40 protein-coding genes, 2 tRNA genes and 2 pseudogenes are annotated in these 49,236 nt (G+C 40.9%); 19 read left to right on the top strand and 25 right to left on the bottom strand.

Translation table 11 applies throughout. The features are described from left to right. Window positions 1–52 precede the first annotated feature (52 nt). The 4 genes from FTU02_RS04785 to FTU02_RS04800 form a co-directional block, all read right to left on the bottom strand. Window positions 53–685, bottom strand: a complete 633-nt coding sequence (locus FTU02_RS04785; RefSeq protein ID WP_180156103.1) for a hypothetical protein — start codon at window positions 683–685, stop codon at window positions 53–55. A 462-nt stretch (window positions 686–1,147) separates the two neighbouring features. Next, window positions 1,148–2,080 carry an FAD-binding protein gene (locus FTU02_RS04790; protein WP_180156104.1) on the bottom strand — a complete coding sequence of 311 codons (933 nt, stop codon included), beginning with the start codon at window positions 2,078–2,080 and terminating at the stop codon, window positions 1,148–1,150. Between the two features lie 18 nt (window positions 2,081–2,098). Further along, window positions 2,099–2,851 carry an electron transfer flavoprotein subunit beta/FixA family protein gene (locus FTU02_RS04795; protein WP_078192067.1) on the bottom strand — a complete coding sequence of 251 codons (753 nt, stop codon included), beginning with the start codon at window positions 2,849–2,851 and terminating at the stop codon, window positions 2,099–2,101. A gap of 528 nt (window positions 2,852–3,379) precedes the next feature. Next, window positions 3,380–3,985, bottom strand: coding sequence for a LysE family translocator (locus FTU02_RS04800; protein ID WP_180023307.1), 606 nt, complete (start codon window positions 3,983–3,985; stop codon window positions 3,380–3,382). Window positions 3,986–4,098: 113 nt separating this feature from the next. On the opposite strand from FTU02_RS04800, the gene FTU02_RS04805 reads away from it, so the two are divergent. Next, on the top strand, window positions 4,099–4,593 hold the full coding sequence (locus FTU02_RS04805) for an Lrp/AsnC family transcriptional regulator (protein ID WP_078190405.1): 495 nt from the start codon (window positions 4,099–4,101) through the stop codon (window positions 4,591–4,593). Window positions 4,594–5,094: 501 nt separating this feature from the next. On the opposite strand, the gene FTU02_RS04810 is transcribed toward FTU02_RS04805, so the two are convergent. The 7 genes from FTU02_RS04810 to FTU02_RS04840 all read right to left on the bottom strand — a co-directional run bounded on the left by FTU02_RS04810 (window position 5,095) and on the right by FTU02_RS04840 (window position 11,753). Further along, window positions 5,095–5,466: a hypothetical protein gene (locus FTU02_RS04810; RefSeq protein WP_111883920.1), complete on the bottom strand. Its 372-nt coding sequence runs from the start codon at window positions 5,464–5,466 to the stop codon at window positions 5,095–5,097. Between the two features lie 279 nt (window positions 5,467–5,745). Beyond that, entirely contained in the window at window positions 5,746–6,669 is a 924-nt protein-coding gene (locus FTU02_RS04815; RefSeq protein ID WP_180003344.1) for a tyrosine recombinase XerC, read from the bottom strand. A gap of 71 nt (window positions 6,670–6,740) precedes the next feature. Then, window positions 6,741–7,583: an enhanced serine sensitivity protein SseB C-terminal domain-containing protein gene (locus FTU02_RS04820; RefSeq protein ID WP_180156105.1), complete on the bottom strand. Its 843-nt coding sequence runs from the start codon at window positions 7,581–7,583 to the stop codon at window positions 6,741–6,743. Window positions 7,584–7,667: 84 nt separating this feature from the next. After that, on the bottom strand, window positions 7,668–8,513 hold the full coding sequence (dapF, locus tag FTU02_RS04825) for a diaminopimelate epimerase (protein WP_111883917.1): 846 nt from the start codon (window positions 8,511–8,513) through the stop codon (window positions 7,668–7,670). Between the two features lie 13 nt (window positions 8,514–8,526). After that, complete coding sequence (gene lysA, locus FTU02_RS04830) at window positions 8,527–9,771, bottom strand: diaminopimelate decarboxylase (protein ID WP_180156106.1); 1,245 nt, start codon at window positions 9,769–9,771, stop codon at window positions 8,527–8,529. 24 nt (window positions 9,772–9,795) lie between these two features. Further along, window positions 9,796–10,005 (bottom strand): lipoprotein, encoded by a 210-nt coding sequence (locus FTU02_RS04835; RefSeq protein WP_372491094.1) that lies wholly within the window; start codon window positions 10,003–10,005, stop codon window positions 9,796–9,798. Between the two features lie 344 nt (window positions 10,006–10,349). Next, window positions 10,350–11,753: an amino acid permease gene (locus tag FTU02_RS04840; RefSeq protein ID WP_180039619.1), complete on the bottom strand. Its 1,404-nt coding sequence runs from the start codon at window positions 11,751–11,753 to the stop codon at window positions 10,350–10,352. Window positions 11,754–12,085: 332 nt separating this feature from the next. Here FTU02_RS04840 and FTU02_RS04845 point away from each other — a divergent pair, with 332 nt between their 5' ends. Then, entirely contained in the window at window positions 12,086–13,447 is a 1,362-nt protein-coding gene (locus FTU02_RS04845) for a sodium:alanine symporter family protein (protein WP_180156108.1), read from the top strand. Window positions 13,448–13,687: 240 nt separating this feature from the next. On the opposite strand, the pseudogene FTU02_RS04850 reads toward FTU02_RS04845, so the two are convergent. Beyond that, window positions 13,688–14,044 (bottom strand): annotated as a pseudogene (locus FTU02_RS04850) (hypothetical protein); the annotation flags it as partial. A 185-nt stretch (window positions 14,045–14,229) separates the two neighbouring features. Here FTU02_RS04850 and radA point away from each other — a divergent pair. From radA to FTU02_RS04880, 6 genes and pseudogenes are all read left to right on the top strand, one after another. Next, on the top strand, window positions 14,230–15,618 hold the full coding sequence (gene radA / locus FTU02_RS04855; RefSeq protein ID WP_180026689.1) for a DNA repair protein RadA: 1,389 nt from the start codon (window positions 14,230–14,232) through the stop codon (window positions 15,616–15,618). 123 nt (window positions 15,619–15,741) lie between these two features. Continuing rightward, window positions 15,742–16,743, top strand: coding sequence for a Tim44 domain-containing protein (locus FTU02_RS04860; RefSeq protein WP_078192078.1), 1,002 nt, complete (start codon window positions 15,742–15,744; stop codon window positions 16,741–16,743). Window positions 16,744–16,953: 210 nt separating this feature from the next. After that, complete coding sequence (locus tag FTU02_RS04865) at window positions 16,954–17,301, top strand: hypothetical protein (RefSeq protein WP_078192079.1); 348 nt, start codon at window positions 16,954–16,956, stop codon at window positions 17,299–17,301. Window position 17,302: 1 nt separating this feature from the next. Further along, window positions 17,303–19,044, top strand: a pseudogene (locus FTU02_RS04870) (PepSY-associated TM helix domain-containing protein). Beyond that, complete coding sequence (locus tag FTU02_RS04875) at window positions 19,041–19,379, top strand: DUF3325 domain-containing protein (RefSeq protein ID WP_180156110.1); 339 nt, start codon at window positions 19,041–19,043, stop codon at window positions 19,377–19,379. The pseudogene FTU02_RS04870 and the gene FTU02_RS04875 overlap by 4 nt, the downstream one beginning before the upstream one ends. Before the next feature lie 113 nt (window positions 19,380–19,492). Continuing rightward, window positions 19,493–20,014, top strand: a complete 522-nt coding sequence (locus FTU02_RS04880; RefSeq protein WP_180156112.1) for a tetratricopeptide repeat protein — start codon at window positions 19,493–19,495, stop codon at window positions 20,012–20,014. Between the two features lie 55 nt (window positions 20,015–20,069). Here FTU02_RS04880 and FTU02_RS04885 read toward each other — a convergent pair whose 3' ends face one another. Next, window positions 20,070–20,594, bottom strand: coding sequence for a cysteine peptidase family C39 domain-containing protein (locus FTU02_RS04885; protein WP_180156114.1), 525 nt, complete (start codon window positions 20,592–20,594; stop codon window positions 20,070–20,072). Window positions 20,595–20,659: 65 nt separating this feature from the next. Beyond that, window positions 20,660–21,607, bottom strand: coding sequence for a DUF4424 family protein (locus FTU02_RS04890; protein ID WP_180156116.1), 948 nt, complete (start codon window positions 21,605–21,607; stop codon window positions 20,660–20,662). Between the two features lie 270 nt (window positions 21,608–21,877). Here FTU02_RS04890 and ahcY point away from each other — a divergent pair, with 270 nt between their 5' ends. The 7 genes from ahcY to FTU02_RS04925 all read left to right on the top strand — a co-directional run bounded on the left by ahcY (window position 21,878) and on the right by FTU02_RS04925 (window position 32,466). Beyond that, window positions 21,878–23,260 carry an adenosylhomocysteinase gene (ahcY, locus tag FTU02_RS04895; RefSeq protein ID WP_078192086.1) on the top strand — a complete coding sequence of 461 codons (1,383 nt, stop codon included), beginning with the start codon at window positions 21,878–21,880 and terminating at the stop codon, window positions 23,258–23,260. Between the two features lie 185 nt (window positions 23,261–23,445). After that, window positions 23,446–24,282, top strand: a complete 837-nt coding sequence (gene metF, locus FTU02_RS04900) for a methylenetetrahydrofolate reductase [NAD(P)H] (protein ID WP_168378282.1) — start codon at window positions 23,446–23,448, stop codon at window positions 24,280–24,282. A 32-nt stretch (window positions 24,283–24,314) separates the two neighbouring features. Then, window positions 24,315–25,028 (top strand): 16S rRNA (uracil(1498)-N(3))-methyltransferase, encoded by a 714-nt coding sequence (locus tag FTU02_RS04905; protein WP_180156118.1) that lies wholly within the window; start codon window positions 24,315–24,317, stop codon window positions 25,026–25,028. A gap of 183 nt (window positions 25,029–25,211) precedes the next feature. Continuing rightward, window positions 25,212–28,088, top strand: a complete 2,877-nt coding sequence (locus FTU02_RS04910) for an EAL domain-containing protein (RefSeq protein ID WP_180156120.1) — start codon at window positions 25,212–25,214, stop codon at window positions 28,086–28,088. A gap of 140 nt (window positions 28,089–28,228) precedes the next feature. Next, window positions 28,229–30,508 carry an NADP-dependent malic enzyme gene (locus tag FTU02_RS04915; RefSeq protein WP_078192090.1) on the top strand — a complete coding sequence of 760 codons (2,280 nt, stop codon included), beginning with the start codon at window positions 28,229–28,231 and terminating at the stop codon, window positions 30,506–30,508. An 81-nt stretch (window positions 30,509–30,589) separates the two neighbouring features. Then, window positions 30,590–31,831 carry a multifunctional CCA addition/repair protein gene (locus FTU02_RS04920; RefSeq protein WP_180156122.1) on the top strand — a complete coding sequence of 414 codons (1,242 nt, stop codon included), beginning with the start codon at window positions 30,590–30,592 and terminating at the stop codon, window positions 31,829–31,831. A gap of 161 nt (window positions 31,832–31,992) precedes the next feature. Continuing rightward, window positions 31,993–32,466, top strand: a complete 474-nt coding sequence (locus FTU02_RS04925; protein WP_111883903.1) for a hypothetical protein — start codon at window positions 31,993–31,995, stop codon at window positions 32,464–32,466. Between the two features lie 135 nt (window positions 32,467–32,601). On the opposite strand, the gene epmA is transcribed toward FTU02_RS04925, so the two are convergent. The 6 genes from epmA to greB all read right to left on the bottom strand — a co-directional run bounded on the left by epmA (window position 32,602) and on the right by greB (window position 36,667). After that, on the bottom strand, window positions 32,602–33,570 hold the full coding sequence (gene epmA / locus FTU02_RS04930) for an EF-P lysine aminoacylase EpmA (RefSeq protein ID WP_373684210.1): 969 nt from the start codon (window positions 33,568–33,570) through the stop codon (window positions 32,602–32,604). A 5-nt stretch (window positions 33,571–33,575) separates the two neighbouring features. Then, complete coding sequence (locus tag FTU02_RS04935; protein WP_180156124.1) at window positions 33,576–34,643, bottom strand: 4-phosphoerythronate dehydrogenase; 1,068 nt, start codon at window positions 34,641–34,643, stop codon at window positions 33,576–33,578. 115 nt (window positions 34,644–34,758) lie between these two features. Next, the gene (locus FTU02_RS04940; protein ID WP_180156126.1) at window positions 34,759–35,511 is read right to left on the bottom strand and encodes a class II aldolase/adducin family protein; all 753 of its coding nucleotides are present in this window, start codon (window positions 35,509–35,511) and stop codon (window positions 34,759–34,761) included. Between the two features lie 165 nt (window positions 35,512–35,676). Continuing rightward, window positions 35,677–35,766, bottom strand: a tRNA-Ser gene (locus tag FTU02_RS04945). Between the two features lie 230 nt (window positions 35,767–35,996). Continuing rightward, window positions 35,997–36,086 (bottom strand) — tRNA-Ser (locus tag FTU02_RS04950). Between the two features lie 83 nt (window positions 36,087–36,169). Next, window positions 36,170–36,667 (bottom strand): transcription elongation factor GreB, encoded by a 498-nt coding sequence (gene greB, locus FTU02_RS04955; protein ID WP_180076767.1) that lies wholly within the window; start codon window positions 36,665–36,667, stop codon window positions 36,170–36,172. A 365-nt stretch (window positions 36,668–37,032) separates the two neighbouring features. Here greB and FTU02_RS04960 point away from each other — a divergent pair, with 365 nt between their 5' ends. Further along, a complete protein-coding gene (locus tag FTU02_RS04960; RefSeq protein ID WP_180083836.1) occupies window positions 37,033–38,145 on the top strand; it encodes a transglycosylase SLT domain-containing protein in 1,113 nt (370 codons plus the stop codon). A 77-nt stretch (window positions 38,146–38,222) separates the two neighbouring features. Here the strand turns inward: FTU02_RS04960 and FTU02_RS04965 are convergent, their stop codons facing one another. Next, window positions 38,223–38,606: an SCP2 sterol-binding domain-containing protein gene (locus FTU02_RS04965; RefSeq protein ID WP_078190434.1), complete on the bottom strand. Its 384-nt coding sequence runs from the start codon at window positions 38,604–38,606 to the stop codon at window positions 38,223–38,225. Window positions 38,607–38,828: 222 nt separating this feature from the next. Beyond that, a complete protein-coding gene (gene ttcA, locus FTU02_RS04970; RefSeq protein ID WP_180156128.1) occupies window positions 38,829–39,758 on the bottom strand; it encodes a tRNA 2-thiocytidine(32) synthetase TtcA in 930 nt (309 codons plus the stop codon). 497 nt (window positions 39,759–40,255) lie between these two features. On the opposite strand from ttcA, the gene FTU02_RS04975 reads away from it, so the two are divergent. Then, a complete protein-coding gene (locus FTU02_RS04975; RefSeq protein WP_180023271.1) occupies window positions 40,256–41,119 on the top strand; it encodes a lytic transglycosylase domain-containing protein in 864 nt (287 codons plus the stop codon). Between the two features lie 133 nt (window positions 41,120–41,252). Beyond that, window positions 41,253–42,158 (top strand): protease HtpX, encoded by a 906-nt coding sequence (htpX, locus tag FTU02_RS04980; RefSeq protein ID WP_078192146.1) that lies wholly within the window; start codon window positions 41,253–41,255, stop codon window positions 42,156–42,158. 149 nt (window positions 42,159–42,307) lie between these two features. Here htpX and FTU02_RS04985 read toward each other — a convergent pair whose 3' ends face one another. The 3 genes from FTU02_RS04985 to FTU02_RS04995 all read right to left on the bottom strand — a co-directional run bounded on the left by FTU02_RS04985 (window position 42,308) and on the right by FTU02_RS04995 (window position 47,643). Next, entirely contained in the window at window positions 42,308–42,898 is a 591-nt protein-coding gene (locus tag FTU02_RS04985; protein WP_180156130.1) for a DUF4112 domain-containing protein, read from the bottom strand. A gap of 80 nt (window positions 42,899–42,978) precedes the next feature. Next, entirely contained in the window at window positions 42,979–44,322 is a 1,344-nt protein-coding gene (gene mgtE / locus FTU02_RS04990) for a magnesium transporter (RefSeq protein ID WP_180156132.1), read from the bottom strand. 219 nt (window positions 44,323–44,541) lie between these two features. Then, a complete protein-coding gene (locus tag FTU02_RS04995; RefSeq protein WP_180156134.1) occupies window positions 44,542–47,643 on the bottom strand; it encodes a multidrug efflux RND transporter permease subunit in 3,102 nt (1,033 codons plus the stop codon). A 276-nt stretch (window positions 47,644–47,919) separates the two neighbouring features. On the opposite strand from FTU02_RS04995, the gene FTU02_RS05000 reads away from it, so the two are divergent. Further along, window positions 47,920–49,107 (top strand): glycerophosphodiester phosphodiesterase family protein, encoded by a 1,188-nt coding sequence (locus FTU02_RS05000; protein WP_180156137.1) that lies wholly within the window; start codon window positions 47,920–47,922, stop codon window positions 49,105–49,107. Window positions 49,108–49,236 lie beyond the last annotated feature (129 nt).

Consider the following 49,236-nt stretch of genomic DNA (forward strand, 5'->3'; position numbering starts at 1 on the left):
CAAAAAATTTCTTTTCGAAGCTTCAAATTTAGACGCATAAATGTGATAAAAATCACTCTTTATGATATTGCATGACCTCTAATTCTTGAGGCACATGATCCTGCTGCATCCATGGGTATGCTGTTAAAAACAAACCTAAAATAAGCGGAAATTCATAAACTTCTTCGATGAAATCTTTATAAGCCAAATCGTACAAAAATAAAAAACTGAGACTTCGGCTATGCTCAACTGCATCAGAAATAAATAAGCCCAATATCACCAAGCCGAATGGCCAAATTGGTAAAGCCAAGGTTTTTAGCTTACGTACAATTTCTTGGCGTAAATACGGCGAAAACAGCATAAAGACCACAGGTGCAATCATGAATACCGAAATTAAACGAAAATACGGTTTAGGCACATCAGGAAAATAGTCACGCCCCCAACTAATACTACGACCAAATAGCAACAACCACCATGCAACAGCCCACAACCAAAATTGTTTCTTTCCATCTTGCATTTCAAGTGGTCGAATATAGAAAAAAGTAAAAATCGCAAAAAACAGCAATAACAATGCTTGGACCGATTCAACTGCTGTAACAGTCATTCCATCAAATAAAGGAAAAGAGATACTTTGTAAAACAGGAAAAAGTAAACAGCAGATCATCAGCACCAATACACTGACTGGTAACTGAAAATCAAATTTCAAAGGGAGACTCCGCCTAAAGGGCAAGTTCAATAAAACAGCAATATTAACACAAAATATACAATCCTTTAAGCTTGCTTTAGGTTTAAGATTCAAACTTGAAGGATAAGTTTTTATTATTTTATTTTAAATCTTTGTATTTTTTATAATTTATTAATTTCCATCCTATTACCAAGCGATTGCTCCTGCTTACTTACCATTTAAGTTTTAACATACAAATAGCTTACGCTACAGTAGTGCCTAATACTGACAACAAGAAATAATATCGTAAGAATTTTGAAGTACGAAATTAAGAATCCACCACTCTCATAAATATGAAAAATAAAAGTGCAATGCATATTTATGTACATTCACGTATGGTTAATCGATTAAGCATGATCAAGAAGATCTACCAGACTATTCATTCCGCAATAAAAAACGCTCCTAAGCCATAAGCTTAGGAGCGTCTTGAACTGTGTTCAGAAATTAGATTTTAGATACTAATTCTGGAACAACAGTATTCAAATCACCCACTAACCAGTAGTCAGCTACTGAGTTAATTGGCGCTTCTTCATCTTTGTTGATCGCAACGATCACTTTAGATTCTTTCATACCTGCCAAGTGCTGAATCGCACCAGAGATACCTACAGCGATGTACAAGTCAGGAGCAACGATTTTACCTGTTTGACCCACTTGCATATCGTTTGGTACGAAACCAGCATCAACTGCTGCACGAGATGCGCCTTGCGCAGCACCAAGCTTGTCCGCTAATGGATCAAGAACAGTGTGATAGTTTTCACCTGAACCAACACCACGACCGCCTGAAACAACAATACGCGCAGCTGTTAATTCTGGACGTTCAGATTTCACGATTTCTTCAGAAACGAACTTAGAAATACCAGCATCACCAGTAGATGCAACAGCTTCAACTGCAGCAGAGCCGCCTTCGCTTGCAACAGCATCAAATGCAGTACCACGAACAGTCGCAACTACAACAGACTCTCCAGACTCTACAGTTGCAATCGCGTTGCCTGCATAGATTGGACGTTTGAAAGTTTTAGGACCTTCAACAGCAATGATGTCAGTGATCATGCTTACGTCAAGTAGCGCAGCAGCACGTGGAAGTACGTTTTTGCCCGTTGTCGTAGAAGCAGCAAGGATGTGAGTGTAACCCGCACCGATAGAAGCAACTAATTTAGCAACGTTTTCAGCCAATTGATTAGCATAAGCAGCGTCGTCAGCAAGTAATACTTTGCTTACACCCGCAAATTTAGCTGCTTGGTCTGCAACTGCTTGAGCGCCTGAACCAGCTACTAATACAGTGATATCACCACCGATTTTTTGCGCTGCAGCAACAACGTTAAGAGTTGCACCATTTAGTGCTTTGTTGTCGTGCTCAGCGATAACTAAAATACTCATGATTTTTATCCTTCTGTATTAGATCACTTTCGCTTCGTTTTTCAATTTATCTACAAGCTCGTCTACAGACTTCACTTGTACGCCCGCTTTACGTTCTGCAGGAGCTTCAACTTTAACAGTTTTAAGCTTAGTTGCAGGTGAAACGCCATAATCAGCAGGTGACTTAGTATCAAGCGGCTTTTTACGCGCTTTCATAATGTTTGGAAGAGCAGCATAACGTGGCTCATTCAAACGTAAGTCAGTTGTAATAATTGCTGGAAGTGCAAGTTCAACAGTTTGTAAACCACCATCGATTTCACGAGTCACTTGTACTTTATCGCCTTCAACTTTCACTTCAGAAGCGAAAGTACCTTGGCCAGCACCTAAAAGCGCGCCAAGCATCTGACCAACTTGGTTAGAGTCGTCATCAATTGCTTGTTTACCAAGAAGGATCAATTGAGGTTGTTCAGCGTCTACAACACCTTTTAGGATTTTTGCAACTTCAAGTGCACCTAACTGGCTGTCGTCAGCTTCAACAAGGATACCGCGGTCTGCACCAAGCGCCATAGAAGAACGGATTTGTTCTTGAGCTTCTTTAGGACCAATAGAAACAACAACGATTTCTGAAACAGTTCCTTTTTCTTTTAAACGAACCGCTTCTTCCACTGCGATTTCACAGAATGGGTTAATTGACATTTTAACGTTCGTTAAGTCAACACCACTGTTGTCCGGCTTAACGCGAACTTTAACGTTGGCATCAACCACACGTTTTACAGCAACAAGAGCCTTCATGTAATCCTCGGCTGTTTTAGCAAATGTAAATGTTGAGAAAAGTTATATTAACTCTTCACTTTAAATTTTTTAGGTGCCCTATCTTGCAATGTGTACGGCATTTCGGTCAAGTCACAATTATCGAAAGACCTGTAAAAAAGCGTAATTTCCTTGAACTTATCGTTCACATTTTTTAAAGAATGCTTCAGTTATCCAAAAAAACGCATTATTCAGTTATTTTTTAAGCATTGATTTTTATTATTTTTTTACTTGATTTAGCTCATCAAAAGATCTGATTTAATATCAATTTTCGATCAATCTTTCTGAAATAGAGCTTTCCCTCTACACATTCGGCAACATATCTAAACTTGTCATTTAAGATAGAAGCATAATGAATTTAGTGCTGATTTCACTTTTCTGAAGCTAATTGGCGTGTTTTTCCCACTGTTCTTATTCTTAATATCTGTCAATATTCAGCACAGATAAAAAAACCTCCGCTTTCGCGAAGGTTTTAGTTAAGGCATTTATTTCTATTTACATTTGCTGTTTTTAATTGGCAATTAACCACGTCGCAGCAAGAGCCAATAAACCGCCTGATGTACCATCGATCCACTTTTGTTTGCGTTCATCAATTTGAGTTTTTTGTGTAATACGTGCAAAGACCACACTTAAACTACAATACACCACAAAAATCAGCCCAATAAAAATGAAGGACAAAATCAAACCTTGACTCACGGTATTCGCTGATTTATCGATAAATTGCGGCAAAATTGCAAAATATATCAACATTCCTTTCGGGTTCAGTAAAGCCGTAAAAAAGCCTTTTTTTATCGGGTTGGACGCTGACTTTTTCTCAATACTTAATTTTTTACTGCTAAATACTGAACGCAGCAAATGCGTTGCCAAATATAAAAGATAAGCAATCCCCAACCAGCGGATTGTTTCAAACAGTAGTGGAAATGACACGATAATCGCAGCAATACCCAATGCCACCAAAATCGAGTGAACCAAATAACCTGAGCACACCCCCACTGTTGCCATCATGCCTGCTTTTGCATCCTTACCCATCACTTGTGACAGGATAAAAAGCATATCGGGTCCTGGTGTGAAAATAAGGGGAATTACCGTTAAGGCAAACAAAGCAAATACAGACATTTCAATTTTCCCTTTCTATGTCCTGAAAGTGAAATTAGTATGTTTGAATCGCTTTAAAATAGGATATCAAATATTCTATAATAGATATTATTTTTAGAATTATATTCTATTTTATGAAGACATCTTCTAAGTCAATTCTAGTTAAACTAGATCGTATTGATAAAAATATCATTCGCGCACTTCAAAATAATGGCCGCATGCAAAATAATGACTTAGCCAAGGAAATTGGACTCTCGCCTTCTTCTTGTTTACGTCGGGTCAAATTACTCGAAGAAGCAGGTGTGATTCAGAATTACACCACAGTGGTCGATCCACAAAAGATTGGCTTTCAATTGATTTTATTCTCTCGTATTTGGTTGACTGGGCAAGATGCTGAAACAATCGATACTTTTATCGAAGCAATGAAAGAACTTCCTCAAGTCATGGAGTGCTACATTATTTTGGGTGAGTGCGATGCAATGCTCAAAGTAGTGGTGCCTGACCTAGAAAGTTACCGTAAATTTCAGTCTACTCACTTAACCAAGAAAAATGGCATCACTAGTGTAAAGACTGATTTACCTAGCCAAATCATCAAACAAAGCTTCCAGTTACCGTTAGAAGATTTGTAACCAAACAATTGATCTGCCAACGAGCAACTCAAGCATTAGAAACGACGAGGCTGATACTACAAGAATGACCACGTAGTAACGCAGTTATTCACAGCCTCGAATGCAAAAACCTAGCTATGCGGTATTTCATTATATTTTAAGCAAAGAAAAATAATGATTTGCGGCAAATGAACGTACACAATCTAAGGAGCCTTTGAGCTTAATTTCTTAAACAAGAATACGACTGATTGGATTTACAGGCTCTCGCTATCAAAACTGAGCGAATTGATTACTGAACAGCAAAATGGGTTTACATTTAGAGATTTTGTTTAGCATCATAAGTTTTGCAAAGACGTCCACTAGCTTATCTCAAATGTTTATTTGAAAGCTTAAAACCAAACGAGGTAGACACTTTAACGCTCTGCTCATAAGCATCACAACATGTCATGGTGCGGGTGATATAAGGGCTAAACATCCAAAACCAATGAAGATAGCCCATGAGTTGTTTATTTGACCAATGGTTTAGGCTGGCTGATTTTCCAAAAAGTCACGATGGATGTGGCTTAGGTCAATAAGTTCATACTTTGCCAAATCAAAAATACGCCAAATGGTGAGGGCATCTTCTTTACTGTCAAATTTAGCAGTTGCTTTATTGGTAAGCTGCCATTGTTTATCCGAAATCCAAATAAAGTATTGTCCCGTCGCCGCATTAAACGCCTGAACTTTTCCATCGGCATTAATCCCTTGTAGCTGCGCACCTTCAGGCAATACAGCTTCTACTTCAGGCAAACTGATTTCAACAAAGTGTTTGATCTGGCGTAAGCCGTATCCTGCAAAAATTTCTTTTTGCTGACCATTTAACTGGTCATATTTTTCTTGAATATCTGAAATCATGGTATGGCCTATATATTTTTAACGGTACAGCAATTTAGTAAATGGCGAATTTCACTTCAGCACTTACGTCAATTCAATAATGGACAATTTTTATACCCGATAATTTGAATTTTTATAATGCGACAATAGTTCAAAATGTCGGTCAATTTTACCAATATTTTTTCACATCCTTATTTAATTTTCATGAAGTAGACCACCTTAGGATGCAAAATGTGAAATCCAGCCTGTGAATTTAAGCAAAATTTAGACCACTGAGTACCAAAGTCGTTTTTGCAATTGTTACGAATCTTTATGCTGTGCCCGTGGATGGGCCTGATCATAAACTTGTGCCAATCGATCAAAATCCACATGGGTATAAATTTGTGTAGTGGTTAAATTACTATGACCCAACATTTCTTGTACAGCACGCAAGTCACCGCTATTGGACAACATATGGCTAGCGAAGCAATGTCGTAATAAATGCGGATGTAAATCGACATTTACACCTGCACGTCGAGCTTGAAATTTAACTCGATTTTCTATTTGTCTTACCCCCAGTGGATTACCTTTTTGAGTGATAAAAACTTGGGCTTCTGGGACAAAATCACCATGCCATGCAGGATATAATTGCAACCAATGCATCACAGCCTCTTTGGCTTTAGAACCAAAAGGTACAATGCGCGTTTTATTCCCTTTACCCGTAATACGTAACAGTTGGCGATTAAAATCAATATCTCGAATGGTTAAGCCCTGCACTTCAGCCAAACGTAAACCACTTGAATAGAGCAACTCCAAAATCGCTTTATCACGTATCCAAAGCTGCCGTTGAGTTTCACTTTCTGGCTCAGGCTGTTCCATGATTTGTTTAATGGTTTCAATATCGACCAATCCAGGTAAAGGACGTGATTGGCGTTTGAGCTGAAAATCATCTGCAGGATTAAAATTGAGATAATTTCCTTGTTCTGCCCATTTCATAAATTGGCGTATCGAAGATAACATGCGCTGCAAACTACTTGGACTGAGCTGAAACTGTTCCACTTTATGAGCAACAAATTCACGCAGATCTGACTTTTCAACATCATGCAGTGGCAAGTTGCGTATTGTACAAAATTGGAGAAAATCACTGACATCACGCTCATACGCTTGCAATGTATGTTTAGACTGATTTTGAATTTCACGTTCCTTCAACCACATAGTCAGTAGTTGACTCTGATCCATCGTCATCTGTCTTCTCCCATTTCAACATGTGCTTTAGCGTTGCAGTACGTTCACTAAAGCGATTTTACATATCTATTTTATGAAAAGAGTCTAGCAAAGAACCCTTTAGGCTTACCATCAACACGTTGGTAAAAAGCTTGCGTTTCATTAAGCAAATACCCTTCTACACCATCCACACTGTGTGGATTGACATGGATTAAATCCACTGGGCATTGCTCTTTTAAACTATCCTGTGTGATACGACCAATTTTACTGTGTAAATCTTGAATTTGTTGTTCAGATAATCCTGCTTCTAAATCTAGTCCGATCAGCAAAGTTGGTGAATCATCTCGAACTTTATTCAGCATTTGCGCCAAATAAGCAGCTTTTACCACACGCTCTGTGCCAAAAAAAATGCTTAATTGATCAATCATAAACTGCGGATATTCCGCCGGCTGACCAATTAAAACTTCCGTATCTTCCGTAACTTCATAGTTTTCTGAGGGCTGAATATACTGCCCGTCCAGCAAATGTTGAATTTCTTCTGGTACAAAGTCTTTCGTTGCATCTGGTGATTGTGGATTCAATATAAGCTTTGCTCCCAAGGTCATGTCAAATAACACCTTAGTTGGTAGCCGGATATACGACTCTTCTTCAGATATTGCCAACCGCATTTTTTTTAAGGACGTAAAAAACGGGATGATGCTATCATAAGTTTCATCTTCCCATGATTTCAATTGAACACTGTCGCCTTCCTCCAAGGTCAAATCTTCGGCAATGCGTGAATCCGCCCCTGTTGCTCCCACACAATACACATTGGCCGCTAATAACTGAGCTAAAAATTCAGGGCGATACGCAGGTTCATGTAAGGCTTTATGAAAAAGTTGCTCTAAGATTTCTTCTTTTATTTCTTCGTTTATTTGTTCGTTTATTTGTTCCATGTTGATTCCAATCCCATTGAATTATAATTTTTTATTCACTTTTTATTTTATGAAAAAAGCCCTGAATGAATCAGGGCTTGGAGTTTAACCTTGGAAGTAACTTAAATCTAAGCGTCCTTCGTAAACTGTTGCGGTTGGTCCGGTCATCCAGACCACACCACCTTCTTGCCACTCAATTTGCAGCTTACCACCTGCCAACTCTATTTCGACCGAATTGGCTAATAACCCACGACGCATACCTGATACTGCCGCCGCACAAGCACCTGTACCACAGGCCATCGTTTCACCGACACCACGTTCAAATACACGTAAGCGTGCATGTTTCTCATCCACAATTTGCATAAAACCAGCATTTACACGCTGTGGGAAACGCTCATGCGATTCGACTTGTGGACCAATTTTAGCAACGTCTGCGGTAATGACATCAGGAACGATCGTCACTGCATGCGGATTACCCATACTCACCACATCAATGGTGAGTTGTTCATTATTCGCCAATGCAATGTCGTATAAGTTTTCAGGCTCTTCCGCAATAAATGGAATTTCATGCGGCAAAAAGCGAGGATAACCCATGTTAACGCGCACCCAACCATTTGCACCTAATTCAGGCTCTACGATACCTGACTTGGTTTGTACTTTGATTTTGGTTTTGCTGGTCAACTTACGTTCATGCACAAAGCGCGCAAAACAACGTACGCCATTACCGCATTGTTCAACTTCAGAACCATCCGCATTAAAAATACGATATTTAAAATCGACGTTGGGTAAATCAGGTGGTTCTACAATCAAAAGCTGATCAAAACCAATACCAAAATGACGGTCGGCCAAACGCTGAATCGTCACTGTATCTAAATAAGCCCGTTGGCTAATTAGATCGACCACCATAAAATCATTGCCAAGGCCATGCATTTTGGTAAATTCTAATAACATCTCGAATTTCTCCTTAAGGCAATAAACGTTCACGTTCCCATAATGATTCGATGGTTTCACGCTCACGAATCAAATGAGACTGATCACCATCAACCATCACTTCAGCAGCACGTCCGCGGCTGTTGTAGTTTGAACTCATGACAAAACCATAAGCACCCGCACCCAATACTGCAAGCACGTCATTTTCTTGAATCGCCAACTGACGTTGCTTACCGAGGAAATCGCCGGTTTCGCAAATCGCACCAACCACATCCCAGTCTTTCTTTTCTATGTCTGTACGAGGTGTTACTTCCTGAATGTCCATCCAAGCTTCATATAAAGCAGGACGGATTAAGTCGTTCATAGCAGCATCAATAATGGCAAAATTACGATGATTGGTCGGTTTGAGTAAATCAACTTTAGTTAACAACACACCTGCATTTGCAGAAATACTACGACCCGGTTCCATATATACCTTAAGGCCTAATTTTTCTAAAGCCGGACGCATTGCCTGAGCATATTCTTCAACAGTTGGTGGAACTTCGTCTTTGTAAGTCACGCCTAAACCACCACCGATATCGATGTGTTTTAGGTGAATACCCATCTCTTTCAATTGATTGATCATCACAATGACACGATCAAGTGCATCAACAAAAGGCTGAGTTTCAGTCAACTGTGAGCCGATATGACAATCAATCCCGATAATCTCAAGATTTGGCAACGACGCCGCATACGCGTAAGTGTCAAAAACGCTGTCTGAAGGAATACCGAATTTATTTTCTTTTAAACCCGTAGAGATATAAGGATGCGTTTTAGCATCCACATCTGGATTTACGCGCAATGAAATCGGTGCTTTCTTACCCATTGCCACAGCAACTTTTTGGATTCGATCCAACTCTGCATGTGATTCAACGTTAAAACATGCAATACCCACGTCCAATGCTTTTTGGATATCGGCTTCAGTTTTACCCAAACCTGAGAATACAATTTTAGAAGCTTCACCACCGGCTTTTAACACACGTGCGAGTTCACCACCCGTCACGATATCAAAACCAGCGCCCTGCTTGGCAAGTACGTTTAACACCGCAAGATTAGAGTTTGACTTTACCGCAAAACAAATTTGATGGTCGATAAAGCTAAATGCACGATCCATATCTGAATAATGCTTTTCAAAAGTAGCTTTTGAATAAACATAAAGCGGTGTGCCATATTGCTGTGCAAGCTGTTGTAAAGAACATTGCTCTGCATGCAATACCCCATTCGTACGGGTGAAACTCATGAAAGTATCCTTTCTATAAAAGCATTAAGGTGTAGGGTTAGAATTTGAAGATTCCGACTCAGTTGCAACAGGAGCTGCTTGTTTTTCCTGCTTTTGCTGTGCAGGCGTATCTGGATAAATCAGATATTTTGCGCGCTTATCTGCATTTGCATCTGAAGGTAAATGCAATGCACCAGACTGACCACAAGCGGTCAGCAGCACAGCACTTGCTAATACAATAATTTTATAATTCATAAAACGATACATAAACGTACCTAATGAAAAGATTTTTCCGAGTATAACGTGATCAACCCGCGGATAAAAGAAAAGCCCTGTAATTCCAAGTGAGCTTTTTGCCATTCTGCACTAAATTTAAGCAAATTTTGATGGTGATATTTTCAAACCACTTTTATGTATTTTTCTGGACCGATCAGGCTATTGATTTCACTGAAATAGCTTATCAATTTGAATACTGTTTTATACTTCTATTAGCACTAATGAATACTGTGTATTAGTGTAAATTAAATCCATATTCAAATAAAAAAGCTGCCCCCTCAGGAGCAGCTTTTTATGTTTTTACATCAGTTCAAAAATGTAAATTAATGGTGCTTTTTCTTATAAAAACCAAAATAACCAATAATCAAAATGATGAACCAAATTGGGCTCACCATGAGCGCTTTCATGGTATCGGCTTCTAGCGACAAGACATAAATCATGCCGATGAAGAAGATAATCACGAGCCAACAAGTATATAAACCGCCCGGTAATTTAAAGGTTGATTTCGCATGCAGCTCAGGACGAGTTTTATAGTAAACGATATAGCTCCAGATAATCATGAGCCATACGCAGATAAATAAAATCGTCGAAAGTGTGGTTGCTAATGTGAAGGCTTCAACCGTGTTCGGTACAAAATACTGTAATGCCGCACCCAACAGTAAACATACTGCAGAGAAATACAGTGCATTTGCAGGAACTGCACGTGAGTTTAGACGACCAAACGCTTTTGGACCTTGCTCTTCACGAGATAAACCAAACAACATACGTGAAGTCGAGAACACACCACTATTCATAGATGACATGACCGATGACAACACCACCAAGTTCATGATAATCGCAGCAGCTGCAATACCTGCTTGACTAAACAAGTTCACGAAAGGTGAAATGCTTGGGTCAATGGTATTCCAAGGTGTTACTGACATCACAATCACAAGTGCCAGCACATAGAAAATAATGATACGAATCGGAATCGAGTTCACAGCTTTAGGCAAGTTGTGCTCTGGATCTTTGGTTTCTGCAGCCGTAGTACCAACAAGTTCCACGCCGACAAAGGCAAAAATAGCGATCTGGAAACCTGCCAAGAAGCCGGTTACACCTGTTGGGAATAGACCACCATGCGACCATAAATGTGTGAATGATGCGATTTCACCTGTCGATGAAGTAAATCCGGTAAAGATCATCCAAAGACCGACACCAATGAGCACCACGATTGCAATAATCTTAATCAGTGCAAACCAAAACTCTAATTCACCAAAAAGTTTAACCGTAACAAGGTTTAAACCCATGATAAAGACAATGGCGGCAACACTGATCATCACCCCTTCTTCGGGCGAGAACGGGTTACCTCCATTAAAGAATTGCAGGTAATAAATAATGGCCGATAAATCTGCAATCCCTATAGTGATCCAGCACAGCCAATAGGTCCAACCCACAAAATAACCTGCCCACGGGCCGATTAAGTCGGTTGCAAAATCGATAAAAGATTTATATTCAAGATTTGATAGTAATAACTCGCCTAATGCACGCATGACGAGGAAAACCATAAAACCAATAATCATATAGATAATAAGGATGGACGGACCAGCTAAACTGATGGTCTTTCCTGACCCCATAAATAAACCTGTACCAATCGCACCACCAATCGCAATCAATTGCAGGTGTCGGTTGGACAAGCTTCGTTTCAAATCGCCGCTATCAGCGTGCGATCCATGAATTTCATTTGACATTATTTAATTCAACTTCGCGTTCCAATGGCGACAAATTAACGTAAAAATTTCAGAAAATACAAAATTATTTTTCATCATCTATATTTTCGGATTAAGTGACAAAGTTAATTTATTTTTCTTATATATAAAAATCTTAGCGCCAGTTCACAAGAATAAGCGACCAATAAAACAACAATTTACTTGTAATAACTTAAATTTTATGCAAAAAATATTTTACCAACGATAAAAAATTATGCCAAAAATCATGGAAGTTTCTAACAATGGCATATCAATTGCTACAGATATCAAAAATGTAGCATTCACTCACTCAGGGCCGATAAGAAGAAGATACTATGCAAGAAATTCAAAATATCATGGAAACACTCAGTGGATGGGTCTGGGGCCCATACATGTTGGTCCTCATTGTCGGAACAGGTGTATTCCTTACCTTCCGACTGCTTTTCTGGCAATTCCGCATGTTGCCTTTCGCATTTAAACAAGTCTTTGGCAAGCATCCTAAAGCCGATCAACATGATGGCGATATTTCTCATTTCGCTTCACTCATGACCGCACTTTCAGCCACCATTGGTACAGGTAATATTGCCGGTGTAGCCACCGCTTGTGTACTCGGTGGACCAGGCGCAGTATTTTGGATGTGGATGACCGCACTCTTTGGTATGGCAACCAAATATAGTGAAGGTGTACTCGCTGTAAAGTTTCGTCAAAAAAATGAAAATGGCGAAATGAACGGTGGTCCGATGTATTACATCGAACGTGGACTTGGGCCTAAGTGGAAATGGTTGGCAGTGGTATTTGCCCTATTTGGTACTTTGGCATCCTTTGGTATTGGTAGCTCAGTACAGTCCAATACTGTCGCGCTTGCTGTGGAAAACAGCTTAGGAATCAGTACTCTCACCACTGCAATCGTCATCACCATATTCTCTGCCCTCGTTATTTTAGGCGGCATCAAATCCATTTCTAAAGCCTCTTCATTTATTGTTCCAATTATGGCGGTAGGTTATGTATTGGGTGGCTTAATGATTATTTTCACCAACCTTGAATTGGTGATCCCTGCACTAAAAATGATCTTTACCTATGCATTTACAGGTGAAGCGGCTGCAGGTGGTGCGATTGGTGCTGCGATTCGTTATGGTGTGGCACGTGGTGTATTCTCTAATGAAGCAGGTATGGGCTCTGCACCCATTGCCGCTGCTGCTGCAAAAACTGACCACCCAGCACGTCAAGGTCTTGTCTCTATGACAGGTACGTTCTTAGACACCATCATTGTTTGCTCAATTACAGGTATCGTACTTGTCATGGGTTTCATCATGGCGGGACAAAGCTTTGGTGATCAAACGGGTGCCGTACTGACGATTAGTGTTTTTGACAAACTACTTCCGGGCTTCGGTGGTTGGGTCGTGACTTTCGGTATTATTTTCTTCGCTTATTCAACCATTCTGGGTTGGAGCTATTATGGTGAAAAATGCTGTACATACCTCTTAGGTGAAAAGTCAGTACTGATTTATCGCTTAATTTACATCGCATCAGTCTTTGTCGGCTGTGTCGTAACACTCGATCTCGTTTGGTTATTTGCCGATACCTTTAACGGTTTGATGGCTGCACCAAACTGTATTGCACTGTTATTGCTCTCAGGCATCATTGTAAAAGAATCGAAAGATTTTATTGAACGTCGTAAATCAGGTGAATTGTACTAATCCCCTGCTAAACAAAAAGCCACGTGAATTCACGTGGCTTTTTTATTCGGACTGAAAATCGATATTTACTTATTGAATCGTACCAATTTGACCATCATCAAATTTGTCGTTTTTCGTGTTGCTTTCATTGGCCGCTTCATCTTTTGGATCTGATTCAGCATCTTCAATAAAGCCTTCACCAAATTGGTCACCAAACTCATTTTCAGCATATTCAGAATCTACAGCACTGGCTTCTATCAGATCAGCTTCGATTTCTAGGGCAATTTCCAAGGATAAAGAAAAGAACAATACCCCCTGAATTTTCATGTTCCCTTGTTCATCTTCAAGATATTCACTAAGGGTTTTATATGCAGGGCTGCTTTCATCAAAAGGTACATCGAGGTATAAGTCACCCGTGTAACTATCGATCAAAGACTCACCTTCTAGCCCCATACAAGGGAAATAGTCGATATTTTGCAGGTCAAACCAGTGCATAACATCATTACGCACCGTATTTTTTTCAGGATGTTGATGATCATATTCTTCAAAATGCACAAATAACACATCACGATTTTTTTCACGTGCGATGGCATCGATATGTCGTAATAGTTCAGTCATGTGGTGACCCATTTCAAAAAATATAATGCGCTATTATAAAGTGCTTACTATGTAAAAGTGCAGCTATTGAAAATAAAACGACATCAATTGACCTTCATCAGTCATTTCATGCGATAAAAACTTGGTTTTTCGATGTATTCACCGCTATGCTGTGACTCAATTTGAGTTTGTGCACAGTAAATATTATGGCGAAAGCAAAAAGTGTCTATCGATGTGAACAATGTGGTGCTGATCATCCCAAATGGGCCGGTCAATGTACCGAATGTGGTGAATGGAATTCATTAGTCGAAGTCAGTATTGCACCCGCTGTTACACACCGTGCGCAGCCTAAAATGGGCGGTGGCTATGCAGGTCAAGCAGCTGCTGTGACTACCTTAAATCAAGTTTCCGTTTCGCATGAAACTCGAATGGCAACAGGTATTGGTGAATTTGACCGTGTGCTCGGTGGTGGACTGGTCACAGGTTCAGTTGTGCTGATTGGTGGTGACCCCGGCATTGGTAAATCCACTATTTTGCTACAAACTGCAACCTATATGGCGGCGAGTAAAAGTTCTGCCTTATATGTCACTGGTGAAGAATCCTTGTCTCAAGTGGCTCTACGTGCCCAGCGCCTAGACTTGCCGACCGATCAACTCAAAGTCATGGCCGAAACCTGTGTCGAGCGTATTTGTGAAGTTTTAGCACATGAACGCCCTGCCGTTGCCATTTTAGATTCGATTCAAACCCTATACACCGAGACACTCCAGTCTGCGCCGGGCGGTGTTTCCCAAATTCGTGAATCGGCTGCACTCCTGACTCGCTTTGCCAAAAATAGTGGCACAGCATTGTTTATTGTCGGTCACGTAACAAAAGAAGGCTCTTTGGCAGGCCCTCGTGTGCTAGAGCACATGGTCGATTGTGTTTTGTATTTTGAAGGTCAGTCTGACTCGCGCTTCCGTATGATTCGGGCGGTGAAAAACCGTTTTGGTGCGGTCAACGAGCTTGGTGTATTTGGCATGACTGATAAAGGTCTGCGCGAGGTATCAAACCCATCCGCTATTTTCCTGAGTCGTTATGATGAAGCCATTCCGGGTTCCATTGTCATGATTAGCCGTGAAGGTACACGTCCACTTTTAGTTGAAGTTCAGGCTTTGGTAGATGATGCGCACGGACAACCTCGACGCGTGGCCTTAGGTTTAGAACAAAACCGTTTAAACATGCTTTTAGCCGTTATGCACCGTCATGGTGGCGTACAAACTGCAGGACAAGATGTCTATGTCAATGTCGTCGGTGGTTTAAAAATCACTGAAACCGGTTCTGACCTTGCGGTACTTTTAGCCTGCGCCTCTAGCTTAAGAGCTAAAGCCCTACCACAGCATTTGGCAGTATTTGGTGAAGTCGGCCTTTCAGGCGAAATCCGCCCTGTACCCAATGGACAGGAACGACTCAAAGAAGCCATTAAGCATGGGTTTAAAACCATTATTTTGCCGCGTGGTAATGCACCGCAAAAACCCATTTCAGGTGTAGAAATTATTTCTGTCGCACGTTTACATGAAGCGTTGAGTCAGGCAATTACGCTGACCGATGAGTCTTAGTTACGTGGAATCGTTTATTTTGAATGAATTTTCAATTTTTTACCGATGTTCTATTGAAATTCAGTACAAATGGCGGCATAACTAGATGGCTATTTTAACTTTATATAGATATAGGAAAATTTGATGGAAGTTCGACAGCGTGGTTTGATGACTGCTCTTTTAACAGCAGCCCTTTTGGTAGCGCCGATTGCAGAAGCGAAACGTGCCGGTGGTGGTAAAAGCCATGGTATGAGCCGTCAAGCTGCTCCAACTCAGTCTTATCAGCAACCTCGTCAATCTGCTCCTGTTCAACAGCCTGCAACTGCTGGCGCTCCAGCAAAATCTGGCTCGAATGTGGGCGGAATGGTTGCTGCAGGTGTGGCTGGTGCTGCAATTGGTGCAGTCGCTGCAAATGCGATGGCCGATGACAATAACGGTCAAGCAGCTTCTGAAGCGCAAGCTCAACAACAGGAAGAGAAAGGTGGTATTCCAGGCTGGATCTGGATTTTACTTGCCGCAGCTGTTGCCTTCTTCATTTTCCGTAAGATGGGCGCAAAAAAAAAACTAGCCGCTAACAACCCATATGCGCCAAACAGCGGTGCAAACAATGCACCGTTTGGCCAGCAAAATGCCGCACCTCGTGCAGGTAATGACAATACGAATATTTTTGGTAATTCTGTAGGCGGTAATTCAGCAGCTTCAAATGCTCCATTTGGTGCAGCTGCAGCAACGAACGCGCCTTTTGGTGCTGCCTATACCAACAGCGGCAATCAATTGCCTGATGGTACAGAACCAGCAACATTTTTACGTGTTGCACGTCAGCGTTTTAACCACATTCAATCGATGAATACTGCAAGCAACATTTCTGAAATTCAGCGTTACTTAACGCCTGATCTTTACCAGTCGATGTATAACGACATTATGGCGAATAAAGATGAAGACGTTGCTGAGTTTTCTAACTTAAATGCTATGGTGGTCGATTCTGCTAACGAAAATGGTCAATACGTTGTAAGTGTGCGTTTTACAGGTACGGTAAGTGAAGACTTAAATAGCCTGCCACAGCCATTTGCTGAAGTATGGCATTTTGTTAAGCCTGCGGGTTCTGATCAAGACTGGTTAGTTGCAGGCATTCAACAAGAGCAATAATGTAGACAATCAAGCATTCATGCATTCATGCATTCTAAAATAGCGACTTCAGTCGCTATTTTTTTGCCTTCAATTCCCCTCTTTTTAAATCCATTTCTACTCAGCATGCTGAAAAATCAATAATTTTGTGAATACATTATTCTAATTATTAATAATAATTGTTATCATTTAGATTAACTTTAATACAATTCCCAAGCGCTTAAGTATTTTATGAATAGCTCACCACCTGAGGCACTTGTGACACCCCTCACATCTGCGCTGCCTAAAACGCGTAAAGACACTCCTTCTCTATTGACCTATCGCTTGATGATTTTCTATCGCTTTGCCCTCGCTTTAGTGGGCGGATATGTTGTCGCGATGCTATCGGCCATCGTGATCGCAGATGTGTTTAGCGAAGACCGTGGAAGTGCAGCCATGAGTGCAACTTTAATTGCATTTATCCTGTGGAGCTGTGCATTTATTTGGGTCTTTATGGTGAATAAAACCCTCAAAGCAACTTTAGGCATTGTGATCCCTGCGGTGTGTTTGTATGCCATTTACATGATGATGGGAAGCTAAAATGCGTGTTGATGCAAAAGTAGAGGGACCGCGCCAGTCCATGTCTTGGCTGCATACATGGGCTAGCCTAATCTTAGGTTGGTTGCTGTATGCTATTTTCCTGACCGGAACCCTGAGCTTTTTTAAAAATGAAATCAATGTTTGGATGACACCTGAGCTGCATCAATCTGTTCCAGCCAGTTCACAAGTCCAACAAACTCAAGTCGCACTGAATTATTTACAGCAAAATCATCCAAATGCAGGTGCTTGGAATATTTTGCTGCCGAATACGCGTCAAAATGCCACATTAATTACCGTGCGTGAACAAGGTGAAGACCCTCGCGCACGCCGTGGTGGTAAACAAATCTACATTGATAGTGCTACAGGTGAAGTGCTTGAGCCGCGCGATACGCGTGGTGGTAATTTTCTCTATCGTTTCCATTTCGAACTTTATGGTATGCCACGTATGTGGACGCGATGGTTTGTCGGTATAGCGACACTGTTGATGTTAGTTGCCATCATTAGTGGTGTGATTACTCATAAAAAATCTTTAAAGATTTCTTTACGTTCCGCTCAGGCAAAGGACAACGTTCTTGGCTCGATGCACATAATGCAACCGCAGTATTTGCGCTCCCCTTCCACATCATGATCACCTTTAGTGGCCTGTTGCTACTGTTATTTACGATCATGCCTTGGGGGATTGAACGTATTTATGAAAACCGGGGACAATTTCTACAAGAACAAAATCGTGCCTTGGTTCAAGAAAATAAACCTGAAGGACGTGAATCTGCTCAAGAACGTGGCGAACGCCCACAGCAAGCCCGTGCCAATTCTGCACAAAACCAAGGCAAAAATCGTGCTGAGGGCCGTGGTGAAGGTCGAGGAGATCGTCGCTCTAAACGTGAAGAACAACCTGTTGTTGCTGCGCCGCTGACCAACTTAGCGCCAATAGTAACTGCGGTTCAGGCTGAATGGAGAACTAATCCTATTAGTACCGTTAGCATCATTGCACCGAATACAGACCAAGCTAAAATTGAGCTACGCGCATTACATGGTGAAAGTGTTGCATATCGAAATGTCTATGCAAGCAAACAATTTGATGGCGTAACAGGCAAAGACTTAACTGACGAAAGTGCCAAATTAAAGCACCCTTCTGTACCGATGGGTATTTACAATGTAGTCACCACGCTACATGAAGCACGTGGTGTAGACTTAGCTCTACGTTGGCTGCTGTTTATTTCAGGGATTGTAGGCACCCTGATGGTCGCTACAGGTCTCATTCTGTGGTGTGTAAAACGTGCGCCGCAACAGCAAAAACAAGGCTTTAAATCATTTGGCTACCGCACGGTTGAAGTGACCAATATTGCAGCGATTATTGGTTTACCCATTGCCTGTGCAGCATTTTTCTATGCCAACCGTTTTATTCCCACACAGCTTGAAAACCGTTCGGAATTAGAAATTCGTAGTTTCTTTATTGTTTGGCTACTGACGCTCGTTTATGCGATGTTCCGTACGCATCGTCAAGCGTGGCTAGAACTTTTAGCTTTTGCCACAGCAATTTTTGCTTTACTGCCGATTGTAAACTTCATGACTGGTGGTCAAGCGCTTTGGAATACCATGGCAAATGGCCAATGGATGATTGCATCCTTTGATCTTGCAATGTGGCTTTTGGCTATCTTGTTTGCCTATTCATTTTACAAAGTGAAAAAGCATAAAGGACTGCCTGTTAAAAAAGCGCGTGCCACAAAGGAGGCTGAAGCATGATGTTCTTTCTCCTGATTTGGGCACTGAGTAGCTTAGGTTTTTTTGCCTTGGCAAGCAGCATGTCTAAACATCAAAAGCAGTTCTACAGCAAAGAACTAAGTGTGGGTCAAACACGCTTAGCCACGCTGGTCGGCTGGGCGCTATTGATCATCGCCTTACTACTTTGCCTCTCACTTGGCACGCCGAGCAATAACATCAGTTATTGGTTTGGCGCGCTGACCATTGCGGCTTTATTTGTCGGGCTATGTATTAGTTATATCGCTGAGTATTTTTGGAAAATTATTGGTGCATTAGTTATCATATTTGTATTGTCTGCAGTGTTATTGAAATTTTAATTCTTTAGACAACGATCTCTAAACATTCTCTAAACATTGAAAGCCAATCTTCGGATTGGCTTTTTTCATGCCAACCGATTAGGCTATGCCTATTCTGCTCTTTTGGATTACACATGTCTGAACTTTCAATCTCTCCTGCTTTATATAACCGCGCTATGGCAGGCAATAAAGATGCTCAATTTGAACTGGCTGAAATTTATATGCAAAGTGAAAATGATGAGCATGTTGAACTTGCTGAAGAATGGGCACTCAAAGCAGCTCAGTTAGGTCATGTAGAAGCCATGTATTGGCTGGGTGAAGGCTATGCAGTCTATGCCAAAGACATGCTCGAAGAAGATCCTGAAGAATCTAAAACCTATTTTGAGCATGCGCACCGCTGGTTAGAACAAGCGTCAAAACATGACCATCCTGCTGCAATTTTAGAACTCGCCACTTTTTACCGTCGCGGCGATGTGGTGGAAAAAGATGTCGCTAAATCCATTGAACTGGTTGAACAATCTGCAAAATTAGGTGAAGTTCAAGCCATGCGTGATTTGGCTTTTATTTATGCTAATGGATTAGGCATCGACGCTGATGAAGAAAAAGCAGATTTTTGGAATGAAAAAGCCAATGCGGCCGAACAGCCCAAAGCTTAAATCACAAAGAAAAAGGCCCATCTCATGATGGGCTTTTTGCTTTTAACAAAATGGCTCAGCTCGCCACATAATTATTTACGTCTACAGTAATCACTTGTCGGCAAATGCCCTCTGCCCCACGTTGCTGTTCAAATACCTCTGCTGGCATGGCATCAAAACTGTCAAAGAAACTAATTTCAGTTTCGTCAATGTCATACACCAAAGAATGATTCCCCACGCCCTCTAGAGTATCGTAATACACAATCACAAACTGATTTTGTTCAAAAGCCTGCTGAATTTGTGCATAGCCAATTGCAGGCAATATAGGCAGTTCCAATTGGTCTGCTTCTGCATAACTGCGTTTTTCACTGTCCTGCAGCTCAGGATCATGCTCTGTGTAAAACTTGACTTGAAAGCCAAACTTTTTCAGTCCTACAGCTAAACCAATGGTGGTTGTGCCATGGTCAGCTTCATAAGCGCAAACTTCGATGAGTTGCTGAATATCTGCATCTATACCTAAGTGCTGCAACAGCATCCATACTGCAAAAATGCCGCCATTGGCTTCAAGATTGGCTAATTCTTCAGGCATTTCCAAAGACATATATCAAAACTCAAAATTGCTTATGGACGATGATAAACAAATCAAAGTGGTTTTGCCTGCAAGTTTTAATCCAGACCTGATTTCAGATGTACAAAAATAATGTCCAAATCTTGTTTAGGTACAAAATTCTTTTCAACCATTTGAAACTGCGTAGCGCTGATTTTCTTCACTTTACCTGCCCAGCAAAATGAAACCAGCTCTCCTGCATCACGCTCGATAGTCAGTTTAAAATCTTGAATAGGCTTTGCCCAATTGGCGCCAGTTTTTAAGATATAGCCCAGTGCTTGAAATGGTGCATGCTGTGATTTGGCCTTTCTGAGTCCTGCCTTAAACTTTTGATCCATACAATAACTTTGATTATATTCATCAGGATATAAAGCCACAGACCCGCCCACCAGCGGTGCATATTGATGCTGTACACGTGTGAGCGCATTGGCTTTAAAGGTTTGCTTCCAGCTGTAAATCACCTGAGATGACCATGAAATGACTTCACTCGGATCTTTGGGCAAGATTTTTTGCAGTGCTGCATTTTTACAGTTTCTGAGCTTTGTCTCGAATGTTTCATATTCATCATCTTGCCTGCTCCACGGATTCAGCATGTCTTTTTCCGTAAACCCGCATTGCTTAAAACTCTCCGTCATATCAATCGGGGCTGTTTTTTCATCTTTTTGAATAAAAGTGCGCACATGCATTTCTGGCTGAATCGTTTTTCCATTCACCTGAACTTTAAAACTTTTTAGCAATTTTTCAGTATTGGCAAAATCAGATTCAAAGAAGTTTTCAACTTTTGGCAGCGGAAATAAGACCGTTTCAGTCACATCTTTATTGCTTAAATTTTTGAACTGGTAATCGACCTTGATGATTTTTTTACTAATAAACAGGTCTTCACTGAACATTTGAATATCTTTATTTTTCAGGTATTGCACACCGCCTGTTGCCACATAGCCTGTTGAATCGTTGGATATGGTCAGAACAGGCCAAAACATCAATAAAGCCATTAAGGGTTTAATCATTCTTCTTATACTCACAACCGATTTATTAAATTTAACACTCACAGCGTAATTTTAATGATCAAGAAATCTATAAGTCAGATATTAACCAATTTCAGATTGGAACAAAACGTAATTCCAAGTACAATACTCCGCTAGTCGAGGGATGCTGCGACTTTCTTATAGGCACTAAATATAAGATCGCTAGGCTCGACGATTCGGTTGGACACTCGCTCCAATCAACAACGGCATCCGCGAACATAATGATCAATTGTTTTTATAAAGGAGATCGTGATGAACGCGGTTAATGCTTCATTTACAGATTATAAAGTTGCCGACATTTCACTAGCTGACTACGGCCGTAAAGAAATCAAACTTGCAGAAGCAGAAATGCCTGCCCTAATGGGTCTTCGCAAACGCTATGCAGCGGCTAAACCGCTTGCTGGTGCGAAAATCCTTGGCTGTATCCACATGACCATTCAAACTGCAGTTTTAATTGAAACTCTAGTTGAATTAGGTGCAGAAGTTCGCTGGACTTCTTGCAACATCTTCTCTACTCAAGACCACGCTGCTGCTGCAATCGCTGCTGCGGGTATCCCTGTATTTGCTTGGAAAGGCGAAACTGAAGAAGAATATATGTGGTGTCTTGAACAGCAAATCAATGTGAACGGTACACCTTGGGATGCAAACATGATTCTGGACGATGGCGGTGACTTAACTGCACTTGTTCACGAAAAATACCCAGAAGTGATTGCAAAAATCCACGGTATTACTGAAGAAACCACTACAGGTGTTCAACGTCTTTACGAAATGCACCGCGACGGTACTTTAAAAGTTCCAGCGATTAACGTAAATGACTCTGTCACTAAGTCTAAAAACGACAACAAATACGGCTGCCGTCACTCACTTAACGATGCAATCAAACGTGGTACAGATATGCTTTTATCTGGTCGTCGTGCGCTTGTAATCGGTTATGGTGACGTAGGTAAAGGTTCTGCTCAATCACTTCGTCAAGAAGGCATGATTGTACGTGTCACTGAAGTTGACCCTATCTGTGCAATGCAAGCATGCATGGACGGTTTCGAAGTTGTTGCTCCGTATAAAAATGGCATTCAAACGGGTAAGAAAGAAGACATCAACCTTGATCTTCTTCAAAATACTGACTTGATCGTAACAACAACTGGTAACTACCACGTATGTGACGCTGCAATGCTTGATTCATTAAAAGCTGGCGCTGTAGTTTGTAACATCGGTCATTTCGATACTGAAATCGACACAAATTACTTACGTGGTTATAAGTGGGTTGAAGTTAAGCCACAAGTTCACCAAGTGTATCGTTCAGAAAATGAAAATGATTACCTTATTCTTCTTTCAGAAGGCCGTTTGGTGAACCTTGGTAATGCAACCGGTCACCCTTCACGTATTATGGATGGTTCTTTTGCTAACCAAGTATTGGGTCAAATGCACCTATTCGCTGAAAAATTTGCTGATCTTCCTGAAGATCAAAAACAAGCTGCGATCCGCGTAGAACTTATTCCTAAGAAATTAGACGAAGAAGTTGCTGCTGCAATGGTTGCTGGTTTCGGCGGCGTATTGACGACTTTGACTCAAGAACAAGCGGACTACCTCGGTGTTCAAGTTGAAGGCCCGTTCAAAGCTGAGGCTTATAAATACTAAGTTTTATAAATACCTCTCCCTAACCCTCTCCTAAAAGGAGAGGGAACTCTTCATTGTGAAAGCAAATTTGATGTTAACTCCAAATCACTATTACTTTCATAATGGAATTCCCTTCTCCCTCTGGGAGAAGGTTAGGATGAGGGGATTTTTTTTAAATAAAAGTATTTGTAAAAAAGGATTTGAACATGTCAAAACAGATTCCTATTTCCTTTGAGTTCTTCCCGACCAAAACTGATGCGGGCGCGGAAAAACTTAAAGTTGTACACCAAGAACTTCAATTACTCAATCCTGAATTTTTCTCTGTAACATACGGTGCAGGCGGTTCTACCCGTGAACGCACTTTGTCTACATTGAATGATTTCAACGGTAAAGGCACACCGGTTGCCCCTCACCTGTCTTGTATTGGTGACAGCAAAGAACGTATTGCTGAATTGCTGGATTTGTATAAATCGCAAGGCATTGACCGTATTGTTGCGCTGCGCGGCGACTTGCCGTCTGGTCAAGTGGGCTTGGGCGAATTGCCTTATGCAACAGATCTTGTGCGTTTCATCCGTGAGCACACTGGCGATCACTTCAAAATTGAAGTTGCAGCTTACCCAGAAATGCATCCGCAAGCAGACAGTTTTGATCTCGACATCAAACGTTTCTGTGATAAAGCCAATGCGGGCGCTAACGCAGCACTCACACAGTTCTTCTTCAATCCAGATGCCTACTTCTACTTTGTAGAACGCATTCAAAAAGAAGGTGTGAACATTCCTGTCGCTCCAGGCATCATGCCTATTACCAATGCAAGTAATTTAATTCGCTTTGCTGATGGTACAGGTGCAGAAATTCCACGTTGGATTCGCAAACAGCTTGCGACTTATGGCGACGATACAGCGTCAATCAAAGCCTTTGGTCATGAAGTGATTGTAAAACTTTGCGAACGCCTGATTGCTGGTGGTGCGCCAAGCCTGCACTTCTACACCATGAACACCACTGACCCTACACGTCAACTTGTGAAAGACCTCGGTCTTGCATAAGACATTTCGACCTTTTTGAGAGTAAAACTTTAATGCCACGTTTTTATATTGAAGCTGATTTAACTGTTGATACGACTGTTAAATTAACGGAAACAGTGTTTCATCACTGGGTAAAAGTTTTACGTGCTCAAGTGGGCGAAACAGCCACTTTGTTCAATGGGCAAGGTGGCGAATACCATGTTGAATTGGTTGAAATCGCTAAAAAGTCGGCTGCCGTCCAAGTTTTGCAATTCAATCCAAGCAATCGCACACCACATTTTACGGCACTATTGGGTCAAGTGATGAGCAAAGGCGACCGCATGGATTATGCGATTCAAAAAGCGGTGGAACTCGGTGTTTCTGAAATTCAACTACTCACTTCAGAACGTTGTGAGATGCGTTTGAAGTACGATCGTGATCAAAAGAAACTTGACCATTGGCAAGGCATTGCTATTGCTGCTTGTGAACAGTGTGGACTCAACATTGTTCCTAAAGTACTTCCGCCTCTTTCCCTTGAAAAATGGTTGGAAAGTGACCTACCGACAACAAAATTGGTGCTCGCACCCAATAAAGATGAAGTTGATGTATTAGCTGATGCTGACCCGCACGTTGCCTTACTGATTGGCCCTGAAGGTGGCTTGAGCGAAGCAGAGATCAGCGCAGCAAATGAGAAAGGTTTCGTGAACTGGTGTATCGGTGAACGTGTCCTTCGCACAGAAACTGCACCTGTAGTTGCACTTTCAATTTTAAATTATAAATTTATTTAATTTTTACTCGATAGTTCATCTGAAAGCATCAATGATGGCATCCTTGATATTGCTTTTTATTTGTAACGCAATTACCCTAGAGTCAATAAAAACAAATGATTTGTTACCAAGAATAAACAAATACTCTCAGGAACAATACAAATACAACGATCTAGATTTAGTTAAGGCAGGGTTTTTATATTCATGACGTATAAACAAGATGAATATATCAAGCAGTACAATCATACTGCTCAAATTGCGAACACGATTCGCCATAGCCGCTATTTTTTAGTCAGTATCCTGATTATTTGCTTATATATTTTTTCGATATATCAAATTTTTTATAAATCGCCATCTTTGTATTTTAATATTTGGTTTATTTTTACCGAAGTTTTTGTCAGTTTATGCTGGCTGATCAGCACCGTTTATTTTAAACCTGAACAATATTCACTGATGATTGCGCATCGTTGGCTACAATTTCAGTGTTTTTCTGTCGGCACACTGATTGCGAGCGGTATTTTTTTAATTTTTTATTATTTGCCTGCGACCAATCAAAGCTTTGAACCAATTCAAGCCCTGACGCTCTCTGCCCTACTCTTGATCGTGACGCAAACCTTTGGTTTGACCTATTTGACGCAAAAACTTAATTATTTTTGTTTGGCATTTATCCCGTCTATTGTGCCGTATCTGATTGCACAGTTCTTTTTCTTAGATGGTTCAAATCACTTATTTAGCCTGAGTATTAATTTTGGGCTCATTGTGATTCTAATGTGTGCCATGACGTCATATCGAATTCATCGTCGTGTGTCGACCTTACATGCCAAAAATAACCTACTGGTCGATAGTGCCAAGCAACAAGTCAAATGGACTGATGAACTGTGTCAGCAGCTCCAAGATGAAGTCAACAAATCACGAGACATCGAATTACAGCTACAACTGGGTAACCAAATCCTTGAACAGAAAGTTAAAGAGCGGACCTTCGACATTGAGCAAATGAACAAGGATTTAGAAAACCAACAAGCCAATTTAGTCCTTGCGCATGAAATCGCCGGTTTACGTCCTTGGGATTGGAATATCAAAGATCGTAAAATCGTTGTCACCAACTATAAGCAAGAAAAAACCCTTAGACATTCGAAAGAGCATCAGCAACAGTTACAACATGTGATCCATCCTGATGATATCCCACATTTTAAATCAGCGATGATTCAACATCTACGTGGATTTAAAGACCGTTATGAGGCCACCTATCGGATTCAAAACAGTCAAGGAAAATGGAGTTGGGTACATGATATTGGACGGGTCATTCAACGCGATCCAAATAATCGTAAGCCATTGCGCATGGTCGGTATTCGACGTGATATCCATCAAGAACGGACATCTCAGGAACGTTTAAAACTTGCAGCCAGCGTACTCGAACAAGCCGCTGAAGGGATTTTCATTTTAAATGAAGAGCTGTGCTATATCGAAGTCAATCCGTTTTACGAACAATTAACCGGCTTTAACTATGACCAAATTATTGGTAAACATCTTTTTGATATCACAGCAAATTACAAATCAATTCAACGCAGTATGCACTACTCGATCATTAAACAAGTGCTGAAAATTGGTGAGTATGATGGTGAATTGCACGAAAAATTTCTTTCAGGTAAAGAACTGACGCTGTGGATGCATATTAATGCGATTACTGATGATCAAAACCGCGTCACCCATTACATTGGAATTGTCTCAGATTTAAGCGAACGTAAATTGCAAGAACAACGATTATCTTATTTAGAAAACTATGACACCTTAACGGATTTACCGAACCGTTTTTATTACAACTATCAACTGCATCAATATTTAGTTTCACAGCAAGATTCGATTAAACAGTTGGCTGTCATTCGTTTAAACATCGACCGTTTCCGTCCATTAAATGAATATCTCAGCAACAATGGTGGTGACGAGCTGTTACGCCAAGTCGCACAGCGTTTACGTCTAACCAATGCCGAAGCTCTGTTTGTCGCACACTTAAATGGCGATGATTTTGCGATTGTGTATGAAATTTCACACATCCGCCCTTCTGTGCAAGAGCATTGTGAACGCATCAATAAAGCCTTTAGCATTCCATTTAATATTTTTGGCCAAGATCATGTCATCACTTTATCGATGGGCGTCGCGTTCTACCCTGAGCATGGCCGTCAGCTAGATTATCTAAATAACTGTGCAGAACAAGCGCTGAGCGAAGCCAAAAATTTGGGAGGCAATACTACACGTTATTATTCCAATGAAAATACTGCATTATTAGAACAAGGTATCTTCTTGGAACGCGACTTGCGTAAAGCCATTCAAAATAATGAGCTGGTGGTGTATTACCAACCGAAGATTAATTTCCGTGATAAAAATATTTACGGTTTTGAAGCCTTGGTGCGTTGGAATCATCCTGAAAAAGGCTTAATACCACCAGGCTTATTTATTCCTTTAGCAGAACAAACCAGTTTAATTTCAGATATCGGGCGTTTTGTCCTGCAAAAAACCGCGCAGCAAATTCGCTTTTGGAATAATTTGGGTTATCAAAATATTTGTGTATCCGTCAATATTGTTGCACAGCAACTGCGGCGTGGACAATTATTAAATGATCTCGATGAAGCGATTGATGCCAATCAAATTGATGGTGCTAGTCTGGAGCTGGAAATTACCGAATCTTCTTTGGTCGAAAATCTAGATTCAGTACGTGAACTGTTGAATGAAATCAAAAAACGTAAAATCAATATTTCACTTGATGACTTTGGTACGGGCTATTCTTCTCTATCCTATCTAGCTGATTTTCCAATTGATATCTTAAAAATAGACCGCAGTTTTATCTCTAAAATTGGTGAAAATAAACAATTGGCCATCGTTAGTGCCATGATTGCCATGGGTAAAGCGATGGGCATGACGGTAGTCGCTGAAGGGATTGAAACTGAACAGCAGTTACAGTATCTACAAGACTTAGAATGTGACATTGCTCAAGGCTATTTTTTCTCTAAGCCATTGCCACAAGAAGAGGCAACCGTGTTCCTTGAAAATAATATCTCTTCGCCTGCTTATACTTACTTAATATAAGTCACTATGCCTGAGCTATAAGATTGTCTGAAAAAGACGCGACTTCGACTGTCCCAACTGTGCAACTAATGTTATATTCAAGCGGATAAAGCAAGCATTGCAGCTTTATATTGGATAAACAAAACACAATCGAGATACAGATGGACGATCAATCTTTAAAACAGCAGGCTTTGTATTATCACGAATTTCCAACTCCGGGGAAAATCAGCGTTACACCAAGCAAACAATTGGTCAACCAACACGATTTAGCCCTCGCATACTCGCCAGGTGTCGCTGCACCTTGTTTAGAAATTGAACGCGACCCATCTACTGCTGCACTTTACACAGCGCGCGGTAATCTTGTTGCTGTAGTCAGTAACGGTACAGCCGTACTGGGCTTAGGTAACATTGGTCCTTTAGCGTCAAAACCTGTTATGGAAGGTAAAGGCGTTCTATTCAAAAAATTCGCTGGTGTTGATGTTTTTGACATTGAAATTGCTGAAAACGATCCAGACAAAATCGTAGATATCGTTGCAGCATTAGAACCAACTTTCGGTGGTATCAACCTTGAAGACATCAAGGCCCCAGAATGTTTCTACATCGAGCAAAAACTTCGTGAACGCATGAATATTCCTGTGTTCCATGATGACCAACACGGTACATCGATCATTGTGGGTTCTGCATTACTGAATGCACTTCAACTCAATGGCAAAAAAATTGAAGAAATCAAAATTGTCGCTTCTGGCGCAGGTGCTGCTGCCCTTTCATGTTTGAACTTACTTTGCGCACTTGGCGTGAAAAAAGAAAACATCGTTGTGGCAGATTCACGCGGTTTATTGACCACTAAACGTGAAGGCTTGGATGAGTCGAAAAAGGCGTACGTTCAAGACATCGAAGGCTCTCAGCTTGCTGATGTAATGGAAGGTGCGGACATGTTCCTTGGTCTTTCTGCAGCAGGTATTTTAACCAAAGAAATGGTTAAAGTCATGGCGAAAGATCCGATCATCTTTGCCCTTGCTAACCCTGACCCTGAAATTCTTCCTGAACATGCACATGAAGCACGTCCAGACGTGATTATGGCAACTGGTCGTTCAGACTATCCAAACCAAGTGAACAATGCGCTTTGCTTCCCTTATATCTTCCGTGGCGCACTAGATGTTGGTGCAACCACAATTAATGAAGAGATGAAGATTGCTTGTGTACATGCGATTGCTCGCATGGCACATGTCGAAGCTGATGCTGCATCGTATGGTGAAAAATCTGCTTCATTTGGTCGTGATTACCTCATTCCCCGCCCATTAGATCAACGTTTGATTCTTGAGATTGCACCTGCAATTGCACAAGCAGCAATGGATTCAGGTGTTGCAACTCGTCCAATTCAAGACTTCTCTGCGTATCGTCAACGTTTGTCTGAGTTTGTTTATAACTCTGCATTCATGATGAAACCAATTTTTGCGCAAGCGAAAACTGATCCAAAACGTATTGCATATGCTGAAGGTGAAGATTTACGTGTACTTCGCGCAGTACAAATTGCTGTTGATGAAGGTTTAGCAAAACCAATTCTTGTAGGCCGTCCTGCAGTCATTGAAGCAAACATCAAGAAATTAGGTCTACGTCTTGAAGACGGCGTGAACATCACTATCGTCGATCAAGAGAAAAACCCTGATTACGATAAGTTTGCAGATGATTACTACAGCATCATGCAGCGTAAAGGTGTAACGCCTGAATATGCTCAGCGTGAAGCACGTCGTCGTTCAACACTTATCGCGGCAATGTTGGTTCGTCATGGTGTAGCTGACGGTATGTTATGTGGTACTTATTCTAGCTATGACATTCACTTAGACTTTGTCAGCAATGTGATTGGACTAAAAGAAGGCCGCAATAACTTCTTTACGCTGAATGCATTGATGCTTGAAGACCGTAACTTGTTTATTGCTGATACTTACATTAACCGTAATCCAACAGCTGAACAGTTGGCTGAAATGACTATTTTAGCGGCTGAAGAAGTACGCCGTTTTGGTATTACGCCGCGTGTAGCATTGCTTTCTCACTCAAGTTTCGGTTCTGACCAAAATGATCCTAGCGCACAAAAAATGCGGAAGGTTTATGATATTTTGTCAGAAATTGCACCAGAACTTGAAGTTGAAGGTGAAATGCATGGTGATGCCGCACTGGATGAAAATATTCGTCATTTCGCATACCCGAACTCACGTTTTAAAGGTTCTGCAAACTTGCTGATTATGCCGAATCTGGATGCAGCGAACATTTCGTTCAACTTGCTGAAATCAACATCTGGCAGTAACGTGACGATTGGCCCAATTCTTTTGGGTGCTGCAAAACCTGTTCATATTTTAACGCCAACAGCGACAACACGCCGTTTAGTGAATATGACTGCATTGACTGTTGCAGAGATTCAAGAAAACGAAAAACTAGCACTCTAATTTAGTTGACCTGAACACACTTTGTGACTTGAGAAAACCTCTGTTCTGTAGCATGATTGCTCTAAGAATAGAGGTTTTTTCATGCAAGTTTATTTAGTAGGCGGTGCAGTTCGAGATCACTTGCTCGGGCACCCCTATCACGAAAAAGATTATGTCGTTGTCGGTGCAACGCCGGAACAATTACTTGCTCAAGGTTATCAACCTGTGGGTAAAGATTTCCCTGTTTTTCTTCATCCAGAGACCAAAGACGAATATGCCTTAGCCCGTACAGAACGTAAGTCTGGACATGGGTATCATGGCTTTGAATTTTATACCGACGTCAATGTCACACTCGAACAAGATCTCATTCGACGTGACCTCACGATCAATGCGATTGCTATGGATGATGCAGGTCAGATTTATGATCCCTACCATGGTCAACAAGATTTAGAGCGACGCATCCTTCGCCATGTGTCTGATGCCTTCGTCGAAGATCCTTTGCGAGTTCTGCGGATTGCACGTTTTGCGGCACGTTATAAAGCTTTAGGTTTTAAAGTGGCCGATGAAACACTTGCGCTGATGCAAGATCTCGCTCAATCGGGTGAGCTTGAAGCCCTTACACCTGAACGTGTATGGAAGGAAACGTCTCGTGCATTAATGGAAGACCACGCAGATGAATATTTTGAGGTATTAAGAGCCTGTGGCGCTTTAAAAGTCTTGTTCCCTGAAATTGATGCGTTATACGGTATTCCACAGCGTCCTGAATATCATCCTGAAATAGACTGTGGCATTCATACCATGATGTCGCTACAACAAGCGTGTCGTGCAAATTATTCTTTGGATGTTCGTTTTGCTGTACTGGTACACGACTTAGGCAAAGCACTTACTCCAGTAGATGAGTTACCGCGCCATATCATGCATGAAGAGCGTGGTGTAAAACCAGTTACTGATGTCTGTGACCGTATGCGTGTTCCCACCAATACCAAACAATTGGCCATCTCAGTGTGTAAAGAACATTTAAAATGCCATCAAGCCTTGAGTTTAAAACCGGGTACCTTGTGGCGCCTGTTACAACGTATGGATGTGCTACGCCGTCCTGAACGCGTAGAGGCCTTTGTACAAGCCTGTGAATGTGATTCACGTGGTCGTTTAGGTTTAGAGGATCGCGCCTATCCACAAGCTCAATACGTTTTAGATGCCATGCAAGTGGTTCGTAATATTAAAGCTGCCGACCTTCCACCTGATGTATCCGGGCCGGATATTGGTGAAATGTTGATTCAGAAACGAATTGAAGCTATCGGACAATTCAAGCATGAACTTGGCCATAACACGCCTACAGCTTAAAATAAATCCTCTCAGAAATGAGAGGATTGACTTTCATCATTGCTGTTAAGCCTGCCGAAGTATTTTGAAATAAATGAAAAATTGAAATAATCTAGTGTCATCTCTGAAAATTAAATACTGATACTCAACCCAATTTAAGACTGGTAAAAAGAATAAAAATAATGAAGAAACAACTTTCCAATATATTGATTGCTATTGTCTTTTGCGGACTCCTAGTAGGGATGGGCTTTACCCAAACCCTTTTAAAAAGTTTGCCACAGCTCATCATGATATTTTTTGGAATGTTAGCCCTAGGCTCCTTAATAATTAAGCGTTCATTTATAAGCTCTATTCCTTTTTATATAGTTTTGGGAGTTATGTTTTATATTAATATTTTTCTATTGGCGAGCGCTGCTGTGGATTTTATTCATCCACATCAAGACTGGACTACACAGAATGACGGGAGTATTGATAGAAGCCCAAATTTAAACTGGCTGTGGGCGATAATTGTCTCCTTTTTTCTTTCCCCACTCAGCATTGTTTTCTATCATAAAAAAATTCAAAGAAATAAAGGTCTTGAAATAGCCTTTATTACTCTTTTTATTATTGTGACATTGATAATTTATATAAAATTTGAGCTACTCTGCTGTAATTAAATTGCATCTTTTATAAATATTTAGACATATTATCGCTAAATCACAATCTATACGTTGATAGGCCTTTTTAAATTTGAAAGTTATACTACTGTCTAAAATGTATAAGCATTTATAGACAGCAGCTATTCAGTTCACTTATGACACAGCTGCTGGAAAACTAATGACTTTTTCAAGCTTTAGCTGATTCATAGCCACCATTAGCAATCGATCAATACCTAAGGCTATACCTGCACACTCGCTCATATGCGGTAATGCAGCAAGCAAATATTCATCAATCGGCATCACATGCAACCCAAGTTTAGCGCGCTCTGCATTATCTGCCTCAAAACGACTGCGTAAAACATCCGCATCAATCAGTTCATCATAAGCATTCGCTAACTCTAAACCTTCGATATACAGCTCAAATCGTGCTGCAACCAACTCCCCATCTTCGTCCACACGGGTTTTCGCCAAAGAAGCCATTTCCGGTGGAAAATCAGTAAGGAACACTGGCGTATCAAAACCGAGGCTCGGCTCAACATAATGCGAAAACAATAAATCGATATAGCCTAAACGGTCTTCACCCAAATCTAAGCTTAGCCCCACACGACGACAGCAATCTTTTAGATCTTGTAAAGAAGCTTGTAACGGGTTCAAATCCAAACGATCCATAAATGCATGCTTATAGCTCAAAATAGTCGGACGAATTTCACCAAAGCGTTGTTTCAAGGTTTCATTCAATAAATCCGTCACTTCAAACATCAAGTCTTTTAAGCTAAAACCCGGACGGTACCATTCCAACATTGTGAATTCACTGTTGTGTTTACGTCCATGCTCATCATCACGGAAAACTTTACAGATTTGGTAAATTGGCCCACTACCACTTGCCAACAGACGCTTCATGGCAAATTCAGGTGAAGTTTGCAAATAATGCGTTTGCTTTTGTCCATTCACATGGCGCTGAGCCTGTACCGATGCTAAATGTACATCAGTGACACCGGCTTGAGAAAGTACAGGTGTTTCCACTTCAAGAACATCACGTGCTGCAAAAAACTGGCGAATTTGAGCATACATCGTGGCACGTGCACGAAGTGCAGTGAGTTCACAACTCGGTTGAAAGTTCATTTGACTCATGCTGCAGGGCCTCCATGCGCAGCCCATTCACGGCGTAAAGGATAGGTTTTACGTAAATAATCAAAGGCTTTTTGATCCACCTTGCCGTCTTTTAGGCAAGCACGTAAGTTTGCATCATCACGAGCGATATCATAAATATCTTTTAAATAACGCTGTAATACCGTCTTAAAGTCAGCACCAGTAAAATACTGCTCACAGACGGGCAACTGACTTTCAAAAGCTTTATTTATCGGTTGATTGAAAGTTTGACAGAATGCTTCATAGATCATCTGTGTGCCACGTGCTTTACCTTCCAAGCTATAGCCTGCAATATGGGGTGTCACCACGCAAATTAAATCCAACAACGCTGCTGAAATCTCTGGCTCATGTTCAAAAACATCTAAGACCACTTTACGCTGAGTTTGTTGAATATCGGCAATTAAGGCAGCTTCTTCGACCACTGGCCCACGCGCGGAATTAATCAAAATCGCTGAAGGCTTCATAGCAGCAAGCGCAGTAGCATTGATTAAATGATAGGTTGGATGTTCACCCTCTTTGGTCAGTGGCACATGGGTACTAATCGCATCTGCATTTTTTAACAGTTCTGCAAATTCAACTTGTTTCACCTGATCAGATTGCACAAATGGATCATAGCCAATGACATTCCAACCGAATAATTCTGCCATGACGGCTAAACGTGAACCGACATTACCTAAGCCAACGATGCCCAAGGTAAATTGTTCATTTGCATTCAACAATTCAGGTTTAACGTAGAGCAATGCAGTAATCACATATTCAGCAACCGCTTGTGCATTACAACCTGCGGCATTTGACCAAGCAATGCCCTGCTTTTCTAGAACGGTAATATCTAAATGATCTGTTCCAATCGTAGCACTACCGACAAATTTGAGTGCGGTCTGTTGAATTAATTCTGCATTTACCTGAGTCACTGATCGTACCAATAATGCATCGGCTTCTTTGACATCCTCATGGGTCAATGTTCGACCTGCCGCTTGCTTTATTTCACCAAATTCAGCAAAAAAATACTCAGTAAATGCCAGATTTTCATCTGCAACGATTTTCATAGTTCATCTCATAATTCCACTACGAACATGATAACGCGTTGCTCATGCCATGACTATTCTTCTGCACATAAAGCATAGCGCCATTTTTTTATAAGCTAAATGATAGAAAATTATATTAACGACAATAATCTGAGTGCTGATCTTCAATTAAAGACAAGGCCGCCTGCCAAGCCGCTTGAATAATTGGCTCGGCCATCGGATTTTCAAACTGCTGCAACGTATGTTCACAAACCTTCGGACTCGGATAATGCAATGTAGCACTCGACAACGCTTTTACTTGAATTTGACAAGCCCGTTCTAAAAAGTAAATTTCATGAAATGCCCGTGCCACACTATCTCCAGTCGCAAGCAAGCCGTGATTGCGTAAAATCATGCAACGATAATGCCCCATATCTTGTACCAGTCTTTCACGCTCTTCAGTTGAAAAGGCAATACCCTCATATTCATGATAAGCAATGTTCTGATAGAACTTTAACGCATGTTGTGAGATTGGCAATAATCCATGTTCCTGTGCAGAAACCGCCACGCCATCGGCAGTATGCGTATGAATCACGCAATTAATATTTGCACGTGCATGATGTAAGGCAGAATGAATCACAAATCCTGCGACATTCACCATCTTCCCTGCATCATAAGTTTCAATAATTTTTCCTTCATGATCAATTTTGACCAAATCAGAAGCTGTCATTTTGTCAAAGGTCACACCATAACGATTAATCAGAAAATGCTCAGGTTCATGACTTAAACGCAGGCTGATATGGGTATCAATTAAGTCGGTCATTTTATAATAAGCCACCAAGCGATACAGTGCCGCCAATTGACAACGCGCTTGCCATTCCAGTTCATGAATAAGCTCTGGTTTTTGCATGGATGAATTCCTTTTCTAAATCGATTGATCTTGTTTTCTGTTTATTGTGAATAATTAATAGCATGTCATATTCATGCTGTATATCAACTTCACCTGTAGAAAAAAACTATTCAAAAATTTAGGCAATAAAAAAACCCCAATGTAAAACATTGGGGTTTTTGAATATGGCGGAAGCGGTGAGATTCGAACTCACGGAGGACTCGCGCCCTCGTCGGTTTTCAAGACCGGTGCATTAAACCGCTCTGCCACGCTTCCATGGCCGCTATCATATAAATAAAAATTCAGATTGGCAAATTATTTTGCCTTATTTTGAACACTTGGCGAATCGTTCATACAAAATTTAGGCGATTGTAAAATTTTGGCTTCGAGCTGAAAAATAGAAGCTGAATCAATATGTATTGAATTGAGATCAAAGCAAATTGCATTGCCAAAATTTACACACATAAAAAAACCCTGATTCTAAAAAACATCAGGGTTTTTGAATATGGCGGAAGCGGTGAGATTCGAACTCACGGAGGACTCGCGCCCTCGTCGGTTTTCAAGACCGGTGCATTAAACCGCTCTGCCACGCTTCCATGGCCGCCATCATATAAATAAATTTCAGCAATGGCAAATTATTTTGTAAAAAACACGTCCAATTGAACAAAATAAAAGCAGTTTATTGTTTTTCAGTGCTTTCGCCCATTTCATAACGAATTGAATTGATATACCAACATTTTTTTCCTAGCGGGGTTAGAACTTCGACTTCATCATCCACTTGCTTGGATAAGAGTGCTCGAGCCATAGGTGAATCAATTGAGATATGTTGCGGATGATGATCATAAATTTCATCTACCCCCACGATTCTTAGCGTTTTGTGTTCGCCGTCTTCATTTTCAATATCAACCCATGCCCCAAAATAGACTTTCCCTTTTTGTTCGGGTGAGTAATCGATAATACGAAGCTCTTCCAAACGTTTTCCCAAGTAGCGTACACGTCGGTCAATTTTGCGTAACAATTGCTTATTATATTGATAATCCGCGTTTTCCGAACGATCTCCAAGACTAGCCGCCCAGTTCACTTTTTTGGTAATTTCAGGTCGCTCTTCATGCCATAAATGTTGAAGTTCAGCGACCAATAAATCGTGTCCACCACGGGTAATTAAGTTAGATTTCATGATGATTTTTAGGCCTTGAGCAAGTGCTGATTTTTACAAAACATGCCTATTTTATCCGCCATTTCTACACAGGCAAAGTATATAAAATTTATTCCCAAACAAAATCAATTGTTTATGTTACATATTTTAATATTTTTTCGTACAAAATTTGACAAGTATTTTTTTGCTCATTATTATGCGCACATCTTTTAGGCTTGTTTAATTTTTATCCAGTGTAGATTTTCTACATATTTCCCGAAACCCCCTAGTCATTTTTGAATGACGTCATGACTGCCCAACCCTTATTGAATTTATCAAACTTGAAAAAGTCTGAGGCCTGTTTGCCTTTGCTTTTTAGGGCATAAATTACTTGTAGCGGAGACAACATGCACAGTAGTTCAACTTCTGGGTCGAGGCTTTGCCTTAACTCTTTTAACTCTCTCCCATTTAAAGCGCTTGCACTTAGTACTATCTTAATTCCTTTTCACAGTATTAATGCCAGCAAAACAGCACATCAATATGATGCTGTCGTCAACAGTAATAAACTCACTGTTGTTGCAGTTGCCAATCCTGCCATTGTTTTTCAGGATGGTAAACATCGACATGGTTTTGGTTACGACCTTGCACGTAACTATGCAGAAAGTTTAAATGTCCAATTAGATTTTAAAACAGTGAATGACAATGCCACTGCTTTAAAAATGGTTGCCAAAGGTCAAGCCAATTTTGCTATGACCACTGCCGAAATGAGTACCATTGAAGCCAAGCATTTGACGTCATTTTCAGCCAGTTGTGGTGATACCGTTTCTTTGAAAAAGAATGGTTTAAACAGCAACTTAAACTGGGTATTTAAAAATGCAGATGATCCACTAAGCCAAACCGCGAGTGGTTTTATTTGCCGTGCCAAACAAAATGGCGCAATTGGGCAGTTGGCATCGTTTTACAACCGTAATGTGGTCAAACAAGATTCTTGGAATGTGATTCAACGTGATTTAAGTAAACGTATGCCGATCTATAAGGCAAGTTTTAAAAACACGGCCAAGCAATACGACTTAGACTGGCATTTATTGGCAGCGATTGGTTATCAAGAGTCTTACCTCAAACCTGACTCGGTATCCCCTACGGGTGTTCGTGGCATTATGATGCTGACCAACAGTACAGCAAAAGCCATGGGTGTGAGCAACCGTACAGATGCGACTCAAAGCATTCAAGGTGGTGCAAAGTACTATGACCAAATGCTAAACCGTTATAGTAACATTCCGTACCCTGATCGTAATTGGTATGCCTTAGTGGCTTATAACATGGGTCCTGGTGCTGTAAGTCAGATTCAAAAGCGCATCCAAGCTCAAGGTAAAAACCCGAATAAGTGGGTGAATTTATATGCTTATCTAGACCGTAACAAGGCCAGCAATGGTCGTTATCGTCAAGCTGTGCAATATGTCACGCGTATTCGTGCTTATTTGGAACATATTAAAACCACACCTCAACTGGTGAATATCTAATATGCGTCTACCTAACATTTACATGTGAGCGCACAAAAAAAAAGCTTACCTTCGGGTAAGCTTTTTTCGTTTTAGACTTAAGCAGTTTGCTCAAGTACTTTTTTGAATAAATCTTTTTGCTCAGTACTTGGTTTTGCTGTTTGCAATGCCATCAATTGTGACATATCACCTTGTACTTTTATTTTGCCCGTCATAAACGCTTGCATCGCTGCAGCCATATCAAATTCAAGGAATACTTTACGTAAAGTTTCAGCATCCATGTTCAAAGTTGTTTTCGCGTTTGAAGATAAACCTTTTTTAATTGCACCACCGTCTAATGACAATTCAGTATTGCCTGCAGCGTCAGCAACCACAAGGTTAATTGCAAGATTAGCCAATGCAGGTGGTAAGTTTAAATCACCAGCTTGAGCTGTCAGAGTTTCTACAGTTGAAAACCAATCATCAGTTAAAAAAGCAGGCATGATCTTTCCTCAATTTATTTTGTTCGTGTGTGTTGCCGTTCCGGACAACATCAGTGCAAGCATATTTTGCTTGAGGTTTGTTATAGCATGATCATTTGTGAAAAGGCTAAAGTTTTTTGTACGCACCGTTCAATATTTAACTGTTTAATAACAAAATGAGAAAAATCATAAGCATAAAAAAGGCATTCTGTAGAATGCCTTTTGCTTGATAAGGTTTTCGACTTAATCTGCCATAAACCCTAAGTTCACCATATTAATGCGTTTGCTTTCTGACTCACCTTCTTCAGTTGAACAACTTTCGCTATTTTTAAAGTCAAATTCGCGTTGTTCATCTAGGGCTTCAAAATCGAATAACTCACGGTCAGCCAGTTGTGAGGGCGAAACATTTTGCAACGCACCAAAAATACTGTGTAAACGTTTTGGAAATTCTTTATCCCACGTACGCAGCATGTCATTTAGCATCGCACGTTGTAAGTTTTCTTGAGAACCACACAAATTACATGGGATAATTGGGAACTTACGCATTTCTGCATATTTGATAATGTCTTTTTCTTCCACATAAGCCAGTGGACGAATCAAAATGTTCTTTTTGTCAGAAGACAATAATTTCGGTGGCATGGCTTTTAAGCTGCCGCCATGGAACAAGTTCAAAAAGAACGTCGCCAAAATATCATTACGGTGATGACCTAAAGCCACTTTCGTCGCCCCAATTTCTTGAGCAAAGCCGTATAACGAACCACGACGTAGACGCGAGCACACTGCGCAGTACGTTTTACCTTCTGGTGTTAAACGTTTGGTAATGCTGTAAGTATCTTTTTCTAAGATGTAATACGGAATTTTGTTTTCTTCTAAATAACGTGGCAATACGTCTTCAGGGAAACCCGGCTGTTTTTGGTCAAGGTTGACCGCAACCACATCAAAATTAATCGGCGCAATACGCTTAAACTGCAACAAAATGTCGAGCAGGGTATAACTGTCCTTACCGCCTGAAATACAGACCATCACTTTGTCACCCTCTTCGATCATTTTAAAATCACGAATAGCATGACCGACCTGACGGCGTAGCTTTTTCAATAAACGATAATACGCAGAGCTAGTTGGTAGTTCTGGTTTGAAATTAAATCCTTGTTCGGACTCAACTGGCGAGAACATAGACGAGTTAAACCTAAAAAAAAATACCGCGCAATTTTATCCGATTCGCAGACTTCTCGCATCAAAAGAATGTAATTTCCGAAAAAAGTAGAAATACTGTCATGATCACGTAATCTTCAGTGCAATATTCTATACGGTACAGTTCATTTTTTAGCCCAAATGCTTATCTTTTGGACTTTTCCACAGTTGTCCACAAAAGCTGTGGATAACTTTGTGGATTCTAAATGACTTGACAAGGTGAGCCGCCCTTATTTTAAGGCTTTTATTTAAATTGATCATTTTTTAATCAATTTAAATAAATTTAATTATCAATGACTTAAGTGTGTCAAGTTAAGATCAATAAAAAAAAATAAATATTTTTTTTGATTATTGAATCATCAAAATGACTTGATTTTTACAAAGTAAAGAAGAAATCAGTCTATGAAGCCTTTTCATCTAATTTTTTTTTGATAAACTCTCTTTAACTGTTTGGGGACAGAATTTTTCTTCACAATAAAATGAAAAACATTACTTGGACTTTGGGGCTGTTATTAGGTGGAAGTGTGGCTATCAGTTTAGCAGCACCAAACATTTTTGCCGGCCAAACGATTTATCAATTGCGTGAAAGTAATGGCACAACGTTACTGACCAATAAACAAGGCCGCTATAGCAATCTAAAAGTTGAGAAAAAAACCTACTATCCGGACAGTAATATCCATAGTTATAGTAACTGGGGCTCAAATGAAGCGTCTGTGTTACCCAGCTATAGTAGGAATAAAAATGCCTTTGACAATATTATTAAACAAGCAGCGGCCCAACATGGTGTTTCCGAAGGTCTAATCAAAGCGGTGATGCATACCGAATCAGGCTTTAACACTAATGCTCGTTCACCTGTTGGCGCCCAAGGTTTAATGCAGCTCATGCCTGCCACGGCACGTCGCTTCAATGTAACAAATGCTTATGATCCTCATCAGAACATTATGGCTGGTGCTCGATATTTATCTTGGCTACTGAAACGTTTTAATGGTAACACCTCACTTGCCTTAGCTGGTTATAACGCAGGTGAAGGCAATGTCGCAAAATATGGTGGTATCCCACCTTTTCGCGAAACACAAGATTATGTCCGCCGTGTCACTAGCCGCTACAACAACCTATATGCTGGTAGTTTAAGTGTATCAGGTTCGAGCAATTCCAATATCGCTTCAAATAGTGGTCGAATTATTGCCAGTTCGGATAATTATCATGCTGCTGCCCCTACGGTTGCTAAATCATCGGCACGTCAAATTATTCAAACAGACAATGGTAGTTTTACCGACGCACCTTCAGGTTCATTTGCCACAGCAAATGCGTCTGCTTCAGCGCGTATTTATTTCAATGAATAAATTCACTGATTTTGTAAAATTGCATCTGTTTTACTAATTTTTCCTTGAAATTTTAAGACTTTCACCTCATATTGAGTTTAATGATTTTTATTTGTAAATCAGATCATTTTTCTATAATAAGAGGATTTACCCAATGATGCGGATTGGTTTGTTCTTGCTGACCAACCTCGCGGTACTGGTTGTAGCTGGCATAATCTTGTCACTCTTCGGTGTCGGTAGTTACCACGGTGCAGGCGGCTTAAACTTAGGCAACTTGCTCGTAATCTGTTTTGTGTTCGGTATGGTGGGTTCAATGATCTCACTATTCATGTCAAAATGGATGGCGAAGAAAACCACGGGTACAGAGCTGATTGACCCTAATGCACCACGTAACCAAGCTGAAGCATGGTTACTTAACGAAGTTGCGCAACTGGCACAACGTTCTGGTATCAAAATGCCAGAAGTGGGTATTTTCCCATCGTACCAGTCAAATGCCTTTGCAACAGGCTGGAATAAAAATGATGCTTTAGTAGCAGTTTCTACCGGTCTACTTGAGCGTATGAACAAAGACGAGCTCCGTGCCGTACTCGCTCACGAAATTGGTCACGTAGCCAATGGTGATATGGTAACCCTTGCATTGGTGCAAGGTGTAGTCAACGCCTTTGTGATGTTCTTTGCGCGTGTAGCAGGTGACTTCATTGACCGTAATGTTTTTGGTCGTGAAGATGGTGAAGCACCGGGTATCGCATATTTTGTCATTACGATTGTATTAGATATTGTTTTTGGTATCGCAGCGTCTGCCATTGTGATGTGGTTCTCTCGCTACCGTGAATACCGTGCCGATGAAGCTGGTGCGCGTTTAGCAGGTAAACAAGCGATGATTTCTGCCCTGTTACGTTTACAAGCAGAATCTGAAATGCCAGATCAAATGCCAAAAGAAATGAAAGCCTTTGCAATTTCCGCGGGTCAAGAACAAGGGTTCAGCTTAGCTGCATTGTTCCAAACACACCCAACGATTGAACAACGTGTTGCGGCTTTACAACAATTAGATTGCCCATAATTCAGCATCTGATGTAAGTCGTAAAAAAGCCTCCCTATGGAGGCTTTTTTATTGGGTCTAATTTTTCTCAGAGCGTTTACCGTTTTATCAATCACTTTTCAGTTGAATAGCCTTTCATTGCTAGCACTCAAGCCACAAATCGGTCCTATCTACAATACCCCATTGGCCTTTAACCATTGCCAAAGCAATGAACCGCCCATGTAAATTGCAAAGATAAACACCAATAAGAAAATCATCCCGAGTATATCTGGGATATGGATCCATAACCATGCAATCACAGGGTTGCGCCAAAAAGCCGATTGCTGTTGTTTCTGTTCTAATTTTTCATGTAAAAACGGATGTACCACATGTTGATCTGTACTGATTTGATATTCTTCACGAATATGCGTGTGTACGACATCTAAAGCTTTACGGCTTGGTCGAATGAACACATCGAAGATCGTCCCTGCAACAGGAATAAACCCCACGACAGCATCCATAACCGCGAGTTTCATCACACCATTTAATTTGGCTTGTGGTACGCCAATCTGTTTGGCTTTATAGACGGCATAGCAGGTCAAGACGAATCCTGCGATATCACCAGCTACGGGAATGGTACTCAACGCTGCATCTGCACCTACCCCTTGTCGGGTAAATGGAATTCGAACCACCGAGTCCATCATATTGGCAAACTTTGCGAGATCACGTTCAAGACGAATGACTTCTTGCTTTGACATTTTTTGTTTTAATGGTTCAGTCATGTTTTATCCAATAAAAACCGTGTAAATCACTGAGATTAAAACATATTAGAAGTCTTCAATCTGTAGCAAAATGCTAATCTCTATAAATTGAGCAATTGCGATGCAATCATCAAATACACCACCACGCCGGTCGCATCACAAATCGAGGTTACCAATGGTGCAGATGCACTTGCAGGATCGAGCTTTAACTTGTTGAGTATAAAGGGCAAACTCATCCCAATTAAACAACCGAGCAATACGATGCCCATCATACTTAAAGCCAAGACTAAAGCGACGGTTGCATCACCACGGTAGTAGCCTAAAATCGATACGGCAATGGCCATGGTTCCGCCGAGGCAAAGAGCGACAAGCGTCTCCCGCCCCAACAAATAAAACCAATCTCGAATTTTTACATCCCCAGTGGCAAGCGCTCGCACCATTAAGGTCGCAGACTGTGAACCCGCATTGCCTCCACTTCCGACCAGTAAGGGTAAGAAAAAAACCAAGACGATATGTGCTGCAATGATGTCTTCATAATAGGAAATACCTAAACCGGACAATAAACTGCCAAAGACCAATATCACCAACCAAAACACCCGCTTTTGGTACAATTTTAAAATCGGTGCTTTCTTAATGCTCATACCAGGTTCAGTACTCACCGCACTGGCTTTTAAAAAGTCTTCAGTGGTTTCAGCCTGTACCACATCCATCGCATCATCATAGGTGACAATCCCCATCAAACGCTGAGCATGATCCACAATCGGCAAGGCCATAAAATCATATTCAGCCAATTTTCGAGCAATACTTTCTTGGTCTTCATCTATCCAGCCGGTCACCACATCTTTGGTCATCACCTGTTGAATTCGTGCATCACGGTCAGCCTGCAAAATTTGCCGCAGTGAAATCACCCCTTCTAATTGAGACTGATCATTGGTGACATAAATTAAATATAGGGTTTCACGGTCATGCGGTTCATGGCGCAAGGCCTCTATGGCTTGTTGCATGGTAAAGTCAGCAGGCATACTGACATAGTCTGAACTCATGATTGCACCTGCAGACTCTTCTGCATATGCAGATAATGCCTTTAGATGCTCTTGGGTATCTTGATCAAGTTGTTGGTAAATTCGATCTTGTTCTGCATCAGTTAAACTTTTATATAAATCCGTTGCATCATCAGAATGCATGTCATCAAATAATTCAATTTGTAGACGCAGTGGATAACGCGAAATCAGCTGTCGCTGTGACTCAAAAGGGAAAAACTCAAAAACCAAACCTTGATGCGCTAAACCTGAAAGCAACTCAATTTGATCTTCAATTGGAAATTGCTGAATTAAACGGGCCTGATCAGCATAGTTCAGAGGCTGTAAAACACCAACGGCCTCTGTATAATTTTGTTGTTGCAATAAAGCGGAAATATCACGCTGTCTTTGTATTAAATCCGCCATTCAACTCACTCAAATTTTAATCTTTATTTGTTAAACACATTTTGAAGGATAAAATGAAGGGTTTCAAATCTCTTCAATATATTCTCGGTGAATGTTGTTTGCGAAAATTCGCTGTGAACATTCCCTGCCGAAAGTTTGGCGACATAAAAAAGCCACCGCGATGTACTCAAGCTTTCACGGTGGCTTTTACTGGAGCTATACGCTGTGCGTGAATTATTTCTAAGTTTCAGACACTGGCTTGATTTTAAAAATTGAACGGACCATCACATACATAAACGGAATAAAAATCAGCACCAAGACCGTACCGAATATTACCCCACCGAGTACGCTCACCCCAATCTCTTGGCGACTGGCTGCACCTGCACCAAAAGCAAGAACTAAAGGAACCACTCCCGCACCAAAAGCCAAAGAGGTCATCAAAATAGGACGTAAACGAAGTGCTGCGCCTTCCATTGCAGCTTCGATTACATGTTTGCCTTTTTCTTGTGCCATCGCTGCAAACTCTACAATCAAGATCGCGTTTTTACAGGACAAACCAATTGTTGTCAGTAGAGCAATTTGGAAATAGATGTCATTTGGAAAACCGACCATGTAGCTAAACAAAATATTACCACCTATCCCAAGTGGAATCGCACTCATGACTGCAGTTGGAATACTCCAACTTTCATATAGGGCGGCAAGACAAAGGAAAATAAATCCTATCGAGACCAAATATAGCCAAATCGCTTGATGACTTGATTTTTGCTCTTCAAAGGATAACCCACTCCATGCAACGTCCACACCCGGCACTTGGTCAACTAAAGCTTTAACATCCTGCATGGCTTGTCCACTTGAGACATTTTTGGCTGTATCCGCTTCCATTTGTAATGCGGTATAGCCCATGAAACGATTAACAACTTCTGGACCACCACTCCAACCAATGGTTGAAAAATTACTAAATGGAATCATTTCATTTTGGTCATTACGTACATGCCAATAAGCTAAATCTTCTGGTTTAGAACGGAATTCGGCATCTGCCTGCATCATGACGCGTTTAATGCGCCCACGGTCGATAAAATCGTTGATATAGCTACCGCCCCATGCGCTACTCATGGTGCTATTAATCGCATTTTGAGTTAACCCCAAGGCCATTGCTTGTTTTTGATCAATATCCACTTTTAGTTCGGCTTTATCGGGGTTTGAGCGTTTGTCTAAATTTTCGAAACTGCTGAATTGTGAAGATTTTTCTTGCAAGCTTTTAAATTGCGCATCGAGATAAGCACGGCCTTCACCATTCATATCTCGCAGCCAAAATTCCAGACCATCGGTTTGCCCAAGGCCACTGACAGAGGACGGCATGCTGACATTGATTTGTGCATTGTTAAATTTTTTAAAATGTTTCATAGCACGTTCACGAATCGCTTGTGCTGAATTGTGTTGTCCTGAACGTTCATCCCAATGCTTCAGTGCAATAAAGCCTTGCCCTAAGTTTTGACCCGTACCAGAAAAATTTCGTCCATAACGAATCATCACCAAATCAACATTTTGCTTTTCTTCAGTTAAAAAGTACTGCCGAATTTGTTCACCGACCTCACGACTTTTCGACATCGGTGCACCTTCTTGTAATTTAAGTTGCACACTCAAAATACCTTGGTCTTCACTAGGAATAAAACTGGTCGGCAAAGCACGATAAAACAAAGCAAATACCGTAATGAGCCCCGCAAACAAAACCACCGTCCATAAGCGATAACGAACTGTGGCTTGTGCAAGTGTCAAATATTTGGTTTTTAAAATCTCTAATTTGGCGTTAAACCAAATCGCCCAGCGCTGTGGTTTCGGATTTGGTTTTAAAATTAAGGCACATAATGCAGGAGTTAAAATCAGCGCAACCATCAGTGACAAGCCCATGGCAGCCACAAGTGTGATGGAAAATTGTCTATAGATCACGCCCGTTGAGCCACCAAAGAACGCCATGGGAATAAATACAGCGGTTAATACCAAAGTAATCCCGATTAATGCCCCACTAATTTCATGCATCGACTCTATAGCCGCTTGTTTTGCTGTTAACTGTTGTTCATGCATTAAACGTTCGACATTTTCCACCACCACAATCGCATCATCGACCAACAGACCGATGGCCAATACCAATGCAAACAAGGTGAGCGTGTTAATGGTCATGCCCAAAGCATATAAAATCGCTAAAGTCCCTAGAATCACCACAGGCACGGTAATCGCAGGTATCAGCGTTGCTCGCCAATTTTGTAAGAAGATAAACATCACCAAAACCACCAATAAAACGGCTTCGAATAATGTTTTCACCACTTCTTTAATCGATTCTTGTACAAATGGCGTGTTATCCCGAGGATAAACAATTTTATAACCGGCAGGTAATTGCTTCGCTAATTGTTCAATTTCTTGCTTAATTAAGGCTGAGGTTTCAAGTGCATTCGCCCCAGATGCCAATGAGATCCCCATCCCTGAAGATGGATACCCATTAATGGTATTCACCCCTGAATAATTTTCCGCACCCAATTCAACACGTGCAACGTCTTTTAAATAGACAAAACTGCCGTCTCGTGCAGATTTGACAATTATATTTTCAAATTCTTCAACTGACTTTAAACGTGAACCTGACGTGACTTTTGCATTGAGATATTGATCCGATACACTCGGCAATTCACCTACGGCTCCGGCTGCAACCTGCGTATTTTGTGATTCAACAGCCGCACGGATATCACTGGGCATAAGGCTATATTGCTTTAACTTCAGTGGGTTGAGCCAAATGCGCATGGCAAATTGCGAACCAAAAACATCGACTTCACCGATACCCTCAATTCGAGCAATGTCCTGCTCTAGATGAGTCATCATATAGTCACCAAGTTCGATATTCGAACTCTTGCCAGTCTCATCATAGAGGCCGATAACCATATGGGTATCACCCAAAGATTTATAGACATTTACCCCTTGGCGCTGCACATCTTCAGGCAGCCGATTGATTACTCCATTTATGGCATTTTGTACTTGTACTTGAGCGGTATCTGGGTCAGTGCCATTTTCAAAACTGATGCTGATCCGGCTTCGACCTGAAGAGTCGCTGCTTGAACTAAAATATAAAAGATGATCAATTCCTTTAATTTGTTGCTCAAGAACTTGTGTGACACTTTCCTCGACTGTTTCTGCTGACGCACCGCTATAACTTGCACTGACCGTAATTCGTGGTGGTGCAATATCTGGATAGCGCTCTACCGGTAAATTGAGCACAGCAAATAGCCCGAGCGCCATGACGATGATCGCCAAGACACCTGCAAAAATCGGTCGATAAATAAAAAACTTAGACAGCATCAGTCCATGTCACTTTTCAATTAATGAAATAAAATATGTTGATTGATTTTTTCAAAAAATCTTATTGATAATCAATCACAATGTGCTTGATTACAAGCCTAGACTACATAAAAACCTTGCTTGAAGCGAAATATGTAGAAAATATGGAGAGCCTCCATTTCAGCTATTTTAGTAAATTTATGTGACAAAACCGCCTCTGTCATGAAGTCTTAGCCACTGCCCTGCAATGTATGCCTGCAACATCATTCATTTATATAAAAAGATGCAGAGGCAGCCATGCAAAAACAATTAACAAAGCAGTTGAATATAGCGATAACAAGTAAAGTGAAATCCTCATGGGGCGTGTCTTCACTGCTCCTTTTTAGCGTTTTCGGTTTATCTGCATGTAATTCGGATGACGATAAAACCCATGTCACCAAGCCCCCTGTTTTGCCTGATACTGGTTTTGTCATTGTTGGGCATCGCGGTGCCAGTGCTTTGCGACCCGAGCATACCCTTGCCGCATATCAAAAAGCGATTGATGATGGTGCGGATTTTATCGAACCCGATTTAGTGCCAACCAAGGATGGCTATCTGGTTGCGCGCCATGAAAGTGAAATTTCAGGGACAACCAATATTAGTACGCTGTCACAATTTGCGGATCGAAAAACCACCAAAAAAATCGATGGTATCGACTATACAGGATGGTTTACGGAAGACTTTAATTTGAATGAACTGACTCAAAATGTAAAAGCACGTGAGCGTATTGCTCAATATCGCCCTAATAACACTCAATATAATGATCAATACAGCATCCCAACGCTCGAACAAATCATTGAACTTACCGAAGCTCATTATAAAAAAACCGGGAAAATTGTTGGTTTATATATTGAAACCAAGCATCCAACATTTTTCCAACAGCAAAATCTAGCCATGGAAGATCGTTTACTCACCACGCTTGCCAAATACAGTTATACACGTGATATCGCGCCTGTATATTTACAGTCTTTTGAAACCACCAATCTTAAATACTTACGCGATCAACTCACGCAAAAGAAAACCCTCAAACATGGCAAAATTATTCAATTATTAGATAGCCCAACTGCCATACCGGGTGACTTACAGCAACAAAGCTCACCTCAAAATTATGCAAGTTTAGCCACTGCAGAAGGCCTAAAATCAGTGGCAAAATATGCAGATGGTGTAGGTCTAAGTAAAACCTATATTTTTTCAAACACTGAATTTAAACAAACTACTTTTGTCAAAGATGCCCATGCTGCTGGTTTGAAAGTCCATCCTTATACGCTCAGACCTGAAAATGGTTTTTTACCTGACTATTTAAAATGTAGCTCTGTGGCGACAGAACGCTGTGATACGGGGGCGGCCAAAGAATTTGAAAACTTCTATAAAGCTGGTGTAGATGGTGTATTTGCAGATGATCCGGGACTGGCGCGTAAAACCTTAACACAACTGCAAAAGCCCTAATTTTCCTAAAATGAAAAAAGACGCCAAGGCGTCTTTTTTATTGTTAAACGGAAATCTTAAAGTGGGTTTGCCAAATATTCTGCGGCTGACTGCGTTGCCACTGGCTGAGGTACTGGAGCTGTCGGAACT

It is taken from the genome of Acinetobacter sp. YH12045, assembly GCF_013419925.1.
Lineage (GTDB): Bacteria > Pseudomonadota > Gammaproteobacteria > Pseudomonadales > Moraxellaceae > Acinetobacter > Acinetobacter amyesii.

Excerpts from the sequence above, each read along its gene's own strand:
- FTU02_RS04790 (WP_180156104.1), bottom strand. The coding sequence starts at position 2,080 with ATGAGTATTTTAGTTATCGCTGAGCACGACAACAAAGCACTAAATGGT.
- FTU02_RS04795 (WP_078192067.1), bottom strand. The coding sequence starts at position 2,851 with ATGAAGGCTCTTGTTGCTGTAAAACGTGTGGTTGATGCCAACGTTAAA.
- FTU02_RS04800 (WP_180023307.1), bottom strand. The coding sequence starts at position 3,985 with ATGTCTGTATTTGCTTTGTTTGCCTTAACGGTAATTCCCCTTATTTTC.
- FTU02_RS04805 (WP_078190405.1), top strand. The coding sequence starts at position 4,099 with ATGAAGACATCTTCTAAGTCAATTCTAGTTAAACTAGATCGTATTGAT.
- FTU02_RS04810 (WP_111883920.1), bottom strand. The coding sequence starts at position 5,466 with ATGATTTCAGATATTCAAGAAAAATATGACCAGTTAAATGGTCAGCAA.
- FTU02_RS04815 (WP_180003344.1), bottom strand. The coding sequence starts at position 6,669 with ATGACGATGGATCAGAGTCAACTACTGACTATGTGGTTGAAGGAACGT.
- FTU02_RS04820 (WP_180156105.1), bottom strand. The coding sequence starts at position 7,583 with ATGGAACAAATAAACGAACAAATAAACGAAGAAATAAAAGAAGAAATC.
- dapF (WP_111883917.1), bottom strand. The coding sequence starts at position 8,513 with ATGTTATTAGAATTTACCAAAATGCATGGCCTTGGCAATGATTTTATG.
- lysA (WP_180156106.1), bottom strand. The coding sequence starts at position 9,771 with ATGAGTTTCACCCGTACGAATGGGGTATTGCATGCAGAGCAATGTTCT.
- FTU02_RS04835 (WP_372491094.1), bottom strand. The coding sequence starts at position 10,005 with ATGAATTATAAAATTATTGTATTAGCAAGTGCTGTGCTGCTGACCGCT.
- FTU02_RS04840 (WP_180039619.1), bottom strand. The coding sequence starts at position 11,753 with ATGTCAAATGAAATTCATGGATCGCACGCTGATAGCGGCGATTTGAAA.
- FTU02_RS04845 (WP_180156108.1), top strand. The coding sequence starts at position 12,086 with ATGCAAGAAATTCAAAATATCATGGAAACACTCAGTGGATGGGTCTGG.
- radA (WP_180026689.1), top strand. The coding sequence starts at position 14,230 with ATGGCGAAAGCAAAAAGTGTCTATCGATGTGAACAATGTGGTGCTGAT.
- FTU02_RS04860 (WP_078192078.1), top strand. The coding sequence starts at position 15,742 with ATGGAAGTTCGACAGCGTGGTTTGATGACTGCTCTTTTAACAGCAGCC.
- FTU02_RS04865 (WP_078192079.1), top strand. The coding sequence starts at position 16,954 with ATGAATAGCTCACCACCTGAGGCACTTGTGACACCCCTCACATCTGCG.
- FTU02_RS04875 (WP_180156110.1), top strand. The coding sequence starts at position 19,041 with ATGATGTTCTTTCTCCTGATTTGGGCACTGAGTAGCTTAGGTTTTTTT.
- FTU02_RS04880 (WP_180156112.1), top strand. The coding sequence starts at position 19,493 with ATGTCTGAACTTTCAATCTCTCCTGCTTTATATAACCGCGCTATGGCA.
- FTU02_RS04885 (WP_180156114.1), bottom strand. The coding sequence starts at position 20,594 with ATGTCTTTGGAAATGCCTGAAGAATTAGCCAATCTTGAAGCCAATGGC.
- FTU02_RS04890 (WP_180156116.1), bottom strand. The coding sequence starts at position 21,607 with ATGATTAAACCCTTAATGGCTTTATTGATGTTTTGGCCTGTTCTGACC.
- ahcY (WP_078192086.1), top strand. The coding sequence starts at position 21,878 with ATGAACGCGGTTAATGCTTCATTTACAGATTATAAAGTTGCCGACATT.
- metF (WP_168378282.1), top strand. The coding sequence starts at position 23,446 with ATGTCAAAACAGATTCCTATTTCCTTTGAGTTCTTCCCGACCAAAACT.
- FTU02_RS04905 (WP_180156118.1), top strand. The coding sequence starts at position 24,315 with ATGCCACGTTTTTATATTGAAGCTGATTTAACTGTTGATACGACTGTT.
- FTU02_RS04910 (WP_180156120.1), top strand. The coding sequence starts at position 25,212 with ATGACGTATAAACAAGATGAATATATCAAGCAGTACAATCATACTGCT.
- FTU02_RS04915 (WP_078192090.1), top strand. The coding sequence starts at position 28,229 with ATGGACGATCAATCTTTAAAACAGCAGGCTTTGTATTATCACGAATTT.
- FTU02_RS04920 (WP_180156122.1), top strand. The coding sequence starts at position 30,590 with ATGCAAGTTTATTTAGTAGGCGGTGCAGTTCGAGATCACTTGCTCGGG.
- FTU02_RS04925 (WP_111883903.1), top strand. The coding sequence starts at position 31,993 with ATGAAGAAACAACTTTCCAATATATTGATTGCTATTGTCTTTTGCGGA.
- epmA (WP_373684210.1), bottom strand. The coding sequence starts at position 33,570 with ATGAACTTTCAACCGAGTTGTGAACTCACTGCACTTCGTGCACGTGCC.
- FTU02_RS04935 (WP_180156124.1), bottom strand. The coding sequence starts at position 34,643 with ATGAAAATCGTTGCAGATGAAAATCTGGCATTTACTGAGTATTTTTTT.
- FTU02_RS04940 (WP_180156126.1), bottom strand. The coding sequence starts at position 35,511 with ATGCAAAAACCAGAGCTTATTCATGAACTGGAATGGCAAGCGCGTTGT.
- greB (WP_180076767.1), bottom strand. The coding sequence starts at position 36,667 with ATGAAATCTAACTTAATTACCCGTGGTGGACACGATTTATTGGTCGCT.
- FTU02_RS04960 (WP_180083836.1), top strand. The coding sequence starts at position 37,033 with ATGCACAGTAGTTCAACTTCTGGGTCGAGGCTTTGCCTTAACTCTTTT.
- FTU02_RS04965 (WP_078190434.1), bottom strand. The coding sequence starts at position 38,606 with ATGCCTGCTTTTTTAACTGATGATTGGTTTTCAACTGTAGAAACTCTG.
- ttcA (WP_180156128.1), bottom strand. The coding sequence starts at position 39,758 with ATGTTCTCGCCAGTTGAGTCCGAACAAGGATTTAATTTCAAACCAGAA.
- FTU02_RS04975 (WP_180023271.1), top strand. The coding sequence starts at position 40,256 with ATGAAAAACATTACTTGGACTTTGGGGCTGTTATTAGGTGGAAGTGTG.
- htpX (WP_078192146.1), top strand. The coding sequence starts at position 41,253 with ATGATGCGGATTGGTTTGTTCTTGCTGACCAACCTCGCGGTACTGGTT.
- FTU02_RS04985 (WP_180156130.1), bottom strand. The coding sequence starts at position 42,898 with ATGACTGAACCATTAAAACAAAAAATGTCAAAGCAAGAAGTCATTCGT.
- mgtE (WP_180156132.1), bottom strand. The coding sequence starts at position 44,322 with ATGGCGGATTTAATACAAAGACAGCGTGATATTTCCGCTTTATTGCAA.
- FTU02_RS04995 (WP_180156134.1), bottom strand. The coding sequence starts at position 47,643 with ATGCTGTCTAAGTTTTTTATTTATCGACCGATTTTTGCAGGTGTCTTG.
- FTU02_RS05000 (WP_180156137.1), top strand. The coding sequence starts at position 47,920 with ATGCAAAAACAATTAACAAAGCAGTTGAATATAGCGATAACAAGTAAA.